At 45.7% G+C, this 57,671-nt stretch carries 53 protein-coding genes, 1 tRNA gene and 1 pseudogene; 16 read left to right on the top strand and 39 right to left on the bottom strand.

What is annotated here, in order from left to right; genetic code table 11:
• Positions 1 to 82: 82 nt before the first annotated feature.
• From QUB37_RS03170 to QUB37_RS03150, 5 genes are all read left to right on the top strand, one after another.
• Complete coding sequence (locus QUB37_RS03170; RefSeq protein WP_333159016.1) at positions 83 to 1,561, top strand: TldD/PmbA family protein; 1,479 nt, start codon at positions 83 to 85, stop codon at positions 1,559 to 1,561.
• 125 nt (positions 1,562 to 1,686) lie between these two features.
• Positions 1,687 to 1,974, top strand: coding sequence for a hypothetical protein (locus QUB37_RS03165; protein ID WP_333159015.1), 288 nt, complete (start codon positions 1,687 to 1,689; stop codon positions 1,972 to 1,974).
• 10 nt (positions 1,975 to 1,984) lie between these two features.
• Complete coding sequence (locus QUB37_RS03160; protein WP_333159011.1) at positions 1,985 to 2,896, top strand: beta-1,6-N-acetylglucosaminyltransferase; 912 nt, start codon at positions 1,985 to 1,987, stop codon at positions 2,894 to 2,896.
• Between the two features lie 271 nt (positions 2,897 to 3,167).
• The gene (locus tag QUB37_RS03155; RefSeq protein ID WP_333159009.1) at positions 3,168 to 4,514 is read left to right on the top strand and encodes a TldD/PmbA family protein; all 1,347 of its coding nucleotides are present in this window, start codon (positions 3,168 to 3,170) and stop codon (positions 4,512 to 4,514) included.
• Between the two features lie 303 nt (positions 4,515 to 4,817).
• On the top strand, positions 4,818 to 5,942 hold the full coding sequence (locus QUB37_RS03150; RefSeq protein WP_333159007.1) for a THUMP domain-containing protein: 1,125 nt from the start codon (positions 4,818 to 4,820) through the stop codon (positions 5,940 to 5,942).
• A 210-nt stretch (positions 5,943 to 6,152) separates the two neighbouring features.
• Here QUB37_RS03150 and hpxZ read toward each other — a convergent pair whose 3' ends face one another.
• From hpxZ to QUB37_RS03135, 3 genes are all read right to left on the bottom strand, one after another.
• The gene (hpxZ, locus tag QUB37_RS03145) at positions 6,153 to 6,545 is read right to left on the bottom strand and encodes an oxalurate catabolism protein HpxZ (protein ID WP_333159005.1); all 393 of its coding nucleotides are present in this window, start codon (positions 6,543 to 6,545) and stop codon (positions 6,153 to 6,155) included.
• A gap of 91 nt (positions 6,546 to 6,636) precedes the next feature.
• Entirely contained in the window at positions 6,637 to 7,056 is a 420-nt protein-coding gene (locus QUB37_RS03140) for a peptidylprolyl isomerase (RefSeq protein ID WP_332982885.1), read from the bottom strand.
• 236 nt (positions 7,057 to 7,292) lie between these two features.
• Positions 7,293 to 8,162: a prohibitin family protein gene (locus QUB37_RS03135; protein ID WP_333159003.1), complete on the bottom strand. Its 870-nt coding sequence runs from the start codon at positions 8,160 to 8,162 to the stop codon at positions 7,293 to 7,295.
• A 135-nt stretch (positions 8,163 to 8,297) separates the two neighbouring features.
• Here QUB37_RS03135 and QUB37_RS03130 point away from each other — a divergent pair, with 135 nt between their 5' ends.
• Positions 8,298 to 9,089 carry an RNA ligase family protein gene (locus tag QUB37_RS03130; RefSeq protein ID WP_333159001.1) on the top strand — a complete coding sequence of 264 codons (792 nt, stop codon included), beginning with the start codon at positions 8,298 to 8,300 and terminating at the stop codon, positions 9,087 to 9,089.
• 15 nt (positions 9,090 to 9,104) lie between these two features.
• Positions 9,105 to 10,259 carry an AAA family ATPase gene (locus QUB37_RS03125; RefSeq protein ID WP_333158999.1) on the top strand — a complete coding sequence of 385 codons (1,155 nt, stop codon included), beginning with the start codon at positions 9,105 to 9,107 and terminating at the stop codon, positions 10,257 to 10,259.
• 40 nt (positions 10,260 to 10,299) lie between these two features.
• Here QUB37_RS03125 and QUB37_RS03120 read toward each other — a convergent pair whose 3' ends face one another.
• From QUB37_RS03120 to QUB37_RS03105, 4 genes are all read right to left on the bottom strand, one after another.
• Complete coding sequence (locus tag QUB37_RS03120) at positions 10,300 to 10,980, bottom strand: HAD family hydrolase (RefSeq protein ID WP_333158997.1); 681 nt, start codon at positions 10,978 to 10,980, stop codon at positions 10,300 to 10,302.
• Between the two features lie 229 nt (positions 10,981 to 11,209).
• Positions 11,210 to 12,064, bottom strand: a complete 855-nt coding sequence (locus tag QUB37_RS03115) for a manganese catalase family protein (protein ID WP_333158995.1) — start codon at positions 12,062 to 12,064, stop codon at positions 11,210 to 11,212.
• A gap of 372 nt (positions 12,065 to 12,436) precedes the next feature.
• On the bottom strand, positions 12,437 to 12,646 hold the full coding sequence (locus tag QUB37_RS03110; RefSeq protein WP_333094800.1) for an acetyltransferase: 210 nt from the start codon (positions 12,644 to 12,646) through the stop codon (positions 12,437 to 12,439).
• A gap of 27 nt (positions 12,647 to 12,673) precedes the next feature.
• Positions 12,674 to 13,840: a zinc-dependent alcohol dehydrogenase gene (locus tag QUB37_RS03105; RefSeq protein ID WP_333158993.1), complete on the bottom strand. Its 1,167-nt coding sequence runs from the start codon at positions 13,838 to 13,840 to the stop codon at positions 12,674 to 12,676.
• Between the two features lie 662 nt (positions 13,841 to 14,502).
• On the opposite strand from QUB37_RS03105, the gene mutS reads away from it, so the two are divergent.
• A complete protein-coding gene (gene mutS / locus QUB37_RS03100; protein ID WP_333158991.1) occupies positions 14,503 to 17,130 on the top strand; it encodes a DNA mismatch repair protein MutS in 2,628 nt (875 codons plus the stop codon).
• Between the two features lie 200 nt (positions 17,131 to 17,330).
• Here the strand turns inward: mutS and QUB37_RS03095 are convergent, their stop codons facing one another.
• From QUB37_RS03095 to QUB37_RS03005, 19 genes are all read right to left on the bottom strand, one after another.
• Positions 17,331 to 18,041, bottom strand: a complete 711-nt coding sequence (locus QUB37_RS03095) for a hypothetical protein (protein ID WP_333158989.1) — start codon at positions 18,039 to 18,041, stop codon at positions 17,331 to 17,333.
• A 29-nt stretch (positions 18,042 to 18,070) separates the two neighbouring features.
• Positions 18,071 to 18,748 carry an actin-binding WH2 domain-containing protein gene (locus QUB37_RS03090; protein WP_333158987.1) on the bottom strand — a complete coding sequence of 226 codons (678 nt, stop codon included), beginning with the start codon at positions 18,746 to 18,748 and terminating at the stop codon, positions 18,071 to 18,073.
• A 415-nt stretch (positions 18,749 to 19,163) separates the two neighbouring features.
• Positions 19,164 to 19,234: transfer RNA gene (locus QUB37_RS03085), tRNA-Gly, on the bottom strand.
• Between the two features lie 143 nt (positions 19,235 to 19,377).
• Positions 19,378 to 21,432, bottom strand: a complete 2,055-nt coding sequence (gene uvrC / locus QUB37_RS03080) for an excinuclease ABC subunit UvrC (RefSeq protein WP_333158985.1) — start codon at positions 21,430 to 21,432, stop codon at positions 19,378 to 19,380.
• Between the two features lie 116 nt (positions 21,433 to 21,548).
• Positions 21,549 to 22,301 carry an amino acid ABC transporter ATP-binding protein gene (locus QUB37_RS03075; RefSeq protein ID WP_333158983.1) on the bottom strand — a complete coding sequence of 251 codons (753 nt, stop codon included), beginning with the start codon at positions 22,299 to 22,301 and terminating at the stop codon, positions 21,549 to 21,551.
• Positions 22,302 to 22,350: 49 nt separating this feature from the next.
• A complete protein-coding gene (locus tag QUB37_RS03070) occupies positions 22,351 to 23,550 on the bottom strand; it encodes an amino acid ABC transporter permease (RefSeq protein WP_333158981.1) in 1,200 nt (399 codons plus the stop codon).
• A gap of 22 nt (positions 23,551 to 23,572) precedes the next feature.
• Positions 23,573 to 24,172, bottom strand: coding sequence for a hypothetical protein (locus QUB37_RS03065; protein ID WP_333158979.1), 600 nt, complete (start codon positions 24,170 to 24,172; stop codon positions 23,573 to 23,575).
• Between the two features lie 48 nt (positions 24,173 to 24,220).
• On the bottom strand, positions 24,221 to 25,435 hold the full coding sequence (locus tag QUB37_RS03060; protein WP_333158976.1) for an ABC transporter permease subunit: 1,215 nt from the start codon (positions 25,433 to 25,435) through the stop codon (positions 24,221 to 24,223).
• A gap of 208 nt (positions 25,436 to 25,643) precedes the next feature.
• Positions 25,644 to 26,729, bottom strand: a complete 1,086-nt coding sequence (locus tag QUB37_RS03055) for an amino acid ABC transporter substrate-binding protein (RefSeq protein WP_333158975.1) — start codon at positions 26,727 to 26,729, stop codon at positions 25,644 to 25,646.
• A 326-nt stretch (positions 26,730 to 27,055) separates the two neighbouring features.
• The gene (locus QUB37_RS03050; protein WP_333158973.1) at positions 27,056 to 27,274 is read right to left on the bottom strand and encodes a hypothetical protein; all 219 of its coding nucleotides are present in this window, start codon (positions 27,272 to 27,274) and stop codon (positions 27,056 to 27,058) included.
• A 316-nt stretch (positions 27,275 to 27,590) separates the two neighbouring features.
• The gene (locus QUB37_RS03045; protein ID WP_333159315.1) at positions 27,591 to 32,699 is read right to left on the bottom strand and encodes a PAS domain S-box protein; all 5,109 of its coding nucleotides are present in this window, start codon (positions 32,697 to 32,699) and stop codon (positions 27,591 to 27,593) included.
• Between the two features lie 204 nt (positions 32,700 to 32,903).
• Positions 32,904 to 33,305: a fasciclin domain-containing protein gene (locus QUB37_RS03040; RefSeq protein WP_006634220.1), complete on the bottom strand. Its 402-nt coding sequence runs from the start codon at positions 33,303 to 33,305 to the stop codon at positions 32,904 to 32,906.
• A 347-nt stretch (positions 33,306 to 33,652) separates the two neighbouring features.
• Entirely contained in the window at positions 33,653 to 34,048 is a 396-nt protein-coding gene (locus tag QUB37_RS03035) for a hypothetical protein (RefSeq protein ID WP_333158971.1), read from the bottom strand.
• A complete protein-coding gene (locus QUB37_RS03030; protein WP_333158969.1) occupies positions 34,041 to 34,403 on the bottom strand; it encodes a hypothetical protein in 363 nt (120 codons plus the stop codon). The genes QUB37_RS03035 and QUB37_RS03030 overlap by 8 nt, the downstream gene beginning before the upstream one ends.
• A 129-nt stretch (positions 34,404 to 34,532) precedes the next feature.
• Positions 34,533 to 34,916, bottom strand: coding sequence for a hypothetical protein (locus QUB37_RS03025; protein ID WP_333158967.1), 384 nt, complete (start codon positions 34,914 to 34,916; stop codon positions 34,533 to 34,535).
• A 1-nt stretch (position 34,917) separates the two neighbouring features.
• Entirely contained in the window at positions 34,918 to 35,280 is a 363-nt protein-coding gene (locus tag QUB37_RS03020; protein ID WP_333158965.1) for a hypothetical protein, read from the bottom strand.
• Between the two features lie 126 nt (positions 35,281 to 35,406).
• Positions 35,407 to 35,853, bottom strand: a complete 447-nt coding sequence (locus QUB37_RS03015) for an Hsp20/alpha crystallin family protein (protein ID WP_333158962.1) — start codon at positions 35,851 to 35,853, stop codon at positions 35,407 to 35,409.
• Between the two features lie 27 nt (positions 35,854 to 35,880).
• Complete coding sequence (locus QUB37_RS03010) at positions 35,881 to 36,009, bottom strand: hypothetical protein (RefSeq protein WP_333158960.1); 129 nt, start codon at positions 36,007 to 36,009, stop codon at positions 35,881 to 35,883.
• A 97-nt stretch (positions 36,010 to 36,106) separates the two neighbouring features.
• Positions 36,107 to 36,394, bottom strand: coding sequence for a hypothetical protein (locus QUB37_RS03005; protein WP_333158958.1), 288 nt, complete (start codon positions 36,392 to 36,394; stop codon positions 36,107 to 36,109).
• Between the two features lie 186 nt (positions 36,395 to 36,580).
• Here QUB37_RS03005 and QUB37_RS03000 point away from each other — a divergent pair, with 186 nt between their 5' ends.
• The 4 genes from QUB37_RS03000 (at position 36,581) to plsY (ending at position 40,073) form a co-directional block, all read left to right on the top strand.
• Positions 36,581 to 37,375 (top strand): MlaE family lipid ABC transporter permease subunit, encoded by a 795-nt coding sequence (locus QUB37_RS03000; protein WP_333158956.1) that lies wholly within the window; start codon positions 36,581 to 36,583, stop codon positions 37,373 to 37,375.
• A 63-nt stretch (positions 37,376 to 37,438) separates the two neighbouring features.
• Entirely contained in the window at positions 37,439 to 37,831 is a 393-nt protein-coding gene (locus QUB37_RS02995) for a DUF3119 family protein (protein ID WP_333158955.1), read from the top strand.
• Between the two features lie 59 nt (positions 37,832 to 37,890).
• Positions 37,891 to 39,222 carry a DUF3086 domain-containing protein gene (locus tag QUB37_RS02990; protein ID WP_333158953.1) on the top strand — a complete coding sequence of 444 codons (1,332 nt, stop codon included), beginning with the start codon at positions 37,891 to 37,893 and terminating at the stop codon, positions 39,220 to 39,222.
• Between the two features lie 167 nt (positions 39,223 to 39,389).
• Positions 39,390 to 40,073, top strand: coding sequence for a glycerol-3-phosphate 1-O-acyltransferase PlsY (gene plsY / locus QUB37_RS02985; RefSeq protein ID WP_333158951.1), 684 nt, complete (start codon positions 39,390 to 39,392; stop codon positions 40,071 to 40,073).
• Positions 40,074 to 40,180: 107 nt separating this feature from the next.
• Here the strand turns inward: plsY and QUB37_RS02980 are convergent, their stop codons facing one another.
• Positions 40,181 to 40,969 carry a calcium-binding protein gene (locus QUB37_RS02980; protein ID WP_333158949.1) on the bottom strand — a complete coding sequence of 263 codons (789 nt, stop codon included), beginning with the start codon at positions 40,967 to 40,969 and terminating at the stop codon, positions 40,181 to 40,183.
• A 166-nt stretch (positions 40,970 to 41,135) separates the two neighbouring features.
• Here QUB37_RS02980 and QUB37_RS02975 point away from each other — a divergent pair, with 166 nt between their 5' ends.
• A complete protein-coding gene (locus QUB37_RS02975; RefSeq protein WP_333158947.1) occupies positions 41,136 to 43,583 on the top strand; it encodes a bifunctional serine/threonine-protein kinase/ABC transporter substrate-binding protein in 2,448 nt (815 codons plus the stop codon).
• Between the two features lie 36 nt (positions 43,584 to 43,619).
• On the opposite strand, the gene proC is transcribed toward QUB37_RS02975, so the two are convergent.
• From proC to der, 8 genes and pseudogenes are all read right to left on the bottom strand, one after another.
• Entirely contained in the window at positions 43,620 to 44,465 is an 846-nt protein-coding gene (gene proC, locus QUB37_RS02970; RefSeq protein ID WP_333158945.1) for a pyrroline-5-carboxylate reductase, read from the bottom strand.
• A 148-nt stretch (positions 44,466 to 44,613) separates the two neighbouring features.
• A complete protein-coding gene (locus tag QUB37_RS02965; protein WP_333158943.1) occupies positions 44,614 to 45,231 on the bottom strand; it encodes a cell division protein SepF in 618 nt (205 codons plus the stop codon).
• A gap of 117 nt (positions 45,232 to 45,348) precedes the next feature.
• A complete protein-coding gene (locus QUB37_RS02960; protein WP_333158941.1) occupies positions 45,349 to 46,014 on the bottom strand; it encodes a YggS family pyridoxal phosphate-dependent enzyme in 666 nt (221 codons plus the stop codon).
• 72 nt (positions 46,015 to 46,086) lie between these two features.
• Entirely contained in the window at positions 46,087 to 46,356 is a 270-nt protein-coding gene (pipX, locus tag QUB37_RS02955; protein ID WP_006634205.1) for a transcriptional coactivator PipX, read from the bottom strand.
• 42 nt (positions 46,357 to 46,398) lie between these two features.
• Complete coding sequence (gene acpS / locus QUB37_RS02950) at positions 46,399 to 46,857, bottom strand: holo-ACP synthase (protein WP_333158939.1); 459 nt, start codon at positions 46,855 to 46,857, stop codon at positions 46,399 to 46,401.
• 250 nt (positions 46,858 to 47,107) lie between these two features.
• A complete protein-coding gene (locus QUB37_RS02945) occupies positions 47,108 to 48,103 on the bottom strand; it encodes an energy-coupling factor transporter transmembrane protein EcfT (protein ID WP_333158937.1) in 996 nt (331 codons plus the stop codon).
• Between the two features lie 144 nt (positions 48,104 to 48,247).
• Positions 48,248 to 48,619: pseudogene (locus QUB37_RS02940) on the bottom strand (four helix bundle protein).
• A gap of 106 nt (positions 48,620 to 48,725) precedes the next feature.
• The gene (gene der, locus QUB37_RS02935; protein WP_333158936.1) at positions 48,726 to 50,087 is read right to left on the bottom strand and encodes a ribosome biogenesis GTPase Der; all 1,362 of its coding nucleotides are present in this window, start codon (positions 50,085 to 50,087) and stop codon (positions 48,726 to 48,728) included.
• 356 nt (positions 50,088 to 50,443) lie between these two features.
• Between der and QUB37_RS02930 the strand changes: the two genes are divergently transcribed.
• A complete protein-coding gene (locus QUB37_RS02930) occupies positions 50,444 to 51,031 on the top strand; it encodes an acireductone dioxygenase (RefSeq protein ID WP_333158934.1) in 588 nt (195 codons plus the stop codon).
• A gap of 92 nt (positions 51,032 to 51,123) precedes the next feature.
• Here the strand turns inward: QUB37_RS02930 and QUB37_RS02925 are convergent, their stop codons facing one another.
• From QUB37_RS02925 to QUB37_RS02910, 4 genes are all read right to left on the bottom strand, one after another.
• Entirely contained in the window at positions 51,124 to 52,074 is a 951-nt protein-coding gene (locus tag QUB37_RS02925; protein ID WP_333158932.1) for a hypothetical protein, read from the bottom strand.
• Between the two features lie 43 nt (positions 52,075 to 52,117).
• On the bottom strand, positions 52,118 to 52,591 hold the full coding sequence (locus tag QUB37_RS02920; protein WP_333158930.1) for a DUF732 domain-containing protein: 474 nt from the start codon (positions 52,589 to 52,591) through the stop codon (positions 52,118 to 52,120).
• Positions 52,592 to 52,781: 190 nt separating this feature from the next.
• Positions 52,782 to 53,396 carry a cupin domain-containing protein gene (locus QUB37_RS02915; RefSeq protein ID WP_333158928.1) on the bottom strand — a complete coding sequence of 205 codons (615 nt, stop codon included), beginning with the start codon at positions 53,394 to 53,396 and terminating at the stop codon, positions 52,782 to 52,784.
• Between the two features lie 150 nt (positions 53,397 to 53,546).
• The gene (locus QUB37_RS02910; protein ID WP_333158926.1) at positions 53,547 to 54,113 is read right to left on the bottom strand and encodes a sigma-70 family RNA polymerase sigma factor; all 567 of its coding nucleotides are present in this window, start codon (positions 54,111 to 54,113) and stop codon (positions 53,547 to 53,549) included.
• Between the two features lie 620 nt (positions 54,114 to 54,733).
• Between QUB37_RS02910 and QUB37_RS02905 the strand changes: the two genes are divergently transcribed.
• Positions 54,734 to 55,948: a DUF4331 domain-containing protein gene (locus tag QUB37_RS02905; RefSeq protein WP_333158923.1), complete on the top strand. Its 1,215-nt coding sequence runs from the start codon at positions 54,734 to 54,736 to the stop codon at positions 55,946 to 55,948.
• A gap of 102 nt (positions 55,949 to 56,050) precedes the next feature.
• Complete coding sequence (locus QUB37_RS02900) at positions 56,051 to 57,451, top strand: hypothetical protein (protein ID WP_333158921.1); 1,401 nt, start codon at positions 56,051 to 56,053, stop codon at positions 57,449 to 57,451.
• Positions 57,452 to 57,671 lie beyond the last annotated feature (220 nt).

Below are 57,671 nucleotides of genomic sequence, written 5' to 3'. Positions count from 1 at the left end.
CGCTCTTTGCGTCTTCGGGGTTCGTTCAAAAAATTAAAAAGCGCTATAATAATTGACAACTAACGACGAATGACGAATAACTATGGTGCAATTAACTGCAAAAATCTCTGCTAACGAGTTAGCAAATTTGGCTGTAGATTTGATTCGGGAAACAGGTTGCGAGTACGGTGATGTGCGTTTTTGCAGTTACCGAAGGCAGAATCTTTACGCGCGCGATCGATCTTTAAGTCAACTGTCAGATAATGTAAGTTCCGGTTTTGGCGTGCGAGTGCTTCTAGACGGTGCTTGGGGGTTTGCAGCCAGTCACAGCAAAACACCTGCAGAGGTTGCAAGAATAGTCGCTTTGGCTGTAGAAATCGCTAAAGGCAGCCGCTTAACTCAAAAGGAACCGGTGCGGTTGGTGCCTGTAGAAAAATATGTTGATACCTACATTACTCCCATCGCCATTGATCCTTTTTCTGTACCCGTTGCTGACAAAGCTGAACTACTGTTAAATATCAACGAGCGGCTGCTAGCACACGGCGCACAAGGCATCAAAAAAGCTTCTTCTTTTTTGCAGTTCAGCCGCGAAGACAAGGTTTTTGCTTCTACAGAAGGCTCGCTAATCGAACAAACAATCTACCGCAGCTATCCGGGTTTTGACTGTACGGCAATTGCGGGCGGCGATGCCCAAAGTCGCAGTTACGAACGCCCGCCGCTGAATATCGGTTACGAACATATTAATCCCGATGATTTGTTGAGTCAAGTCGAAAGAGTTGCGGCCGAAGCTATTGAGAAAGTCCACGCTCCTAAAATCCCTGCTGGTATTTGTAAATCCCTGATTCTTAAGCCGACAAATTTGTATCTGACAATCCACGAATCGGTAGGACATCCAACAGAATTAGACCGGGTTTACGGCTACGAATCTAACTTTGCTGGCACGAGCTTTGCTACTACTGATAAGTTAAATAAACTGCAATACGCTGCACCTTGGGTGAATTTTAAGTGTGATCGCACTCAACCGGGCGGCCGCGGTACAATGGGTTACGATGATGAGGGCGTAAAATCACAAGAGTGGTACGTTGTCAAGGATGGAATTTTAGTTGATTATCTCACTGACAGAGAGACGGCTTATCGCCTCGGACGCGGTAGCAGCAACGGTTCTGCTTACGCTGACAGTTGGTCGAGCGTGCCGATGGTGAGAATTCCCAATTTGGGATTGGAACCGGGCCCGGATGGCGGCAGCCATACTGCTACTTTGGCAGAGATGATTGCTGATACGGAAGACGGGATTTTAATCGACGGTATGGGTAGTTATTCGATCGACCAGCAGCGGCGCAATTTTCAATTCGGCGGCGATGCTTTTTGGAAAGTGGAAAAAGGTAAAGTTGTCGGTATGTTGAAGGATGTAACTTATCAGGCGATGACTACTGATTTCTGGAATCAAATAGATGCGATCGGGCCGGCTTCGGAGCTGGTTCAGTGCGGTACTCATATATGCGGAAAAGGCGAGCCGATGCAGGTTGCTCAGATGACTCACGCTTGTGTACCCGTGCGAGTGAGGGATATTCAAATTGGGTAATAGGGCATGGGGCAGGGGTCATCGGTTCTTAGTTATTAGTTAATTGCTAACAATGCCCAATTCCCAATGTCAAATTTGCAGTGCCCAATTCGCAATGCCCAATTCGCAATGCCTAATTACTAATCATGATTGTAACAACATCGCCCGCAAGTTTAAGTGAAGACCAAGCCTTATCTGTAGTAGAAAAAGCAGTCAAACTATCCAAAGCAGAGGAAGTATTTGTCAGTCTCTCTACAGGCGAGGAATCTCTTTCGAGATTCTCGGAAAATCAAATCAGCCAAAATATCAGCAAAACTGTATTTAACCTGAGCATTACTAGCTATTTTGGCAACAAAAGCGCCTCTGCGGCTGTTACAGAATTTGATGAAGATGCACCTTACAAAACAATAACTAAAAATTTACTTACCTCCTGAGGAGTTTTTTATGAAAATAGCCTATATAGTTTTGGCACATAAGTATCCAGAACAATTACTGCGTCTTATTTCTACGCTGAACACAGATGATGTTGCATTTTTTGTGCATATAGATAAAAAAGTAGATAATACAATTTATCATCAGATATATACTCTCCTAAAGGATTTTCCAAATGTCTCTTTTATAAAGAGATACAGATCAGCCTGGGCAAGCTTTGAACTTGTAAAAGCTACTCTTGAAGGGATTAAATCAATAGTCGAAACAGGTACCTACTTTGATTATGTTGTGAACTTATCGGGTCAAGACTATTTGATTAAATCAAATGAACAAACCGCGAAGTTTTTGCAAGAGAATAAAGGGAGAGAATTTCTCGAGTATGTTCCACTACCAGGTAGTAAATGGGGAGCTGCCGGCTTAAGAAGAGTAGAACATTGGCACATCCGTTGGAATGATATATATTTGTTTTGTATTCCTCCAGTAAAGCGCGAATTTAAATCTCCTATTGCATCTTTATTATATTCAATTTTGATGTGGCCTTTACCTAAAAAGCGGAAATTTTTTGAAAGCTTTCCTCTTTATGGAGGTTCTGCTCATTGGTGCTTAACAGGAGAATGTGTAAAATGGATCGATAATTTTGTCAAGCAAAACACCAACTTTGTTAATCGTTTTAATTACACTTCTTGTGCAGATGAAATATTTTACCAAACGCTGATTTTAAATTCACCTTTTAAGGAGAAAATAATTAACGATGACTTGAGATATATAGATTGGCCGTATGTTAACGCAATCCATCCGAGGAATTTAGAGAAAAAGGATTTTGAAAAGATTAGGGAATTCGACAAATTATTCGCCAGGAAGTTTGATCTGACTATAGACCCAGATATATTAGATATGATTGATGAAATGAACTTGAGCAAATAGGATTTTTCCACAAACAGATGACTAGGACCCCCAAGAGTCAGAAATCCTCTTCATCTGCTAACAAAGGTGTCCTATAACCTATAAATTTTGTGGGTTCAAGGCATTTACCTTAAGTTAGATAATTTTTTGTGAGACTTAGGATTAAAAGCAGTTACTATGGTGAGCAGTCTGTTTTCTGTTGTGAGTTGAAATAATGGCCAATTCCCAATTCCCTAGGCCCTAGGCCCAATTAGCAATTACAATTAGCAATTACCAATTAGCAATTACTATCATGACTTTAACAACATCGCCCGCACTTTTAAGTGAAGACCAAGCCTTGTCTTTACTAGAACAAGTAGTCAAACAATCGGAAGCGGAGGCAGTATTTGTCAGTCTCTCTACTGGCGAAGAATCTCTTTCGAGATTCTCGGAAAATCAAATCAGTCAAAATATCAGCAAAACTGTATTTAACCTGAGCATTACTAGCTATTTTGGCAACAAAAGCGCCTCTGCTGCTGTTACAGAATTTGATGAAGATGCGATCGCCTCTGCAGTCAAGCGATCGGAAGAATTGGCCCGAATTGCGCCGGCAGACCCCGAATGGATGCCGCTGCTGCCGCCTCAAACCTACGATTTGCGATCGCCCGCATTCGACGCAGCAACGGCAACTGTATCGCCTCTAGCGCGGGCAGAAATGGTGCAGCAAGCGTGCGCGAGATCCTCCCAGCGGGGCGCTCATGGTTCGGGCACTTTGAGCACTGAGGCGTCGCTGTACGCGATCGCCTCGTCAACCGGACTCCGCGCCTGCAACCAGTCTACAAAGGCGGATTTCAGCTTTACTGCTCGCGTTGAAGACGGTTCTAGTTGGGCTCAGAGCACTGCTTGGAGTATCAACGAATTGCCGATCGCCCAATTAGCAGAACAAGTGCTCGATCGGGCGATCGCATCCCGCAACCCGCGCCCCATCACTCCCGGCGTTTATCCGGTAATCCTAGACGGCGCTGCTTTTGCGGGCTTGCTACCGTGGGTGATTTGGGGGCTGGATGCGAGGGCGGCGGATGAGGGGCGATCGTTTATGTCGATCGCCGATGCAGAGGGAAAACCAGCGGGAAACCGCGCGGGGGAACAACTTTTCAGCCCGTTAGTGCAAGTGCAGCGCGATCCGGCTCATCCTTTGTTGCGATCGAATACTTTTTTCGGCGACGGATTGAGCAATAACTATTTGGAAATCATCAAAGATGGCGTCCCTCAAAGTTTATCTTATTCCCGCTACTGGGCCGCACAAAAAGGCAAAGAAGCAAAAGGTGCTTATTACCCGATCGTGATGACAGGTTCCGACCAAAGTTTAGCAGATTTAATTGCTCAAACCGAGCGAGGAATTTTCGTCAGTCGAGCTTGGTACGTGCGCTACGTTAATCCGAAAACCTTGGAAGTAACGGGAATGACTCGCGACGGTACTTTTTGGATTGAGGATGGCAAAATTGCTTACCCGATTAAAAACCTGCGTTTCAATCAAGTTTTACCTGATATGTTGCGCGATGTGGATGCAGTTAGTGCGGTGAAGCGTTACGGCGGTAGTGTCGTACCCGGAGTGCGCGTGAAAGCTTTTAATTTCACCAGTATTACTGACAGTTTGTGACTTGCAAGGGTGAGGTTCGCGGAAACCCACCCGGAGGAGTAAGAATTATTCATATCTCTCTTCTCTTCATCTGCGTTTATCCGCGTCCATCCATTGTCATCTGCGGTTCAGAAATTCTCTTCTTTTAACCGCAGATGAGGGCAGATAAACACAGATTAACGCAGATTAATTAGATCAATTCCGGTTGCAACGTCCGTGATTGTTGACTGTTGACTCGATTTTACAATTCCGATGGTACCGGATTTGATATAATTTAGGGCGATCGATAAAAACCAATTCCCAATTACCAATTACCAATTATCAATGAATCAATATTTTGCTACAGTTGCGCGCGGTTTAGAAACTATTGCCGCCCAAGAATTAGAACGTTTAGGGGCCCAGGATGTTAAGCCAGATTTTACAGGGGTTTACTTTGCGGGCGATCGGGCTTTATTATACCGCGTCAATCTTTGGTCGAGAACAATTTTTCGAGTGCTAATGCCGATCGCCGAATTCCGGTGTTACAACTCGGATATGCTCTACCGCGAAGTGCAAAAAATCCCTTGGGACGAATACTTATATCCCGACAATACTTTAGCAGTAAACTGCACCGGCGGCAACGAAAAGTTGAACCACACTCACTTTACAGCTTTGCAGGTCAAAAATGCGATCGCCGACCAACAGCGCCTTCAATTTAACAAGCGTTCTAATGTTGATGTAGAGCATCCCGATTTGCTCATTAACATTCACATTCATCAAGATAGAGCTATTTTAAGTTTAGACAGTTCTGGCGGCAGTTTGCACCGCCGGGGATATCGGCCGGCGATGGGGCTTGCTCCCCTCAAAGAAACCCTAGCTGCGGCTTTGTTAGAGATGGCAGAATGGACGCCAGATTTGCCGTTTTTAGACCCGATGTGCGGTTCTGGGACTTTGCCTTTGGAAGCGACGTTAAAGGGCTTGAATATTGCACCGGGATTGTTTCGAGAAAAGTTTGGATTTATGACTTGGCGGGATTTTGACGAACCTTTGTGGGATAAATTGTGGGCGGAAGCGGAAAATAGTGAGTTACCGGAACTTAAAGAGGTGATTGCAGGGTGCGATCGCGATTCCGATATGTTAACTCAAGCTCGCACGAACGCGCAGCAAGCGGGTATTTCGGGTAAAATTCAGTTTGCTCAAACCGAGTTATCCCAATTGGAAGCACCCGCAGACAGAGGCGTTCTGATTTGCAATCCTCCCTACGGAGAAAGGCTGGGAGATGCTAGCGAATTGGGAGATTTGTACAAGATGTTGGGCGATATTTTCAAGAATCGTTTTAAAGGTTGGAATGCGTTTATTTTGACTGGAAATAAGGAGTTGGGTAAAAAGGTGGGACTCAGGACATCGCGGCGAATTCCTGTTTTCAATGGCTCGATTCCGTGTACTTTGCTCAAATATGAACTGTATTAGGGAGGGGATCGGAGCAGGGAAAATAGCGGTAATGAGGAAGCTACTGCAAAAGTGTAGAACCAAGAAAGCAGAAGAGAGGTGACAACGCAGAGAGAAGCACTAATAGTAAAGGAAAAAAAGAATATCTGCCGAATTAAATGGCTCAACAATAATCAAATTCAAATACTGACTGGGGAAATTATTTCACATTGATCTGAGGTATGTCACCGCTCATCCCTCCATCGGCAAAAAAGAAACGTGAGCGGAAACAATCTTCCACCCTTCGGGAAACTTGCGCCACATCTGACTCTGCCGCCCCAGCCGCACCACTCCACCCATTACACGGCGAAATTCCAGCGTCACAGCCGCCGTGTCTGCATCGAAAGTCACAACTTTGAGGTTGAACATTTCTCGATCGACATTTACAGGCGATCGTCCTTTGCGAAAAGCCCTCACCTCATCGCTCCCGTACAGGTTCTCCGTTACCCCAAACCGCACGACTTCCGGCGCCTCCCAGAACAAATTATCGAGAGTTTCAATATCGTTCGTACAAAGAGCTTTTTCGTATTTTAAATATAGTTCAGTTAACTCAGGCACCACAGCAGAATCATTGATAACCGTCATAAATTTGAGATTTTAAAACTCTTAAATTTCACAGGTTTTATTTGCAATAAGGACTAAATTCCTTATTGCAAACGCAACTAATTAGAGAAAATTAATGCTCAATTTTGAGCGAAATAATCTTGTCACCTTGGCGGATAGCATTGACGACTGACATATCCTCAGTTTTGCCAAAAGTTGTGTGTACTCCATCTAAATGAGATTGGGGAGAATGGCAAATAAAGAATTGGCTACCACCCGTATCTTTACCTGCGTGAGCCATCGATAAAGTTCCTGCCAAATGTTTGTTCGAGTTGATTTCACACTTGATTTTGTAGCCGGGGCCGCCCGTTCCATTGCCTTTTGGACAGCCACCTTGAATCATAAAGTTAGGAATGACTCGGTGAAAAGCCAATCCATCGTAAAAACCTTTTTCCGCCAAGTCAACAAAATTCTTCACTGTGTTAGGCGCATCCGCATCGAACAATTCCAAATTGATTGTGCCTTTGTCGGTTTCCATTATAGCGCGGGTCATGATTTTTCCTTGCTTCCTAAAATGAGTGTGTTGCCTGCGTGTTAATTGCGGACTTCGCTTTTATAGCGACAGGTTTCAAACTGTCGTTATATTGTGGCTTTCAGAAGTGTAGCATATTCCCGCAACTCTCATAGGACTTATGTGCGCTTTCGGAGGAAACCCGGTTTATTGCGAGATTTCTGGTTAGCAAAGCCAATATTTTCCCAGATACCGAGTTTGTTACCCTCCGTCATATTTTAATCGTTGGTCACTTGCGGGCGAGCGGGTTCTTCCTGAATATCGCTCATATTAAAAATGAAAGGAACCCGACTCGAACCTGCGCCCATCACTAGCACTTTTGGCATCTGAGCGCCGCCGCTTCTCCAAGCTTCGATCGCCTCTTTTTGCAGAACTAAATCGCCACCTTGAGCCTTCAAAGTTTCCGCCAAAAGTCTTTGAGCTTCAGCCCTACCTTGAGCGCGGTTAATGTCAGCTTGAGCTTGTTGTTCTGCTTCCTGAGCCACATAAACAGCCCTTTGCGCCCGCTGTTCAGCGACCTGTTTCTCCTCAACCGCTTTCGCAAAATCTGTCGAGAATCGAATGTTAACAACGCTCGTATCGAGCACGATTACATCATACTTTGATAGCCTTTCCTTCAGCGCAGTATCAAAGTCTCGCTTCAGTTCACTTCTTTGAGTAATAGATTGTTCGGCAGTTCTCAGTGCAGCGGCTGTTTTAAATGCTTCTTGCGTCTGAGGAGCAATAATTTTTGAAACTATATTCTCCAATGTTCCTTGAGTCCTTCGGACATCAACTATTCTCGCAGGATCGAGGCGAAAGTTGATCGCAAAACTGGCATTTAAATCCTGAAGGTCTTTAGTAGCACTCTGGGCGGGAACTTCAAATTTTTGCACTGTTACATCGTACACATCTACCTTGGAGATAAGCGGGGGTCTGAGGTGAAATCCCTCTAACAATGCTCCATCTCTGGCTTTTCCTAAAACGCTGACCACCCCTGCTTGACCTGGATTGATCACGACAAAAGAGTTTAAGCCGAGGAGTAGCGCGCCTACTAATATAATCCCAGCGATTGCTGATGATATGCTCTGGAAACTTTGACTTTTCAACTTACACGCTCCTTTGTGATGATTCCATTATAATGGTTAAATGGATTGGGCAGTCTCTAAAGTCTAAAATCTAAAATTAAAAGCTAAAATGGATGGGGTCGCCTCTCAAATCAAAAATCTAAAATGGATGGGCTGATGCTCAAAATTGTTAAATATCCTAGAACTTATCACATCGAGGGTTCGCGTTTCCAACCAGGTGATGAAGACCTCGACAGCGTGCCATTTAGCGCCCTGATCGATCGCCCGACAGTGATTGAAGAAAAGGTAGACGGCGCTAATACAGGCATCAGCTTCGCACCAGATGGACAAATGCTGCTGCAAAGTCGCGGCCACTATCTCACCGGCGGGCCGAGGGAAAAACATTTTAACTTATTCAAACAGTGGGCTTTCAGTCTCAGCGGAGTCCTGGCAGAAGTGCTGGGAAATCGCTACATTCTTTACGGCGAATGGCTTTATGCGAAACACACTGTCTTTTATGATTTTTTGCCGCACTATTTTATGGAATACGATGTGCTCGACTTAGAAACCAGTCAATTTTTGAGTACAGAATCCCGCCGCAATTTGTTAAGCGGACTGCCGTTAGTGTCCGTTCCCGTGCTGTTTTCTGGAGTGCTGAAATCGCCCAAGCAAATGATGCACTTTATGGAAAAATCTAATTTTATTCAACCGGGACATTTGGATCGGTTGCGTTTGTACTGCGGGGAATTGGGATTAGATGAAGAACGGTGTTTGAAAGAGACTGACAAGAGCGATCGCATGGAGGGGCTGTACCTTAAAGTCGAAGAAGATGGCATAGTAAAGGCGCGTTACAAATACGTGCGTGCCAGCTTTTTGACGGCTATTAAGAATGCCGAAGGACATTGGCTAAATCGCCCCATTATACCCAATATTCTGCGTCCCGATGTAAATTTATTTAATTTTAGTTAACCAGCAGGTGAATTTATGAATGCACTGTTATCGCCCTCGCCGCCTTGGACTTTTCCCTTTTGTCCCGAACCGCCCAATTGGTTCCTGGATTGGGAAGATATTCAAACGCATTTCGACTGGATTGACAGCCTCAAAGGATGTCAGCAAGACCCGATTTACCACGCCGAAGGAGATGTTTTTATTCACACCAAAATGGTCTGCGAAGCATTAATATCTTCTCCAAATTGGCGGCAGCTTCCCACAAAAGAGCGATCGATACTTTTTGCCGCCGCTTTGCTGCACGATGTCGCCAAACCAATCTTTACAAAAATAGAAGCCGACGGCAGAATTAGTTCAAAAGGTCACGCCCGCCAAGGTGCGAGAATGGTCAGACAAATTTTATCCCAATTCGATCCGCCTGTGCAGTTTGACATTCGCGAAACAGTTGTGGCGATCGTCCAATTCGGCAGTTTACCCATCTGGCTGATCGACAAACCCAAGCCGCAGCAGTCTGTAATTAAAGTCAGTCAAGTTGTCCGCTGCGATTTCCTCGCACTTTTAGCCGAAGCAGACGTGCGCGGCCGACTGTGTAGCGACAGACAAGAATTGCTCGATAAAATAGAACTATTTCGGGAGTTTTGTCAAGAAAATAATTGTTTGGATTCTCCCCGACAATTCCCATCACCACACAGCCGATTTATCTACTTCCGCAAAGAGAATGGAAACCCGGACTACGAAGCATTTGACGACACTAAATGCGAAGTAATTTTGATGTCTGGCTTGCCAGGAAGCGGTAAAGATTATTGGCTTCGGAAAAATCTCCCAGATTTGCCAGTAATCTCGCTGGATGCACTGCGAAAAGAGATGAATGTCCCTCCCGACGAAACACCTGGAAATGTAGTGACAGCCGCCAAACAAAGAGCGCGCGAATACATAAATGAGGGGCGTTCTTTTGTGTGGAACGCCACGAATACCACTAAACAAATGCGGCAGCAATTAATTAATTTTTTTGCTGCTTACCAAGCGCGCATTCGCATTGTTTATCTAGAAGTACCTCTAGAAGACATATTGCAGCGGAATCGATCGCGCACAGCAACAGTACCGGAAGCAGTCATTCGCAAATTAGCTGCGCGGCTGGATATTCCAGACATCACAGAAGCGCATCAGGTAGAGTGGATTCTGAGCGATTAGGCTATTTTAGGGGCGATTCCCCGCAGTTAGCAATCTTACTTCAACGCGCTACCAATTCCTTTTTCCCTAAAATAGAATCGTTATAATGCGCCAACAAATCAGCAGGGTGATCGTAAATTTCCGCAGCATTTGCCAGCGAAGCATCATCGAAACCTCCGCACCGAAAAGCAATTACAGGCACCCCGCACTTGCCCGCAGCTTCGATATCGTAAGGAGTATCAGCTAACATCACAGTCTGACTCGCTTCCATCTGCAATTTGCTCAAAGCAGCTTCCACAATATCCGGTTCCGGTTTAGAAGCTTCCGCATCGCTAGATGTCGTGGCTTGATCCAATAAATCGTCAACTTGTGCAGCTTTCAGCAAACCGGAAAGTTCTTCGGTGGTAGATGAAGTAGCAATAATTAGCCGCAATCCTTCTTGCTGCATTTTTAACAGCAAATCCCGCGAACCGGGGGTTGGAGAAAGATCGGGAGAAAAGCGGTTAATAATCAGTTCTTTGCGCCGCTGTGCAATCTTTTTCCCGTCGCCTGCTTCGTCGGAAAGTCCTGATACCATTTTGGGTATAACTTTGTCGCCTCCCATGCCAATTAGCGGGCGAACTTTCTCGAACGGCACCTCGTAGCCGTAAGCCGCAAATGACTCTACCCAAGCTTGAGCGTGGGCGTCATTGCTGAGCGTCAGAGTACCGTCAATATCGAGAATTACTGCTTGCAATTGCATAACTTATTTGCTCTTACTTATTAGACTTTTTGCCACAACCTGATTTGTACTAAGGACTTCAGTTGTTAACTAATTAATTAGCCAATCAGCGAGTAAAGTTCTTACTACGCACCTGTGGTTAGTAGTAAGAACTTTAGTTTTTTCTGAGGTTAGTAGTAAGCACTTTAGTCCTTAATTACTTAATTAGTCAATCGGGGACTGCCAACCTTACTATTAACTTTTTGAGTGGCTATTTCATGCCGGTGCCGTGCAATTTTGGTTCGGGCGGTGGCGGTACTGGTTCTGGCCCTAACGGTTGGGGGTTGGCTACATATTCAAACTCGCCTTTGCCGTCCATTGATTTGCCTTTGGCCCAGCGTCCCTCGCTACTTTCGGAACCTTCAGAATGATTCCAAAACTGATAAGCAAATTCTGATTTTTCCAACTCCTGCGGGAAGGAACTCGGAACTGGCGTTGTTTCTATTCCCGAACTTTCTAAATCTTCGATCGCCGCCAGCCACAAGTTTTGGTGCATCGTGTCGCGGGCGATCATAAAACTCAGGGTGTCTTTCACGCCCGGATCGTCTGACATTTCATACATCCGCACAGCCTGCAATCTTCCTTGCGATTCGGCGTGCAAATTCGAGCGAAAATCTGCTAAAAGATTGCCGCTAGCAACGATATAACGACCGTTCCAGGGATACCCTACGCTGTCGCTAGGAAGTGCGCCCAAACCCGATACAATTGCGTGCTGCGGATTCATGCTGCTGGCGATCGCATCTCGCGGGCTGTTTCCACCCATCACAGCACCCACCACAGCATCCTTGAAACCGTCTTCTTGCACAGATACAGGAGCTTTATCTAACAAGTGAGCAATCATAGTTGCTAGCATCTCGATATGCCCGATTTCTTCTGTACCGACATCAAGCAACATATCGCGATATTTCGCTGGGCCTCGGCAGTTCCAACCTTGAAATAGGTACTGCATCATCACGGTCATTTCGCCAAATGTACCGCCAATTAGTTCTTGTATTTTCTTGGCGTAAACGGCATCTGGCTTTTCTGGTCTTTTGTAATACTGTAGTGGCTTCTTATGGTAAAACATGGGGAATTCCTCCCAGGGAGTTTTGAGCAAGTTTCATTATTTGTAACGCTGCCCACGATCGAGGGGAATCAGCTTTTAGTCATAAAGAAATTCAATCAAACCAGGTTATCTTTATCACTTTAGTTTAATGCGGTTTCTCGCGCCCGCGAACTAAAGACTATATTAAATTTGGTCGATCGTACATTCTATTTAAACAAACACAGCGCTGTGTCCTCCGGGTGTCAAAAAATACGTCAAAACCGCCCTGCTGCTGGGGTTTTTACCCCTATTGGAGAGCGGTTTTTCTGGTTTAGTGGACACTTATGTGCTGTGTTCATCCCCCTCGATTCGAGTCCCCCCACTTGTTAAGCAGGATTGGAAGAAGCAGTTGAATCAATGAGTTTGATAATTTTCCTCAGTCCAGCAGCGCGGCAGAGCTTCACCGGAAGGAAAGACTAAATTACTTTTTGGAAAAGTTGCTTTCTCTTGCTCTTCCTGACCAGCTTGATTTTTTCCCGGAACTTCTTGTTTTGTAGGGCTGATTAAAGCATCTACATCGAGGATTTCAATCAAGTCGCCTGATTCTTTTTCTTGTAAAAGCATAGTTTTTCCGTGAAGGGTAAATGCGAGTTAGGGTTTGAGGACAACTTTGATGCAGTTGTCTTTTTTGTTTTTGAAAATGTCGTAGGCGTGGGGCGCTTCATCCAATTTCATTCGGTGCGTAATTACGAATGACGGGTCAATTTCGCCTTTTTGAACGCGATCGAGCAAAGGCCGCAAATAGCGGTGAACGTGCGTCTGTCCCATTTTCAGGGTCAAGCCTTTGTTGAAAGCTGCACCTAATGGCACTTTGTCAACGAAGCCGCCGTAAACGCCCGGAATTGACACTGTGCCACCCTTGCGACACGCGACGATTACTTGTCGCAGGGCCGTAGGTCGATCGCTCTCCAACCGCACGGCTTGCTTGGCTTTGTCGTACAAAGCGTCGAGACCGGTGCCGTGGGCTTCCATTCCCACCGCGTCGATGCAAGAGTCGGGCCCGCGTCCCCCCGTCATTTCGGTGACGGCTTCCCCGGCGTCCATTTCTTCGTAATTGATGATTTCAGCTTTCGCCGCGGCCGCCATTTGCAAGCGTTCCGGTATGCGGTCGATCGCAATTACTCGATCGGCCCCCAGCATAAACGCGCTTCTGATCGCAAATTGTCCGACCGGCCCGCATCCCCAAACTGCTACAGTATCCCCCGGCTGAATGTCGCAGTTTTCGGCCGCCATGTAACCGGTAGGAAAGATATCGGTGAGGAACAATACTTGTTCGTCAGAAAGTCCGTCGGGAATTTTTAAAGGGCCGACATCTGCAAACGGAACCCGCGCGTATTCTGCTTGTCCGCCTGCATAGCCGCCCGTTAAATGCGAGTAGCCAAACAGTCCCGCTGGGGAATGACCGAACATTTTTTCAGCCAGCCCAGCATTGGGGTTGGAGTTGTCGCACAGCGACCACAAATCGCGGTTGCAAAAGAAGCAACTGCCGCAAGAAATAGTAAAAGGAATGACGACGCGATCGCCCTTTTTTAAGTTCTTGACTTGGCTGCCGAGTTCGACTACTTCCCCCATGAATTCATGCCCCATGATGTCGCCCGATTGCATTGTCGGGATGAAGCCATCGTAGAGGTGTAAATCTGAGCCGCAGATTGCTGTAGACGTGATTTTAACTATTGCATCGCGCGGATTGATAATTGTTGGGTCTGGTACATTATCAACGCGCACATCATTTGCTCCGTGCCAGCAAAGAGCTTTCATTATTTTTTTCCTCTAGTTAACTACTAGCTAGCAAATTTTTGATTCTAAATCTTACCTTTACTAAGCTGATAAATTACTCGCTTGGATGTTTTTAATTTTAAGTATATAAAATATTTAGTTTCTCTATCCGAGGTATAATTTATAAATCTATCTTCCGGCTGTTTTCAATACCAAAAATGTAAAGTTTATGCCCCTCAAGTGCGGGAAATTTTACATTTTTCTGTTAACCGCCAACAGTTATAGCAACCACGCCCGACGGTTAGGACGTTCTTAATTGCTAAAATCCTTGCGGAAGATTGCAACTTCGGTCTTCGTTCAACATCTGCTAGAACAGCTAATAACGAGATGGATGAGGTTGTTTTTATCGATCGGCGATCGCTTTCATCTCACAAAAAATAGTTTCTCCTCACTTGATCTCACTAAAACCGCTATCGTGGCTCACTTTAGATAAAAAGCGACCGAAAACTTTTCAACTAAAAGCGGGTTGATCGATTATCAAATAGGGTGCATGACTTTTGTATCGCTCCACACTCCATCTGAATCTGGAGAATAACGCACCGTGCTTAAGGATGATTTATAGTCAAATATTGTATCATTAGTTATAACTAAAAGCCGAGCTTGCGGTAAAGTTGTTAAAGATTAAAATTTATCGATCGCCTTTTATGCCTTACACTGCATCTACCCCAACAGACCCCACTCAACCCAACATCCGCAATGCCGACCACCGCCTACTAGAATTCACCAAGCTAACGCCGATGATGCAGCGGTATGTGGAAGTGAAAGAACAGTATCCCCACGCACTTTTGTTATTTCGAGTGGGAGATTTTTTTGAGTGTTTTTTCCAAGATGCAGTTACGATTTCTAGGGAATTAGAACTTGTTTGTACTAGCAAAGAAAGCGGCAAAGAAATCGGTCGAGTGCCGATGACAGGAGTGCCGCACCACGCCCTCGACCGCTACACATCAATGTTAGTAGAAAAAGGCTATGCTGTGGTAGTTTGCGACCAAGTTGAAGATGCCTCAATTGCTGCTAAAGAAGGCCGCCAAGTCAAGCGAGAAATTACCCGCATTCTCACTCCCGGAACTTTGACTGATGACGGAATGCTCAAACCCAGACAAAATAATTTTTTAGCAGCAGTCGTCATCGCTGGGGAACATTGGGGATTGGCTTATACAGATATTTCTACGGGAGAATTTGTCACTACCCAAGCAGACAGTTTAGAACAATTAACCCTAGAATTGCTGCGCTTGCAGCCTTCGGAGGTCTTGGTACCGACTAATGCGCCGGATTTGGTGACTATGTTGAGGCCCGGAGAGAAATCCGAGCATTTGCCCGATTGTTTGCCGAATTCATTCTGCTATTCTTTGCGATCGCAAGTTCCGTTTACTTTGTCCGAAGCAAAACAGAGAATCCTGCAAAAGTTCAAAGTGCGATCGCTCGAAGGTATGGGATGCGGTCATTTGCCCCTCGCAGTCCGAGCCGCCGGCGGTTTGCTGCAATATATCGAAGAAACTCAAAAGGAAAAAGCAGTTTCTTTGCAAAGATTGCACACTTACACTCTCACCGATTTTCTCGTACTCGACTACCAAACCCGCCGCAATCTCGAAATTACTCAAACAGTCAGAGATGGGGTTTTTCACGGTTCGCTGCTGTGGGCGATAGACAAAACCAGCACCGCAATGGGAGGCCGCGCTTTGCGTCGCTGGGTGCTGCAACCTTTGCTCAACATTAAAGGCATTGGCGCCCGACATGACACGATTCAAGAATTAGTAGAAAATAACGGTCTGCGCCAAGATTTTCAGCAGTTGCTGCGCCAAATTTACGACATCGAAAGACTGACAGGCCGCGCGGGTTCTGGAACAGCTAGCGCCCGGGATTTGGTCGCTTTAGCTGATTCTCTGGGAAAACTGCCGGAATTAGCCTCGATCGCAGCCCAAGGGATCTCGCCCTATTTGAAAGCGCTGCAAAATGTACCCCCAATTTTAGAAGAATTAGCAAGTAAAATTCACGCCCATTTAGTTGACGAACCGCCGATTCATTTAAAAGAAGGAGGTTTGATTCGAGCGGGAATTAATCCCATGCTAGATGAAATGCGCCAAACTGCATCAGCAGACATAGCATGGGCGAATAATTTAGAGCCAAATGAACGAAAACGCACCGGAATTGCTAATTTAAAAGTAGGCTACAATAAAGCTTTCGGCTATTACATCAGCATTCCAAAATCGAAAGTAGACCAAGTGCCGAAGGACTACACCCGCAAGCAAACTCTCACCAATGAAGAACGCTACAGCACTGAAGAATTAAAAGAAAGGGAAGTGCGAATTCTGACGGCGCGGGACGATTTAAATCAATTGGAATACGATATTTTTGCTCAAGTGCGATCGGAGGTAGGAGAACACGCCGAAATTATTCGCAACGTTTCCCGCGCCGTGGCGGCGGTAGATGTGTTGTGCGGTTTGGCAGAAGTAGCAGTTTACCAGAATTACTGCCGCCCGACTATGACAGAAAGTCGGGAAATTAAAATTATTGAAGGTTGTCATCCTGTGGTGGAAAAGTCTTTGCCACCGGGGTTTTTTGTACCTAATTCTGCTTTTTTGGGTCGGGAAGAATCGCTAAACCGCCCAGATTTAATTATTTTAACCGGCCCGAATGCTAGCGGGAAAAGCTGCTACTTGCGGCAGGTGGGTTTGATCCAGTTAATGGCGCAGATGGGCAGTTATGTGCCGGCGAAAGCGGCGAGTTTGGGAATTTGCGATCGCATTTTTACCCGTGTCGGCGCAGTAGATGATTTGGCAACCGGTCAGTCTACGTTTATGGTGGAAATGAACGAAACTGCAAATATTCTCAATCACGCGACGCCGCAATCATTGGTTTTGCTAGATGAAATTGGTAGGGGAACGGCTACCTTTGACGGACTTTCGATTGCTTGGTCTGTGGCAGAATATTTAGCAACTGAGATTCGGGCGCGGACAATTTTTGCGACTCACTATCACGAGTTAAATGAGTTAGCTTCTATTTTAGATAATGTCGCAAATTATCAGGTGACAGTGAAAGAGTTGCCGGATCAAATCGTATTTTTGCACCAAGTTCAGCCGGGAGGTGCTGACAAATCTTACGGAATTGAAGCGGGCAGATTAGCTGGTTTACCGCCGTCGGTGATTGACAGGGCGAGACAGGTGATGAAGCAGATTGAGAAACATAGCAAAATTGCGATCGGGCTGCGGAAAGGTGTTAAAAAAAATGGTAGAAAAGAGTCGGAGGGCGAACAGTTGGATATTTTTGAGGATTAAATTTACGGTGGGAAAAAAATTTGTATTAACTTCTATATTGCACCATTTTCAATAAGCCTTTCAGAGGCGGGCAGGATGCCCAACCCCTACTCCCCACAAGAAAATTAAATTTTTGTGGAACAGGCATCCTGCCCGTTCTTGAGCATGGTGCAATATCTCAGTTACTACTTTTACTACAAACCAGGAAATCTCCAGCAACTCTAACGCCCATTTTGCAACTTTCTTACCTCTTTGTGCACGCTCATTCCAATTTCCAAAGCCTCATTTAGCAATCGCCCGTATTCAGTCGCCCGATCGCTCACATCCACCGCCATCAAAGCAGCCAAATTACTTTCAATATTAGCAAATAGCTCGTAACGGCGACCGATAAATTGCTGATTTTCCCTGAGAATTCTCTCTGTTTTCAAAGCACATACTAAACTTTCTCTAGTAATTGTTAATGCTTCAATTGCATCTCCTCGGTTAATTAAATTGGCTTGTAAATTGCCAGCATCCGTTAGGCGATCGATAATATCTAAAGCCTGAATCACCTCATGATACTTCTCAACTTCATCCAGCAGACCCGCTAGCGTTGCCAGAGGTTTTGCCTTAACCCATTTATAGACATTCCAAGCAACAGTAATCGCCAGCGACCAACCCAAAGTTAGTTGTAAAACACGGACAAATATGTCTGAATCGCTAAATAAACCAACATTATGTTTATTAGCCAGTAAAGCAACAGGCAGCGAAACAACTAATGTCACGCAAAATATCAGCAACTCATTCACCAAAAGAGAAAACAGCTTTTTGCCCTCCCGGAGTGCAGCAGGTCGGTAAAAATCCGCTGCAAAACCGTCGCTCAAAGCTATTCCGCTCAAATCCTCCAACTCCTTCTCAGGAATTTTTAACTGTTCCAAATCCGCTTGTATCACTCTTTAAAAGCTCCTTAAATAGGGATTAATTACGATCCTCCCAGAGACATAATTGATTGCCACAGACTCATATAAAAATTGCTTTCTCGGTCTCGGAACAGTTGAAAAGCCATTCCCGGCGACCCAAAAAACGGTCTCAGCGTCCATCCCAACTGAGTACCAACAAACGCATAGAGTCCCAACCAAAAGCGCAAAATATTTAGTCTGATATCTTTGCCTTCGGCATCTTGTTCGGACAGAAAGTGCATTCCTTGATAAATGAAACTTACTCCCAAAAATCCTGTAATTGCCATTATAGCAACATTCAGCAACAGATAAAAATTGTAATTGGTACTGCTTATGAGGAAAAACAAACTAACAGGTGCAAATCCAAACAGCAAAACGCTAATCATCGCCATCGCTGTCATCAACAATGTCAAATACTGCTCAAAAGTTCGTTTTGAACCAAACATGACATTAAAAAAGTACAGTGTGGGAAAGCAGATAATCAGCGTCAGCAAGTAAAGTGCTGGCAACTTAATTGCTGAAACCAGACATTGCATCCACGTACTAGAGGCACCTAATATTGCTCCGTAAATGCCAAAAAATACGGTACTAGAAATCAACAAACCGAAAATTTTAGATTTGAGCTTGACACCTTGGCGAATTTCTTCGAGAAACTGTTGCCGTTCCCGTAGCAAATACATTACTACTGAAAAATATTTCACGGGTTCTCCTTGTGACTGATGCGACTCCGAATCAGTCATAACTCAAGCTGAGTGCGCTCGGCAAGCTTGTCAAATTAGGGCACTCTATGTTAACCCATTATTCTTGTACCCAGCTCACCACAAGGTGAGAGGTGGAGGCGTTTTGAGAGATACTTGCAAAGCTAAACGGCTCAAACTGAATACAGTTATGCTTTGTATTCAATTTGTATTCATTCGTCTCCAAATTGTCTCCACAAAGGGCGATGGGGTAGTCATTTGATACTCAGTTTGGTCGTTCCGTAGTCAAATCGTAGTCATTTTGTATCCAATTTCTAGTCAATTTCTAGTCAACTTGAGTTGTCACAAAGCGCAAAAAGCAGCAATAAAAAACCTCAAACCGTTGATTTCTAGTTGGTTTGAGGTTTTTGTAGGCGTAAGCGGGCAGCGGGAATCGAACCCGCATAGTTAGCTTGGAAGGCTAAAGTTTTACCACTAAACTATGCCCGCGCACAGAAACTAAACATACCACACGTCTCTGGGAATTGCAATAGGCCTGTGCAAAATTTTTGAATACCTCCCTCCCGCTGGCTGAATCGGGACTTGCGACCCGATCGCGCCTACAATCCCCGTCTCCGATGCTGGGTAAGGCTTTACGGATGGAAATAATCGTAAATTTGCTGCGCCAGACGCGGGCCAATCCCAGAAACTTCTGCCAACTGTTCGGGAGTCGCTAAACGGAGGTAGTCGATCGACCGAAAATGTGCTAACAATTGTTTTTGTCGGTGGTGTCCCAATCCGGGAATTTCATCAAGGCGCGATCGCTTCATTCTCTCGCTTCTTCGATCGCGGTGAAAACTCACAGCAAACCTGTGCGCCTCATCCCGCACCCGGCGCAATAATTGTACTCCAGGCTGCTCAGAATTAGTTGACAGTGGCAAAGATTCCCCCGGCAAAAATATCTCCTCTCGCTGCTTTGCCAAACTGACAACGCGCAACTCTTCTAGCAAATTCATCTCCCGCAAAACAGCCACAACTGCTGACAGTTGACCTTTGCCGCCATCTATCATAATTAAGTCGGGTTTGTCGGAGATAGTACGAGAAACTGAGGATAAATTGCTGATTTTTTCCGAATTTCCTAAATCGCTAAATTCTTCTTCCTTATTCGTTCTATCCGTTAAATCCGTTATAAAATCCGTTGCCGAACTTGCTTCTTCCTTCAATCCTCGGAATCGGCGACCGATAACTTCTGCTAAACTAGCAAAATCATCAGAATGACCCGATTTAATTTCAGGATTTTTAATTTTGTAATGGCGGTAGTGTTGATTAGCGGGCAAACCGTCAATAAATACGACGCGGGAAGCTACGGCGTCAGAACCTTGAATGTGAGAAATATCGTAACCTTCAATGCGGCGAGGAACTTCAGGCAAATCGAGGATTTCTGCTAAATCTTCCATTGCTTGAGAATTGCGATCGCTCAATCTTTGCATTCTCGCCAATTCATACTCAGCATTGCGTTCCACCATCTCAATCAACTCAGCCTTAGTTTGCCGCTGCGGCGTCAAAATCGTAACTTTTCGCCCCTTACGGTTGCTTAACCAATCTGCTAATATTTCCGCTTCTGGCAATTCGTACTGCACAGAAATTTCGCTGGGAATTTCTACGGATTCGACATTTTGATAGTGTTCTTCCAACACCCGCTGCAAAATCGCTCCGGCCTCTACCCCCCCTCGTTCTCCCCCAAGGCTTGGGGGGGAGGAAATAGAAAGTTGAGATAACTCTTGCCCCTCCTTGGCAACGGGGGGTTGGGGGGGTATTTCCGCCATAAATCCCAATCTTCCGACCAATTGACCGGCGCGAATTTGGAACAATTGAACGCAAGCGTGCTGACTATCTGCCGCAAGTGCGATCGCATCTCTGGAAACCGTATCGTCGGGCAAAGACACTTTTTGACCCGCACTCAAAGACTCCAAACCCTTAATTTGATCGCGAAGGCGCGCCGCAGTTTCAAAGTTTAAATCTTCGGCAGCTTGTTGCATTTGCGGCTCCAGGATATCGAGCAATTCCTGAGTCCTTCCCTGGAAAATCATCGCTACTTTTTGGATGATTTTTCGATATTCTTCAGGCGAAGTTAAACCTTGACAAACGCCAACGCAGCGCCCGATGTCGTAGTTCAAACAGGGACGGTCTTTAAACAGCGGTTGAGGGCGCTGCCGCAGGGGGAAAATTCGCTTAATTAAATGCAGCGTACTCCTCAGCGCCCCTGTATCGACGTAAGGGCCGTAATAGCGGTCTTTTGCACTTCCTGCGCGGCGTTTGCGGGTGATAAAAATGCGGGGGTATTCTTCCGACCAAGTTATGCACAAATAAGGATATTTCTTATCATCTTTGAGGAGGACATTAAAGTAAGGTTGGTGCTGTTTTACCAGATTTGCTTCTAAGGCCAAAGCTTCCGCTTCTGTGTCGGTGGCGATGAATTCAATTTCGCGCACTTGCTGTACCATCATCGCGATGCGGGGACTGAGATTTTGGCTTTCGCGGAAGTAGGAACGGACGCGGTTTCGGAGTTTTTTGGATTTGCCGATGTAAAGGATGCGATCGCTCTCGTCTCGCATTAAATATACACCAGGAACCGCCGGAATTTCTTTGAGGCGACTTTCTAGGCGTTCCGAGTCTTTAACTAACGGCAGAGTTTTTGTGGATGGCATTGCAAGCTATCTCAGCAAAATAGAGACTGATTGTACACTCTTTTATTTTACCTTAATTGTGCCGATTTGGACTGCTGCTACCGTCGCCAAACCCACCTATTAAACTGGAAAATCAGTTACAATATCTGAGATAAAAACTTGCGGGTGCGTTCTTCCTTCGGGTTCTGAAAAAACTCTTCTGGTTGGGCTTCTTCCACTAAAACGCCACTATCCATCAATACAATGCGATCGGCAACTTCGCGCGCAAACCCGACTTCGTGAGTCACCACTACCATTGTAATTCCCGTTTGAGCCAAATTTCGCATTACATCTAAAACTTCCCGCACCATCTCCGGGTCTAATGCTGATGTCGGTTCATCAAACAGCATAATTTTAGGCTGCATGGCCAGAGAACGTGCAATAGCGACCCGCTGCTGCTGCCCCCCTGACAACTGTCCGGGATATTTTTTTGCTTGTTCCAATATTCCCACTCTTTCTAACAGTTGCATCGCCACTTCTTCAGCTTTTTTCTTGGACCAGCGACGCACCCACACCGGCGCTAGCATGACGTTTTGCAAAACTGATAAGTGAGGAAACAGGTTGAATTGCTGAAACACCATTCCTACTTCGCGACGAATTGTCTCGATATTGCGTAAGTCATGGGAAAGTTCGATTCCGTCGATCGTAATTTTACCTTGTTGGTATTCTTCTAATGCGTTGAATGTGCGAATAAACGTCGATTTTCCCGAACCCGATGGCCCCATCACGACAACTACTTCGCCCCGGTTTACGGTCATGCTGACACCTCGCAGTACGTGAAATTGTCCGTACCATTTGTGGACGTTTTCTGCTATGATTACTTGTTCTGGGATTGTGGGTTTAGTTTCCATATTTTTTGTTTTTAAACCGCTGATGAACGCAGATGAACGCAGATTTTTTTTACCTTTGACCTACGCCTAAAGTTCGCTCTATTTTGCGGCTGGCTAGGGACATTGAGTAGCAAAATATCCAATAAATGATGCCGACGAATATGTAAACTTCGGCGTATCTGCCGATATAAGATGGATTAGCTAAAACTGCACGGGATATTCCGATTAATTCTAACATTCCGAATAGAGATAGCAGGGATGTATCCATAAATAATCCGATGAATTGACCGCCGATCGCAGGAATGACTATTCGCAATGCTTGAGGCAGTACAATGAGAATTGTGAGTAGGGGTGTATTTAGCCCGATCGACCTAGCTGCTTCTATTTGTCCCCTGGGCACGGCCTGCAAGCCACCGCGCACGTTTTCTGCCAAGTATGCTGCACTAAATAAGGTTAATCCAGCAATGGCTCTAATCACTCTATCCAATTTCGGATATTCGGGCGGCAAGAAGAGTTGCAGCATCACTTGACCTAAAAACAAAATGCCAATTAAGGGTAAACCGCGAATAATTTCAATGTATAATGTTGATAATAATTTCACAACTGGCAAAGAACTTTGTCTGCCGAGTGCTAGCAATACTCCCAAAGGAAAGGAAAGCACAATACTAATAACTGCTAAAAACAGCGTCAGCACTAAACCGCCCCAATCATTTGTTGACACTTCGGTCAAACCTAACCCGCCTTTAATTAGCCACAAAACTATTGGGAAGGAAAGAACCCAAATTGCAGGCATCCAGCCCATGATTTTTGGGTTAATTTGCCTTCCGATGACATAGCTGGCGGCGGCTGCGATAATAATTCCTAAGAGGTAGAGGCGAGAGGTTAGGTCGATCGGCGAAATGACCGCACCCACAACCGCAGCACCGAGTATAATTAGTAAAGGCGGATTCCAAAGACGTTCTTGCCGCTGAATGTTTCCCCAAGTTAATCCTCCCAACAAGGCAATTATCGCCGTTACTATCCACAGCCGCCAGTAGGATTCGCTGGGAAATCTGCCGACGAAAAATAGCGGCAAGTTGGCTTCTAATACGCGCCATTGAGCTTTTGTTGTTGCCCAAACGAGAATTCCTTTAATAGTTTGGAAGGCGATAATTAGGCAAACTAATGTCAGAATGCTGTTGTACCAGGTACTAAATAAATTTTTACGCGCCCAATTCCAAGGGGTAGGCGATTCGGTGGCTGGGGGCGGTAATACAGGTATTGTTTCCATTTTATTTGTTGGTTATTAATTATTAATTATTAATTGCACTGGCTAAAATACCTAAAATTTTATTAACCTCGGTGAGGTAATACTCGGTCAAATCTATTTCAATTACTTGATTTTTTAATCGGAGAAAATTCCAGATAGTTCCGCTAGTGACAGCGCCATAAATTGGCGGGATTTCGTTTCCTTGGCGCTCATTAAATATCCTGGCTGCCAACATTTCTGCGACGCACTGTCCCAATTCACTATTGAGATTTTCCGGTTTTGCTTCTACAATTATAATGACTGGTGCAACAACTAACAAAAGTCCTGATGAATTGCCAATTAGAAAATCGCAACTACCGTCTAAGCCTCTTTCGGAGTCAACATTAAAGTCAATACCGGAAAATAAGCTAATTCGATTTTGTAATTGTTCTCTAAGTTCAATTAAAATTGGTGCTGTAATCATTTCAGCGCGGGATTTCTGGGTGTTACTTGCCAGACCTAACGGTACACTGCGCTTGAGAGTTTCGGCTAGTAGTTGGCTGCATTCTAAGTTTGGTTCTTTGCCAAACAAATCGGCGACTTCCGAATACTTTAATTCAAATGTTTTGACTGCGCCCTCTAAACTAAAATCACTGTACGCCATTTTTCTATTTCCTTTGACCGCCGTTGTAAAATTTCCAACATTAACTCTTTACCTTTCCTTGATTTGTACAGTTTTATTGTACCAATTCATGAACAGAGAAACTATCAAACTAATTGTTAGATATGTTACCATGATAATTAACATTGCTTCGATCGCCCTTCCGGTCTGATTTAACGTCGGAGAGCCCACCACAAAGTAAACGTCGGGATAAGCAACCGCAACCGCTAAACTCGAATTCTTAGCTAAATTCAGATACTGACTGGTTAAAGGCGGCACAATCACCCGCAAAGCTTGCGGCAAAATTACCATCCGCATCATTGTTCCCGACTTCAGCCCCAAAGACTTTCCCGCTTCCCACTGACCTTTCGATACTGACTGAATTCCGGCCCGGACAATTTCTGCAATGTAACTGCCAGTATACAAGCTGAGTCCTGTCACCAGGGCTGCAAATTCTGGAGTTAATTTTAATCCTCCTTCGAGTTGCAATGCTGGTGTCAGGCGGGGAACATCTAGACGAAAAGGCAGATTTTTGGTAATAATCAAAGCTAAGATTGCACTCAGCCCGATCGCACCTAGAGCCCAAAACAACTGTCTTCCCGGCTTAGCTTCTTCCAACATCACCCGCGCCCGCCACATCCACAGCCCCGCCGCCGCCAAAACTCCGACAGTTAGCAAAATCACCCAAATCTCAAAACCCGGCAAAGCCACAGGCCAAGGTACAGCAATGCCGCGATTTGTCAAGTAAATCGGCCCCCTCATCTGCTGATTGTCTTCGAGTTTTGGCAGGGAAATGAAAACTGCAAAATACCAGAAAAATAATTGCAGCAATAACGGCGTATTTCGCAAAATTTCTACGTACAAACCAGCCAAACTTCGCAGCAGCCAATTGTCGGAAAGGCGCGCAATTCCTACCGTCAAACCCGCAACTGTTGCGAAAATAATGCCGAGACCCATCACCCGCAGCGAGTTGATTAAACCGACAAAATAAGCTTGCCTGTAACTGTTTTCGGGACTGTAGGGAATCACGCTTTCGCCGATGTCAAAGGATGCTTGGGAATTGAGAAAATCAAATCCAAATGCAATCCCCAGTTGCGAGTAATTGGCGCCCAGATTGTCCCCGAGAATAGCGATAACAACTATTACTAAAATTAGGGCGCTCGCCTGTCCGGCTATTTTCCAGAAGCGATCGTCCCGCAGGAGTTTTGATAGATCTTTAGATTTGGGCAATTTCTGTGATTTGCCCGGTTGAGGTTCTGGGTTCATAACTGTTTAATGTAGAGCACACTATACCTAACTTTAGCCTGCCTAAAATATCTTGTAGGGTGCGCCTAACAAGCACCTTAAAAGTCGGCTAAGCGCGGAGTACCTTGCTCTCTAAAGTATCTTGTTGGTTAACTGTTAACAGTCAACGGTCAACTGTCAACAGTTAACAGTCAACAGTCAACTGTTAACAGTCAACTGTTAACTAAAATTAACGGAACGGCGGCGAGTAAAGCAAACCGCCATCTTTCCAGAGTCTGTTTTGGCCCCGTTCTAACTTAAGTGTACTTTTGGGGCCGAGGTTGCGATCGTACATTTCCCCATAATTTCCGACTTTCTTCACAACGCGGACGGCGTAGTCGTTCGGGAGTCCCAAACCTTTACCTAAATCTCCTTCTGTTCCTAGCAAACGTTTGACGTTCGGGTCAGTAGTGCTTGCCACAATTTTGTCTACATTTCCTGAATTAATTCCCAAATCTTCAGCTTCAATCGTCGCAAAAATAATCCATTTCACCGCGTCCGACCATTTAGGATCGCCGCTTTTTACTGCTGGGGCTAACGGTTCTTTTGACATCACGATCGGCAAAACAACATTATTCTCCGAATTCGGCAGAGTTGTGCGCTTAGAAACAAGTTGCGATCGATCGGCAGTAACACCTTGACAGCGACCTTCTTGATAGGTAGCAAAGGTAGAATTCACATCTTCAAACACGACAGGAGTGTATTTAACTCCTATTTTTCGCATTTGGTCGGACAAATTTTGTTCGGTACTCGTACCCGTCTGCACGCATATAGATTTGCCCGCAAAATCTTTTAAACTTTTGATGCCGCTGTCTTTTTTGACCATGATGCTTTGAGAATCATAAAAGATCACCGGGGCAAATTCCAGTCCGGTAGTGCTGTCGCGACTCGCGGTGTAGGTAGTATTTCGGCTGAGAATGTCGATTTCTCCCGCCTGCAAAACTGTAAATCTATCTTTAGCGTTGAGTTTTCGGTACTCGACTTTTTCGGGATCGTCAAATATTGCCGCCGCGACAGCCCTGCACACATCCACATCCAGTCCCGAATATTTGCCTGTTTCGTCTACAAAGCTAAAACCCGGCAGTTCGCCGCTGATGCCACAAATCAGTTTGCCGCGGCTGACAATTGTATCTATCCGGCTGGAACCTTGTTGCGAGTTGCCGCCTGCTGCATTTGTTGCTGTTGTTTGTCCGGTTTGTGCCGATCGATCCCTACAAGATGCCAACGGTGCCACAAATAACACACTTGCTAGCAGCAGAAATCCCCATTTACGCATAGATTTTAATAGAACGCTTTCCTGACAATCCTACCTTGTAGCTGTCAGAACTGTGGCGATCGGCGATCTACACAGCCTCCGGTTTCAAATTAGCCGTTCTGCATCCGGTGCTGCACTGCGGCAAGTGCACCGACTACCCGCCTGTTTTTTTTGAGCAAGCTGGGAGTCCAAAGTTAGAAACCCGGTTTCTGGCTGGAGGGCTGGTCGTCAAACCTAAAATTTATCCCTGAAACCCGGTTTCTTTTCTGCTATTTCTGCCCAGCGCGAGCGATCATCGCCGTTCCCTGGAATATTTATCCGATTTTGATTGAATCCACTCACAATAGCTATGGTGCGAGCCGCTGCTCAGCTAAATCGCGGATTAGGCACAGCCGAGACTGGATGTATTCGTCCAACAAATCTGCTTCTTTGCCATTGAGCGCAGAGTTGCTCTTTAACTGCTTCAGCAGCCACTGTACCAGTGTGGCATCGTCTAAATTGACTAGCAGAGTAGCTTGGGTGGTCTCAATTAATGACCAGAGTTGGCGTAACATGACTGGAGTCATAAAACCTCGTTGAGCGTAAATACGCACTTAATGGGCGGGCATAGCGAAAAGGTGGTCTTGGTGTTTCAAGCCGATAGACGAAAAGCACCCTCATAACCATCGGCTTAATGATTATTTTATATTTGACCACAATAACTTAATACAGTAGTGTCACAAGTTACAACACACAAGATGTTATAAGAGTTGCCAATTCCTTCACATTGGGATAAATATCTTGATAAAAGATTAACAATCTTTACACGCGATCGCTTGCGGGGGCTGCCAAGAGCCGTGCGCGCTCGGGCCCGATAGCCCGGTTCAAAAGAAAATTGATTGACTACTCAGTAGCCACAAACTTTTGAACCCCCGCCAGAATTATTTCTAATTCAGCGATGATTTTTGTAGCCCCCTCCAAATCCTTAGATTCGGCCAGACTTTGAAGCTGATCTGCCATATCGGGCATTAACCGCACCGCCGCCGTAGCACTGACACCTTTAATTTGATGAGCGTGACGCGCCAGTGCCTCCATATCTCCCGAGGCGATCGCCTCCTTAGCAGCTTCTAAATAACTACCAGTATCCACCACAAAAGCTTGCAGTATTTCCCGCTCAAACTCTAAATCAGCGCCCGAAATTTCGTGCAAACGTGCCATATCGACTACCGATTCGATATCTGGCTCAGAATTTTGAAGTTCCTCCCCATTAAACTTGGGAGTTTCAATTTTTAGCTTGGCCGACCAATTTGCTAGTACCGATTTTAACTTTTCGATCGCAATAGGTTTGCTAATATAATCATCCATGCCCGCCGCCAAACACTTTTCCCGATCGCCCTTCAAAGCATTCGCCGTCATCGCAATCACCACCGTCTTTTGATGCGGCTCCATCGAACCAGCCGCAGCATTTGTCGCTTCCCGGCGACGCAATTCCCGCGTTGCTTCGTAACCGTCCAAAACCGGCATCTGACAGTCCATCAACACAATGTCATACTTTTTCAGAGCAACCATAGATAGCGCCTCTGCGCCGTTATTCGCGACATCCGCAGTGCATCCCAAAACTCTGAGTTGATTGAGACCAACTTTTTGATTTATTGGAGTATCTTCAACTAACAAAATCTTTAAACTTCCTAACTCCCGGTTTTCAATAGCTGAGGCTCGATTGGACGTTGGATTTGCCTGCGACTCATCAATCAGCGTCATTGGGGCGATCGCATTTGCCAAGCAATCAAATAGTCGGTGAGCTTTCACAGGTTTAGTTAAATACCCGCTAAAACCGCTATCTACCAAGCGTTTCGCCTCTGCAAGCTGAGTCATTGAAGTCAGCACCACCCACTTTGTCTGCTGCATTGCCGGCTCAGAAATCCTCAAGCGTTCGAGACTTCCCGCCACCATTTCCGGCAACTGAATATCAACCAAAACGATATCGTAAGGGGAATTAAGGCTGACAGCTTTGTACAGAGATGCGATCGTCATCCAACCGTTTTCCACCTCCTCAACTTCCATTCCCCACAAAACAGCCATTCTCACTAGCACTTTTCGCACTGTCGGCTTGTCGCTAGCAACTAACATTTTTCGCCCCGCCAGCACCGTTTCAAAATTAACTTCGCACGCTGTGCCGACAGCAGTTAAATTATCCGTAACTGTCGGCACAGTAAACCAAAAAGTCGAGCCTTGGCCAGGGGTACTTTCCACACCGATTTGGCCACCCATTAACTCCACCAACTCCTTAGAAATAGCCAGCCCCAAACCTGTGCCACCGTATTTTCGTGTCGTAGAGGCATCAACTTGAGTAAAAGATTGAAACAGCTTTTTTTTGTCTTCGGAAGCAATCCCAATTCCTGTATCTGTCACTTTAAACAGCAGGAGCATCGAGTCATTGTTTTCTACTGTTTTTAACGGTTCGATATTCTCTAAAATTTTCTGATTCTCGCTAGCTGCCAACACCCCAGGATTACTAGCATTAGCAACCTCAATTACCACTTCTCCTGCTTCTGTAAACTTAATAGCATTGTTGATCAAATTAGTGAGTATTTGCCGCAACCGCGCTGCATCACCTTTAATTTGCAGCGGCACGTCGCTGTCAATCAGTGCCACCACTTCTATACCTTTTTCTTGCGCGGGAGTTGCCAACAAATCCAGCACTTCATTCACACAGATGCTGAGGTTAAATTCGATTGTTTCTAACCGCATTTCTCCTGCTTCCAGTTTGGAGAGATCCAGAATATCGTTAATAATGGAGAGTAAATTTTGGCCGCTGAGTTTCAGCGTCTGCACAAAGTCAATCTGTTCGGGAGTAAGATTCGTTTTCAGCAGCAAATCAGTCATCCCCATCACTCCATTCATCGGAGTACGGATTTCGTGACTCATATTTGCTAAAAATAGCGACTTCATTCGAGACGCTTCTAGGGCTGCTTCTCGGGCCTGCTGCGCTTGTTCAAAAAGAGTAGATTGCTGAATGGCGATCGCCAACTGCACGCTCAACCTTCCCAGCAAATCCATCTCAGAATCAGTCCAAACACGCGGAGCGCTGCACTGATGGGCAATCAGCAATCCCCACAACCGATTTTGGCTCGTTTCCAAACTTCTTCCCGGCAGTTCACTTCGAGTTTCCGGCGAATATTCGGCTGCCAAACCCTGACTTTCATCGCCTATAAAAATTGGTACAACTACATTAGCCCTTACCTGCAAACTAGCAAGTAAATCTCGGTGTTCCTCGCTCAAATTGGCAGTATAAATATCTGCCATTGCTTGAATTGTTTCTGCACTGTACAGCCATACATAACTTTCCCCAAAGGAGGTTCTTTGAACTTTTCTTCCCAGCAGGGGCATCCAATCATCCCCTACAGATTCCACAACCACAATCGCTGTTTCCTCGGAATCAAAACGATAAATTACCGTGCGGTCAGTTGCCAGCAACTGCCGCACTTCTTGTACAGCAGTGCTCAGAGTTTGAGTGAGGTTGAGAGACTGCCGGACTCGCTGGGCGATCGCCGAAACTAGCCGTTCTTGTTCTGCTTGTTCCTGCAGCATTCTCTCAGCTTGCTTGCGTTCGGTGACATCGCGAATTACCGCAGCAAAGCACAGCGGTTCGGTGGTTTGAGGGTGCTTGACCAGAAAAGCATTCATCGCAACATCAATGGGTTGTCCGGTGGCCAGGTGCTGCATTTGACCTTCTCCTTGCCACTGGCCATGACTGATAATTGTTGGTAAAATCTCTTGACTGAATTTCTCTTGAAAATAGGGCCCAATATAATCCCAGATCTCCGTATAAAGCACTGCCGAAAGATTCTCTACACCCACCAGTTTTCGTCCGGCTTCGTTGACAAACAGCGTTTGGCCTTTTAGAGTAGCCATACCGATAAAATCGCTGCTGTTTTCAATCAGCGACACAAATTTTTGCCGTTCTTCTTCTCCTTTTTTCCGTTCGGTAATGTCGCGCTTGACGCAGACGTGACAAATTACATCATTGGCGTTGTTAATCACAGAGTATGCCGCAACGTCGATCGCCAGCGTCTGGCCTTTTTTAGTGCAGTTAGTAATTTCGCCCCGAAAACTTCCAGTTTTCGCTAAACTTTGAGCAATTGCCGAAAAGCGCTCCCCCGCAACCAGCGGCGAAGCTTCTGCATCTAATTCCGCGTCTGTGTATCCTAGAAGCGTTTGGTGAGCAAGATTTTGTTCGAGGAAAAACCCGTCAGCATCAATAATGACGATCGCATCGTTGGAATTTAAAAATATTTCTCGGTAAAGTTTTAATTTTTCCTCAGCTCGCTTACGTTCGCTGATGTCCCTTTTGACATTTACGTAGCAAACTACATCCCCAGCATCATTTAAAACCGCAAAAGCCGAAACCTCCACCTCAACTGTTCCTTCTTCCACAGCCTTAATACAGGTCATTTCGCCTCGATAACTCCCTGTTTCTGCCAAGCTTTGCATTACCGAGGCAAATACCTGTTCTCCCATGTGATTTGCCGGGGTTTTCCCCCACAATTTCGATGTACTGTAACCCAGCAAAGCCGTGTGAGCTTGATTTGTTTCTAAGTAATAGCCTTGGGCGTCTAAGATCGCGATCGCATCGTTGGATTTCAAAAAGATTTGTTGATAAAGTTGCAGCTTCAGTTCAGCTTGTTTCCGGGCGCTAATATCCGTGAACAAGCCGTAGTAAACTATCTCTCCCGATGGTTGGAATTCTGGCTGGGAAGCTCCTTGCACCCATTTAAGTTTTCCCGACGGAGTGACAATTCTTCCTTCCCACCGCCAAGGCTGCAAATTTTCAGCAGAAAGCGTCACCGAGTTGAGAAAATCATCTCGATCTTCGGAATGAATCATGTCAACAATTACATTAAAATTCTGCTGAGCAGCCTCTGGTTCTATTTCATACAATTCTCGGCAGCCCGCGCTCACAAACGAGAAGGCCATCGAGCCGTCTGGATTCAAATCAATTTGATATACCGTACCGGGTACGCTAGCAGTAATTTTTTGCAGTTTGGCTTGGCTTTGATTCCTGGCTTCATCTGTGGCCTGCAATTGACCAATCTCTCTAGAAAAACCTAAAACCCCAAATATATTACCCTCTGCATCGCACAGTGGCACTTTTTGCGTGTCAAAGATGTGCTGTTTGCCACCTTCAAAGACGATCGCCTGGTAGGGATTGCGAACCTTCTCCCCCGCCAGCACAGCTCGATCTTCCTCGCGGATGCCCCTAATTTGGCCGTTGCGATCGCCAAATACTAATTCGGCTGAAAACCCTAATTCAATATCATCTTTGCCGATAATTTCCTCAACATTTTCCCCCAAATATTCAGCAAAACTTTGATTGACAAAAATGTATCTAAAATTTCTATCTTTCGCAAAAACTCTGTCCGGGGCCTCGTCGATTACAGCCCGCAACAATAGTTCTTGACTTTCCGAATCCAGAGCAAAATTATTTTGAAGTTTATCCTTGACCCGGCTCGTTTTAACTGCTAAAATATTTAACTGTTTGGCACAAATTTGAGCGACTGTGTGGAGCAAACAAAGGTGTTCCAAATTAAAAGCAGTTGCCTGCTCTGCACCAATGAAAAATACTCCCAACAATTCTTCACTTTCATCCGGGTTGGCTGGTGCCATCAAGACCGACTGAAACTCAGCAATTGGTGGCGGAGCGATGTTGTGCGCCCAGTCCCGATTGCCAGCGAGCCATTCAGCGCGAGCTGCCTGCAAGCGCCCTTCAATTTCTGCTTTGGCGCTAGCAGTTAAGGGCTGTAAGTGTTGCAGGTATAGTCGATCGTCCGGTGGCGTCAAAATTGCGATCGCCGCGCCAGCAATCAGGCGATCGAGATATGCCAGACACGCAGACCAAATTTCATCAGCACTGAGAGCGGCTTGAACTTTTGCAGTAAGTTCATTGAGAACTTGCAGTTCCAAGGTACGCTGGCGGACTTTTGCTTTGAGGCTGGCGGCTAGGATTTGCATAGTGCTCACCACACTGGTTTGCTTATATTATAATAATTATTGATTTTCAAATTTTTGTAAACAATCATTTTAAAATATATCCGACGAAAAGACAACGGTTTTATATTGAAATTACCTTCAACCGATAAAAAAAGCGTGCGATCGGGAGCAAAGCGGCACCGCAAAGGATCTGCTTGGCTCCCGCAGCGAGATTAGACGGCGAAATTATCCCATTAAAATCACATTATCGATGACGTGGATGACGCCATTGTCTGCTTCGATATCCGCAGCGACAACTGTAGCATTTTTCACCTCAAAGCCGTCAGAACAATCAATTTTAATCGGCGAACCTTCCAAGGAAGTAACAAAACCGAGTTTTGCCAAATCAGCTTTCATAAACTTCCCCGATACGACGTGAAACATCAAAATCCTCGTCAGTTGGGGAACGTTCTGCACTAGGGTTGTGATAGTTCCCGGCGGCAATTTCGCAAAAGCATCGTCAGTGGGTGCAAAGACAGTAAAAGGGCCCGGACTTTTGAGCGCGTCTACTAAATTAGCTACTTGCACGGCTGTTACGAGGGTTTGGAACGAACCCGCACCTACGGCAATATCAACAATATCAGGCATTTTGTTTTACCTCATCTGGGAAAAAAGTTCTATTAAGTATCGTAAACTGATGCGGGCAACAATACCTACTGTCTTTTTTGAAAAATTGGTAATTCTTTTGTAGTGAGGACTTCAATCCTCAGATTTTTGATTAGGACTTCACTCCTCACTACAAACCTAATAATATAGGACTTACATATGGGGGTTCCGAAACCTGGTTTTTTACGAAAATACTTTCTTAAAACCCGCAGATTAGGTCAAAAGCCCAGTTTCGAGGATTCGGAGTGCGTAAGTCCTGTAATAGTTATTTTACCCGATATAATATTACTAACGCCTTGGCAATTTAACGGCGCGGTGCTTTTAAATTGCTACATGACTGCTGGCGCTTGTGATACCAAAACCTCTGTTTCTAAATCTGCTACTTCAGCATTGAGGTTTTCTCCCTTGTGAATGCTAAAACTGCCGTACAAAATTGAAATTTCAAAAATGTCTGTAGTAATCACCGCCGGCTTGCGGTGTTCCGGCTCCCCCAAAGAAATTCCGAAGACTTCAGCTTCCAGTTCGCCAACTGCCTCTTCATCGTGTACAGTCCAACTGATATCGCGACAGTCTTTGAATACCAGCATATAAGGCAATCTTTCTTCTGGATTGTAGACGCATTCAATTAATACTTCGTTTCCCCATAAAGATAGGTTGATTTTTGTGATTAAAGATGTAAAACCACCCAATCCCAGCAAGTTATAGTCATCCTTCCAATCACTCATTTAATTTTTCTCCCGTATTGTGAGTACCTGGAATTAAATTACCAAATTCGTCTCTCGTCCGCAATAAATTACCATCTCTATCGAGACGGAAACCTTTGTTGATATTTCTTCCATCTGAGCCATATTTGGGTGCAGGCGTTCTAATCACTTCACCGTTAGGACGGAGCATTACTGTTGACTTATCAAAAAATTTATATCCAACATAACCATCTCTAGTAGTTCTGATTTCTGCACCCAATCCGCGCAAAAACTCATTAACTTCTTGACGAGTCATCCCGGTTAAGTCTCCAAATTCCGATGCAATTCCATTTCCTCCAACTCCCTGACCCGGCACACAAGTCTCCTCACCAACCATTGCCTTTCCTAGTTTAGCACATTACCTTTTGCAAGGTAGCTACGCAATACACTTGTGATACCAAAACCTCTGTTTATCAACTCATTCCCAATTCTTTTATCTAAAATCTCACAGCTCAAATCGAAATTACTAAACGACTGCTTGCGCTTGTGATACCAAAACCTCTGTTTCTAAATCTTCAGAATTTAATTTTTCTCCCTTGTGAATGCTAAAACTGCCGTACAAAATTGAAATTTCAAAAATGTCAGTATGAATTAAAGCTGCTTTCCGGTGCGCGTCTTCACCCAAATGAAAACCAATCAAATCAGCTTCAGGATCTTTGACATCTTCAGGATGGAACACCTCCCAACTGATGTCTCGGCAGTCATGAAATACTATGTTATAAGGCAATCGATCGCCTGTAGGATCGTAAATACATTCAAATAAGATTTCATTCCCCCACAAAGACACATTGACATTTGTGATGAGGGATGTAAGTCCACCTAAATTAAGCAAGTTGTAGTCATCGGGCATATTAATTACTCACTTTTTCTCCTGTATTATGCGTCCCAGGAATCTTATTGCCAAATTCATCGCGTGTTTTGACCAAGCTGCCATCTTTGTCAAGACGCAAACCTTTGTTTATTTTTCTGCCATCTGAACCGTATGTGGGAGCTGGGGTGCGTACAACTTCACCATCAGGACGGATATTGACTCGCGAACGATCGGCAAATTCGTATTCAAGATAACCCCCTCCAGTAGTTCTGATTTCTGCACCCAGCCCGCGCAAAAAGTCATCGACTTCTTGACGAGTCATTCCGGTTAAGTCTCCAAATTCCGATGCAATTCCATTGCCTCCAACTCCCTGACTCGGCACGCGAGTATCCTCACAAACCATTGCCTTTTCTAGTTTAGCACAGTTGGAGAAGGGGAGGAAGCAGAAATTCCCAATGACCAATAATCAATAAAAAAAATAGGGGCGCAGTGTGACCCCTATTAATCAACTAACTAAACTGGCAAACAATTATTGACCACCGATTTGCACTTTCACCACGCGGTTCTTTTCTGCTTCCGCTTTGGGCAAATTCAGGTGCAAAACTCCATTTTTGTACTCAGCTTCTACGCTGTCATTTTGAACCCGTGCGGGTAGGGGAATCACCCGGCGGAACGAACCGTAGCGGAACTCAGAGCGAGTCATGCCTTTATCTTCACTCTTAGTTTCCAGACGGCGTTCGCCACTAATAGCAACAGCTTCTGCGGTTACTTGTACGTCCAAATCCTTAGCTTCCATGCCCGGAATTTCTAACTTAAGGTGGATCGCTTCGGGAGTTTCATCGAGTTCGGCGGGGGGTACAAAAGCAACACCGTTAGATGCGCGATCGGTTGCCGGTGTCAAGCTATCAAACAACCGATTCATTTCTCGCTGCAAGGAGTCCATTTCCCGCAAAGGTTCCCAACGAATAAGTGCCATAACTAATACCTCGACTATCTGAAGTTTTTAGGGGTTGAGAAACACTTGACTCAACTTGTATTTAATATATTCCAGCGCCCGAAACTGGGGGAGTCGGTTTTCCGCAAAAAGAGCGATCGCATTTCCGAACATTCGCGATCGGTATTGTAAAATCATCCCAGGTACGGGTATCCGATCCAACCCGAACCCAGCAATTTTAGATTTTAGATTCGATCGAGGAATTCCCATCTAAAATCTAAAATCGAAGCTTCGATTAACTCCACCGCGAATGCTGATAAGAAGCGTAGGTATCAAACAAAGCACCCACCAAACTAAAAGTTAGGCCGATCACGAAAAAACCCTGGAGGGGACAGCCACTGCCGAAAGTAGCTAAGAACTGCAAAATCAGGTCTTCTCCAGAACGACCAACTCCTTGGAGAGCAGGCACGAAGCCAATCAGCGAAAAGCTAGTCAATCCCCCGCCGATTAACAATAAGGGGGCGACAAAGCTCAACAGGCTGGTCAGCAGTACAGAGCGAAGAAAATTGGGAAAAATGCTCATAAGAGTCAGTAAATTCAGCTAAACTGCCGAAAGGTACAAGCAAACAAAACTTGTCCTTTTCTACGATAGGCAGCGATCGCCCTCAGTGGCCAGTTCTGTCAGAAATCTTAAATGTTATAGAAAAAACTTGTTTAAGATTTGTAGATAAATTTCATTTTTGGCAGTTGTTCTATACTCGAAACCCCCTTGAGCACCACTACATCTTCCAGCCTCAGTTTGTGGAGTCAGCGGTTGCTGGCAGCAGCTTTATTGGGCGGCCAAGTCATGCTGCACTTGCTGAAGGGCAAAATTCACCGCCGCAACACCATCGACCAAATGGCAGCAGTCGGCCCGGAATCTCTGCTGATTGCTTTGCTGACTGCGGGTTTTGTCGGCATGGTATTTACTATTCAGGTAGCGAGGGAGTTTATTAACCTCGGTGCCGGCAATGTCGTCGGCGGCGTTTTGGCTTTGTCTTTGACTCGCGAACTCGGCCCCGTCTTAACAGCCGTAATCGTGACGGGACGGGTAGGTTCGGCTTTTGCAGCGGAAATCGGCACAATGCAGGTAACAGAGCAGATAGATGCCCTGCTGATGCTCAGAACAGACCCGATCGACTATTTGGTAATTCCCCGCGTCCTGGCTTGCTGCTTGATGCTGCCAATTTTAACCATCATGTGTCTCGTCACGGGCATCCTCGGCGGATTGCTGATTGCTACGACGATGTACGGCATCTCTCAAAGCGTGTTTTTAGAATCAGTCCGCAATTTCCTGAGTCTGTGGGATATTTGCAGCGCGGCAATTAAGGCTGTTGTGTTCGGTGGTTTGATTGCTGTAATCGGCACTAGCTGGGGTTTGACAACCACCGGCGGGGCAAAAGGCGTCGGTCAATCGACTACTACGGCGGTGGTGACGGCTTTACTGGCTATTTTTATTTTTAACTTTTTGATGACATGGCTGATGTTTCAGGGGACGGGCTCTAGCGTACTCAAAGGCTTGTAAGCTAGGAAACGGATAAAATATGAATAATTGGCAACATTAGTTTACTACCCTTGATTTAAACCCGTGACTACAACAGCCTCTTCGACTGCGCCCACAAATACGATCGAACTCGCCCCGAGTTATGCGATTCCCCTAGTCCTGGTACTGGCGGGCCTACCCCTGCTGTTCGTGCAGAAGTGGGCCTGTTTGCCACTTTCGCTGTTCGGCTTGTTTCTGATGTACCAAGCCGCCACCATCCGGCTACAATTTACCCCAACAGATTTGGACATTTATCGATCGTCCAACTTAATCCGCCGCTTTCCTTACCGAGAATGGCAAAATTGGCGGATATTTTGGCCCGCTGTGCCGATTTTGTTCTATTTCAAAGAAATTAACAGCATTCACTTTCTGCCGGTTCTGTTCGATCGTAAAATGCTACAGACCTGCTTAGAACAGCGCTGTCCCCGTCAAGACTAAAAAAGTTGTTAATTTTTAATTTTTAACTTTTCTGTGCCCCACGCCGAACAAAATTTCCCATGAATTCAGACGAATCTCCAACCCAAGAACCGCAACCACAACCAGCCGCCCCAAGCGGTGACGGCGAAGTCGATTTACCCGTGAATGAGACGGAGTACGAAGTTCTATCTCAAACACGAGATTTGTGGATCGACGAAAATGAGCTGCCCGCCCAACTCCCGGCAGAAACAGACCCGCCGCTGGACGAGGAAGATGCCGAAATCGCCCAATTCGTGGACGAAGCAGGCGCACTCGCCCAAATTGGACCCAACACCGACGAGGCCGAATCACAAAGTCCGATCGCTCAAATCGAGCCTCCAAGAGACTCCCAGCCAACAGCAAGCGAAGAAACGGTAACGCACATCCCAGAAAATGTTACCGAACAGTTGGCCCTGAGAGTCAAAGAATTGCAGCAGCAAGAACAAGCTTTGACTGAAAAAATTGCCGCCTTGGAAGCCGACAAAGCCAATGCTATAGAAGCGTTGGGCCAGGCTCAAGCCTCGATCGGGCGTTTGGTACAAGACGGCTTGATTCAACTAGATCAGCGCAAACAAGCGCTACAAATCGAAGTAGAAAAACTAGAACGCCGGCGCGATCGAATTCAGAAGGAAATGCGAACCACTTTTGCCGGCGTTTCCCAAGATTTAGCAATTCGAGTCCAGGGTTTCAAAGACTATCTAGTAGGCAGTTTGCAGGATTTGGCCGCCACCGCCGAACTCTTAGATTTGACGCCACCGGCGCAAGAGACACCACAGCGAACTGCTGCTGAAGAGTCTCAATCCTCAGCACCGGTAAATCCCAAATTTGCCGAACAGGGATTTCAAGAACAAGCCAAACAAATTCGCCGCACCCTCGACCAATATCGAACTCTCCCCGACTACTACGGCCCGCCTTGGCAACTCCGCCGCACTTTTGAACCCATCCACGCGGAACGAGTTTCTAACTGGTTTTTCACTCAAGGAGGAAGGGGTGCTTTGCGGACTATGGGTTCGCGCTTGCAAAATATCTTGATTACTTCGACAATTATTTCTGTACTCAGAAGCGTCTACGGTGGACGGGTGCGGACTTTGGTGCTCGCGAATAGTCCCGAACGTTTGGGAGAGTGGCGCCGGGGTTTGCAGGACTGTTTGGGCATTACTCGCAGCGATTTTGGCCCGGAAAGGGGAATTATTATGTTTGAGTCTGCGGAGGCTTTGGCTCAAAAAGCCGATCGACTGGTTAAAGATGGCAAATTGCCACTAATTGTCATTGATGAAACTGAGGATTTAATTAGTTTGTCAATCCTGCAATTTCCGCTATGGTTAGCCTTTGCTGCCGATCCGCAAACTTTGACGACTGCTAAGGATTTTTGAGCAAGTCCGGGCGAATATAATTCGCTGCTATACAAACTTTCGTCCGCCTGCGTGGACTGAAGAAACTCAGAGGGAAATTGACCGGAATTGGTTGTTCCTTCTTCTTCCTTCTTCCTTCTTCCTTCTTCCTTCTTCCTTCTGCTGTACACGAAATCTCAAATTAAAAAATGGCTAGCTGGATAATTTTAAATGGCACATTGCTAATAGCAGCTTATCTGCTGGGATCGATTCCTACTGGGTACGCCTTGGGGAAATGGATGCTAGGAATTGATATTCGAGAGGTTGGTTCGGGTTCGACGGGTGCGACTAACGTACTGAGGACTTTGGGCAAAGGGCCGGGGTTGGGGGTGTTGCTGGTTGATGTGTTGAAGGGGGTAAGTGCGATCGTCCTAATTCGCTACATTTACTCTCTCACTTTTACCAGCCAGCTAGCAACCGCAGCAGGTTTAGAAAATACTGCAACTGTCATCCCTTGGATGGCAACTTGGGCGGGTTTCTCTGCTGTTTTGGGGCACAGCAAATCAATCTGGCTGGGGTTTACCGGCGGTAAATCTGTGGCTACGAGTTTGGGAGTTTTGCTGGGTTTGTACTGGCCTGTTGGTTTGGGAACTTTCGGAATTTTCGGGATAGTATTTGCGGTATCGCGAATTGTCTCTTTAAGTTCGATTATCGGGGCAATTAGCGTTGCTGGATTGATGTTTGTTTTAAATCAGCCGCTGGCTTATGTATTGTTTGGAATTGCTGGTGGCGTATTTGTAATTGTGCGGCATCGGAGTAACATTCAGCGTATTCTGAATGGTACTGAACCGAGGATTGGAGAGAAATTGGAAACAGCAGCTAGCGATCGATAATTAGTCCCATTTTATCCCCAATCTTCGATAAATAAACCCACAATTTCCTGTAACTTAGCTCGGTCAAATTCGGCTTTTGTAGGATGTGTTGCAACGCATCCTCAAGCTCAGAATCCCTGAACTGAGATAATGCTGTTTTGGAGTTCACTAGGCGTTACACTATCAACAAAACCTATTAAATCTCCTGAATTCCTGACTCTGATGAGCGTCCCTGAAGTCTCAACAGTTACAGGAATTAAGTAATCTTCTGAGACAGTGAGTTTCGCAGCTTCTGAAAAATCAAAATCTTCTAACAGCAACACATCTGTCAAGTTCTCCAAAACTACATCGTTAACAGTCAAACCGTCTGTTAATCCAATCCGATCTAAACCGACTCGGAAATCTCTAAAGTAATCGGCATTTTTGATATCAGTAACTCCTGACTCTAGTTGCAGGACGTATAAATTACTTCCACTGGTTTTAGGCGAATAACCACCATCTTTCACATTTGAAAAATAGTCTCGACCCAAGCCTCCAATCAGAGTGTCATTCCCGTTACCGCTGTATAAAATATCATTTCCTCTACCTCCCCATAAAATATCATCTCCTGCGTTAGCGAGAATCCAATCTGCATCTTGACCACCGATCAAACTGTCATTTCCCTCGCCTCCCCATAGGTCATCTTTCCCTCTTCCCCCAAATAAAGAATCGTTGCCAGGATCTCCTATTAGCGAATCTTCTCCGTCATTGCCAAATATTAAATCATTAGTTATCCCGCCGTATACTGTATCCTCACCTCCCAACATCCAAACTCCCGAAGGGAAATCAGCCGTATCTTGGAACAGTAAATCAGCGTATTCGGATGTATTGTCACCAATTAATCGAGGCACTCCTGATGGATCTGTTTGTAAAGCCATAAAATATTTGGTTCCTAATATCTCAGATGCCAAGATTATAAAATAAGCCACTCTCAAAGTCAATTCATATATTCATAACTTTGAGTTCATAAAAGTCATAACTTTGAGTTCATAAAAGTCATATTTGTGGTACGCTCGACACCAACGAGTGCAGCGAGTTAAGGGCATGGAACAGTTTAGGTGTCTGAATCCAGGGGATATTCTGCGCGATCGCTACCGAATTATCGCTCAATTAGGTGAGGGAGGGTTTGCTAAAACCTATACGGCTAACGACGCTTTGGGCAGCCCCGAAAATCCCTTGTGCGTCGTCAAGGAAATTCCGCCTCCTGAATCTAACGATCCGCGACTGTTGGAGGAAGCACAGCACCAATTTGAAAAAGAAGCTAAAACCCTGAAGTATCTCGATAAGTGTCCGCAGATTCCCAAGTTAATCGATCGCTTTCAAGAACAGGGAAAATTTTACTTAATTCAAGAATACATCGAAGGAAATCCGCTCAACAAAGAACTCGCATCTCTCAGGCAGTTTCAGGAGTCAGAAGTTATTGACTTATTGCAAGATATTTTGTCAGTTTTAGCTTTCGTCCACGATCGAGGTATTATTCACCGCGATCTGAAACCGTCAAACTTAATCCGGCGCCAACTTGACGGCAAAATTGTTTTAATTGATTTTGGGGCGGTAAAAGCGATCGGCACTTTGGCGATCGAGAACGGTCAAATAACTCAAACTCGCGCGGTTGGTACAGACGGTTATATGCCAGCCGAACAGTGGAAAAATCAACCAAGATTTAACAGCGATATCTATGCTGCAGGAATCATCGGCATTCAAGCGATCGCAGGTTTAGATATTCAAGACTTTTTTAATGATAAAAAAACTGGGGAACTCGTCTGGCACTACTCAACTGACGATCGCCCGATGGTACAAATTAGCGACAAGCTGAAAAAAGTTTTAAATAAGATGGTGCGCTACCACTTTAACGATCGCTATCAATCCGCTGCTGAAGTGTTGCAGGATTTGCGTGAAGCGAAGCTATCCCGTAGGGAATCCCTAACAGCGTTGCACTCACCTGCGCCCGCTTCAAAACAACCTCTGCTGCCGAAGCCTCCACCCCAATGGCAAGATACATTGAGAGTCTGCTTGCCGATCGCGATCGCAGGATTCCTGGGGCTAGCAGCATTTTTAATACACAAAATTTTCACACCTCAAACTTGTCCTTTAATCCAGGGAGATGCTGTGAGTTGCGGCGAGGAAATCCTCATCAAAACATCTGCTTCTCGATTCAAACAAAGGGGGGTAAAGGATTTTTTTAAGGGAAATCATCAATCAGCTTTTAAGTTCTTAAAACACTCGTGGAACGAAGAAGAACGCAAAGATCCAGAAACTTTAATTTACATGAATAATGCCCTTTTGAAGGCCCAAAAAGCTGATTACTACACCCTGGCAGTTGCCGTTCCTATCAGCAACACCGAAGGAGGTACTGTCAATTCTGATTTGGCTAGAGAAATGTTGCGCGGCATTGCCCAGGCCCAAACAGAAGTCAACCTAGGACTGTTTAATTCCGATCGCAATAACGACTTTCCCGGTCAAGGTTTTTTAGCAGGGAAAGCCCTTAATGGCAAGGGTATTAGAGTCATTATCGCTGACGATGCCAACCTCAAAACAGAGGCACAAGCTAGGGCTTCTTCACTCGTCAAGCAAACCGAGATTTTGGGGGTGGTCGGTCACTATACGAGCGAGATGACTGTGTATGCAGTCGATATTTATGACAAAAATCACTTAGTCTTAATTTCGCCTGGGACTACAACGGAACAATTAACAGAACAACGTCGGAAGTTTTTCTTTCGCACTGTCCCTACACATCAAATTACTTCTGAAAACTTCAAGAACTATCTGATTGAAAACGCAGGTTCCAAAAAAGCGGCGGGTTTCTACTGTCCTGAGATTCAAGCTACTTCTTCATTGTGGGAAGAATTCAGAAAACAGTTTAGACAAGCAGGAGGAACTATTTTAAGCATCACTGAATACGATGTGTGTAAGAAAAATTTCAACGTTGAACTAGCATTACAAGAAGTCGAACGAAGCGAGAAAACAGCGATGGTTTTAAGTACGAGTCATGTCCCGGATGCAATCAAAAATGCTATGGCACTTATTAAAGCCAATGGCGATCGCAATTGGGTAGTGGGAACCGGGGGAATTTACAGCCAGAAAACCTTAGAAACTGCCTCCCAGTTACAGTCTTTTGAGAAACTGGTGACATCATCCTCTTGGCATCCCTTAGCTGCTCCCAACCCCACATTTGCCGAAAATGCTCGAAAGCTTTGGGGAGGAAACGTCAACCACCGTACAGCTTTAACCTACGATGCAACTCGGACGCTAATTACAGCAATAGAAAGCCAACCGCAACCCAGCCGCGAAGGGATGCAGAAAACTATTGCGAGTCCGAATTTTAGCGCCAAAGGAGCAACCGGAACTATTGAGTTTGATGCGAAGGGCGATCGCCAAAATTTTCAACCGGATTTAGTGCATATTGTCAAGTGTCGAAAAGAACAGTTCGGTGTAGCTTTTGTTCCCGTCAAATATCGGACGGCAAAAGCGGCAGGTTTAAAGTGCGATTGAACTCATTTGTGATAGTTTCTGTGCGTTATTCCTGACTTATTTACCTAATTCTTGAGAACGCAAACAAGCTGCTTTCACGGCTTCGATTAGCGCAGAACGGAAGCCGCTACTCTCTAATTTAGCAATTCCCGCAATAGTTGTACCGCCGGGACTCGTAACTTGATCTTTCAATTGTGCCGGGTGCATTCCCGTTTCTTGCATTAGCTTCGCTGTACCGAATACTGTTTGTAAAGCTAATTGAGAGGCGATCGCCCGTGGCAAACCTGCACAAACTCCGCCATCTGTCAAGGCCTCAATCAAAATTGCTACATAACCAGGCCCGGAACCCGAAAGCCCAGTCACCGCATCCAGCATACTCTCAGGTACTTCTACCACTTCTCCCACGGCCTGAAAGATGCGCTTTACTAATTCTAAATCAGCCGGTTGAACAAGTTTTCCCGGAGCGATCGCGCTCATTCCCGCCCCTACCGTTGCCGGAGTATTCGGCATCACCCGCAGCACTCCCCGCCCCGGAAAAGCTGGTTCGAGCTTGCTCAGTGGCACTCCTGCCAAAATCGACACTACCAGCGCTTGTGGCTGGGAATTAGCCGTTTCTCCATTATTTCCCTGTTTGCGATCGGCCGCCACCGCCAACTCCAAAGCTACCGTATCAAAAACTTGGGGTTTAATTGCCAAAAACAGCACTTCCGTAGCGGCAGCAACTTCTAGATTGCTGGCTGTTGTTCCAATCCCGTATTTCTCAGTCAAAAAATCGCGGCGCTTTACCCCAGGCTCGCTCACCAATATTTCTGAAGGCAAATAAACTTTTTCTGCTATTAAGCGGGATAAGAGAGCTTCTCCCATTACCCCGCCGCCGATCGTACCAAATTTTATGTTTGTCATTAGTCAGTTATTAGTTAGTTGTTATTAGTTAGTTATTATTAGTTATTTGTTATTAGTTATTTTTCAATAGCCAACTGCCAACTGCCAACTGCCAACCGTCAACTGCCAACAGTCAACAGTCAACAGTCAACAGTCAACACTCAACAGACTACTGAGCGACTGGAGCTTGTTCTGCCGGCCACACTGTTGGTGCAGGAGCCGCAGGACGAGGGCGTCCTTGAGCAGGAGGCACTTCGTGAACCACGCCAGACTGAGTTCTCACCTGCACGCAGCTAGGCGTAAACAAGAAAATACTTTCGCCAATTCGCTCTTGATGACCGTCAAGGGCATAAGTACCGCCCGCCACAAAGTCCACGGCTCTTTGCGCTTGGTCTGGGTCCATCACCGTCAGGTTCAAAACCACAGACTTGCGTTCCTTAAGGGCTCGAATTGCTGCCGGCATCTCTTCAAAAGTGCGCGGCTCCATTACTACTACTTCCGAAATCCCGTTCATAGCTCCAGGCATTCCAATCACGTTATTCATTACTGACCCTACTCCGCCGGTTGGTGCAACGACATCCATACCTGTCGATCCTACTACTGACCGCTCTCGCATTCTACGATTTTGACGACGTTCTTCCTCTGCTGCTGCGACGGCAGCGGGGTTCGGTTCAGGCGCTTGGTAGAAGTTCTGATAGCGCTCCCCTTCCGTTTCGTCGTAAACGTCATCGTACTCAGGCTCATTGTTGATGCCTACAAAATCTCGCAGTTTAGAAAAAATATTCATGATTCACGCTCCTTCACGACTTGGCTGCCCCGACTATACTCGCGTTGCGCGTTAGTCGCGGGTAGCTGACTATTCTATATTTAACCCAAATTGTCTTTATCAGAAGATTTCAATTATTTATCCCCTCCTAGAGCCAAATAAGGTTTGTCCTAGCCGTACCATAGTAGCACCTGCTTGAATTGCCAAATGATAATCTCCCGACATCCCCATCGAGAGCTGCTGCATTTGAATGCAGGGCAAATTTTGGTGCTGGATTTTCTGTGCTAGTTCGCGAGTGCTGTTAAATAATTCGAGGATTTGCGAGTCATCTAATCCCAGCGGAGGAATTGTCATCAAACCTTGAATTTTGATATGCTGACATTTGTTGAGTTCTGGAAGGTCGGCCAGCAGTTCTGGAACGCTCCAGCCGTATTTGTCCGGGTCGGGCAACATTTTGACTTGCAGGCACACTTGGGGAGAGCATGACATTTCCCCTGCCAAGCGCGAAAGTCGCTGAGCGAGTTTGAAATTGTCGAGAGAGTGAATCCACTGGAAATGCTCTAGGGCCTTGGCGGCTTTGTTGGCTTGCAAGTGGCCGATCAAGTGCCAGTTGATATCCGGTAAATCTTGCAGTTGGCTTTGTTTTTCGGCAGCCTCTTGAACCTTACTCTCACCAAAATCCCGGATACCGGCATCGTATGCTTCGCGGATAGCATCAGTCGGTACCTGTTTGGTAACGGCAATTAACCGCACTGATTCGGGCAAGTGTTGGCGAATGCTGTGAATTCGAGAGGCAATGGTCATGGTTGCTCAACGCTCTTGACTGGAGGGAAGGAAAATTAATACTGTTACCAGTTACCAAATTACTGATTTTCGTTATTGAAATGTGCGCTGGTGAATGGTCTGCAATTGGTCGTACTCCTGATATTGACCGCTGCGACGCAGGGTTCGCAGGCGAATTTCGACCATGAGGCGAGCGTCGGAGCGGCTGATTGGTTCAAATCTCAGCCCGCCAGGGCCGTTTGTCACCAAAAAAAACAGGCGTTGGGCGTATAGGGTGGTAAATAATTCTTGGCTGTCTTCAACCTGGGATACCCTGAAGAGGAGGCCAAAGTTTGGATGATTCAGGTAAGTTTCGGTAGTCATTCACACTCACAATCTATCAATTTTAGATTAAAGATTTCGATTTTAGATTTTAGTTTCGTTCGATCGCCCGACGGCGTTGTTTGACGGCGGGCTACAAAGGGCGATGGCCGTAGCCGTGCAATAGTCTCCGTCGTGGCTGAGGCTCAATTGCCACTGGCAACTTCCCCAAACAGAGGCTTTTGCTGCTGCGGTTCCGTGCAGTTGCACATTGGGAGCACCGTTTTCAGAGCGCCGAATTTCCACATCTGCATACCGTATTCCCCGCCATCCCGTGCCTAGAGCTTTGACAACGGCTTCTTTTGCTGCCCAACGCCCCGCTAGCTGGTTGCAGGAAACTCGATTCATTTTACCTTTAATGCTGCTGTGTTGAGAATTTAGTTGCCCGCAATCCCTTTGTTCGGCGGGCGTGTAAACTTTTTCGAGGAAGCGATCGCCAAAACGGTCTAATGTGGCTTGAATGCGCGGAACATATACGATATCTGTCCCAAGATAGATGTTCAAGGTCTTGGTTCTCTAAATATTTATCTCCATTACTTTAGCAGGACTGTCGCGCACCAGACAAAACTTACTCAAATGTCGGCCCGTCCTCCCAACCCCGCTTGAATCCAAGGCTGTTTCATTCTCTTGTAGGGTCAATCCCTCGTGAAGAACCCCGATATCTGAAACTAGAATCAGTTCTTCCCCATTCTTCAATCTCAAATCTAATCAATCAATCAATGAATCTAAAATCTAAAATCTAAAATCTAAAATCTCAACTGTCCCAACCCCAAACGAAGCGGGCGCTCCACAGGACTATCAAGCAGCCGAGGGCGATCCAGTCTCGGATTTTCAATTGCAACTGGTGCCATTCTACACGGTGTCGATCGGGACTGGTGAAGCCACGAACTTTCATGGCGCTCGCTATTTGTTCAGCTCGCAGGAGCAAGTTTTCTAACAGCCGCTCAGCTATCATCAACCACACTTGAGCAGCGCTGCGAAATCCGAGTTTTTTCCAGTTTATCGCTCTGGTTCTGACCGATCGCACTAAATTTTGTATTTCTTCCAATACTAGGGGAATGAATCGCAAAGATAAAGTTAATGTTAAGGCTATTTCGGTGATAGGCCAGTTCAAGCGGCGCAGAGGCTGCATTAAGTTTTCAAGGGCGGCGGTGATTTCTTCGCTGGCTGTGGTGAGGAGGTAGAGGTTGGTGCTGTAAATTACTGTGAAAAATAGGGTGCTGACGTTGATAGCTAAATCTAGGGATTTGCGGGTGATTTTAATCGGGCCTTGTTTGAATACAACGTAACGGTAGTTTGTGGGTTGGGGGAGTTGATTTGGGCTTTGGGCTTTGGGATTGGGGATTGGGGAGTTTGAGCCTAAGTTAAAAGGTTTGTACCAGGGTTTTGGTTGGGGCGGGGGTGGAAGGGTTGCGGGCTGTTGGGAAAAGGTTAATTCGTCGGCGGGGATGCGGGGCTGGTGTTCTGCGGGGAGTCCGTCGGGGGCGATCGCGCTGAGGCAAAATACGAATAGACAGAATAGCAGCAGCAGTCCCATTTGCTGTTTCCACACGCGCAAGGGAATTGCTGCTGTTAGTGTCAGTACGATTAACATTCCTACTAGCATCAACCGCCAGATAGGATTGGCGAGTATTGGTGCAATCAGAAATGTCATCAACCAGGCTAGTTTAACGCGGGAGTCTAGCCTGTGCAGCCAGGTTACGGGTTGTTCTAGGTATAGTCCTATGGGGAGCGATCGAAGTAAGTCCATCTTGCGATTTTAGATTTTAGATTTTAGATTTTAGATTTTTTGATTAATTGATTGATTGGGGATTTTTTGATTGATTGAGATTTTTTTGATTGATTGGGGATTTATTGATTGATTGGGGATTTTGGTGGGATTTGAGATTTTTTTTTATTTACGATTTGCTGTTGGGTTTTTAGCAACTAAAGTTTTGATGGAGGCCACTGTCATCGCTAAAATTTCATTCGTTCCTGACATGATACTCCTCAAATTAGTGACCTCTAATAATTTAGCTTCAACTATCAGCTCCATCCAGTAAAGACATTCATCTGCTTCTTCTTCCACGATTCTGAGTTGGGCAATTAAGTCTGCTGTTTATCTAGCGCGACAAGCTGCCCGATAGTTAGCCCCTACAGCAGTTCCTGAACGAATTAACTGCTTGTCAATTACCTCATAAACGGTATTTTTTGGGAGTGAACTTACTAGCTTAATAACTCTTAATGCTAGAGCCTTCGTTCTTTGTTTAAACTCTTGTTCGTTCATCCGATATTTAGATTTTAGATTAAAAATTTGGCTGTTATTGGCAATCAATTATATCATCTAACAGCATCTTCTCTTCAATCTAAAATCCAAAATCTAAAATCTAAAATTACTTGACCCGCAGTGCTCTGTTGGTTGTGCTCATTTCGGTGGCACGAACTTTTTTGCCTCTCCACAGTAGCCGCATTGGTGTACCAGTAAAGCCTAGATGTTTGCGGAATTGGCTTTCCATGTAGCGGCGGTAATTTTCGGTAAAGCGTTTGGGATCGTTGACAAATAGGGCGATTGTCGGTGGCTGCGATCGCACTTGAGTACCGTAATAGATTTTGCCTTGTTTTCCTTGGCGGGTAACTGGGGCTGAGTGCCAGGTTGTGGCTTCTTCTATGACTTCGTTAATGACGGCGGTAGGGACGCGACGTTTGTGTTCGTCGGAGGCTTTGTCTACTAATTCAATGATTTTTTCAACTCGCTGTCCACTCATGGCGCTAACAAAAATCATTTCTGCCCAGTCGAGGAAATAAAGTCGGGTTCTTACTTCTCTTTCGTACTCGTATATGGTGTCGGACTCTTTTTCTACGGCATCCCATTTGTTGACGACTATGATGCAGGCTCGACCTTCTTGGCTGATGCGATCGGCTAATTTTTGGTCTTGATCTGTAACACCGTCTATTGCGTCAATTACTAACAGTATGACGTTGGCGCGGCGGATGGCTTTGAAAGCGCGGTTGATGCCGAAAAATTCTGCGCCGTATTCGACGTTTTTCTTTTTGCGGATTCCGGCTGTGTCGATCAGGCGGTAGGTTTTACCGTTCCGTTCTACTAAGGTGTCGATCGCGTCGCGGGTTGTGCCGGAAATCGGGCTGACTATGGCGCGGTTTTCTCCGAGAAATGCGTTTAACAAACTCGATTTACCGACGTTGGGACGACCGATAATTGCTACTTTAATTTCCTCAACTTCTGGTAATACTTCCGTGGGAAGGTAAGTTATTAATTTGTCTAGCAATTCGCCGGTGCCGTTGCCATGAATGCCGGAAACTGGGAAAGGTTCTCCGAGTCCCAATTGCCAAAAGTCGGCTGCTTGGGTGAGTCCTGTATTTTCCGATTCGCATTTGTTGACGGCGAGAATAACCGGAACTTTTTGCAGTCTCAGCCAAGATGCGATCGATTCGTCGCCGCCGGTGAGCCCGGTTTTTCCGTCAACTACGAAAATGGCTGCGCTGGCTTCTGCGAGGGCCGCCATTGCTTGTTCGCGAATTAAAGGCAAAAATTCTGTTTCGTCGTCGAATACTAGCCCGCCGGTGTCTACGACTTGATATTCCCGATCGCCCCAGTATGCTGGTCTGTAAGTGCGATCGCGGGTGATTCCTGGTTCGTCGTGGACGATCGCGTCTTGGGTGTTGGCTAAACGGTTGACGAGCGTCGATTTGCCTACATTGGGGCGTCCAATAATAGCAACTATAGGTAGAGACATAAAAGTAGCAGCAATGAGGCTGCGCCGTAATTTTGAGCTTTAGTCTTGTATTGTAAGCTAATCTGACGAGATTTTTATAGATTGAGGCTGTGTTTCTGTCTTTTCATGCTGTAGGCGGTGTTTTACCGATCGCCCGTTTAAACATCGAACCCTAAAAAATAGCCACAGCCTATGGATCTGCATTCCCAGCCCCACTCTGAGAATTAGAAATAAAACTTAAATAACTCAACAAATCATCTCATCTGTGGTAATTCTTTGATGATTATGAAGGTAGATATAGGATTTTAGCGATCGGCTATTATTGAAAATAAGCAGAAATTTAGTTTTTGACCAAAGCTTAAAACAGCAGCTTAAAAATGGAAACTAAATTTCCCTCAAAGCTCAAAACATTAGGTGGTAATATGGCTGTTCTGCAACTAGAAGACGGTAGAACATATACGGACATCCGGGCGATCGCCAGTCAACTGGCAGTTTTAAATATTGAGATCGATTCCCTGCCCCCAAACGAAAATCCGGCGTTTCAAGAACTGCTCGTTCAAGACATTCTCAATGTTACAGAAAAACAGCAGATTCTCGCAGCATATAATAGCGAGTTTGAACAGTTTAAGCGCGCCAGCGGATATCGGTGGTGCGACTTAAAAGTGCTGCATCCAGGTTCGCAGCAGATTTACGCGCTGATGACTCAAAGCCATCGCACTCATACCCACACAGATGCAGAAGTTCTTCACATTTTAGCTGGGGAATGCGTTTTTGGGTTTGTGTATTCTAACGGCTCTCAGGTACAATTAATGCTGCAAGCTGAAGAATACATTAAAGTGCCTGCCAATACCGAACATTGGTTTTATCTCACTCCGTCGCTGTACTTGAAAGCCTTGCAGTATTACACCACTGCTCAAGGCTGGGTACCTCAGTATACTAACAGGAAACTAAAAATTAAAAACTAAATGTAGGGTGCGCTTCAGCGCACCTTCCTCTATCAAAATAGCCGAGTGAAAGGGCGACTCTAGAAACAAAGTCTCTCTCTAAAATACGAGGATTAAATATTCTCTACTTCATTAGGTGCGGCCATTTCAATTTCTTCGCAACGCTGCAAAAGCGCTTCTATTTCCTGAGCTAAAAAAATTACTTCTGGCCACGAAGAACCGTTGATTAAATCTTGAGCGTGAGCTAATTTGTTTCTCAATGCTTCTGCTGACTTTAAAAAACGCTCCCCGTAGCGTTTGGATTTGAGCCCCAGCCGCTCGACTATTTCAGCAGAAGTCAGGATTAAATCTCGCTTGTCGCAGAATTGCAGGTAATCGATTAAGTCAATTGCTTCATTTCTGGATCGCCCCAATTCCCAAAGGTGTTTTGCGGCTAAAATGCGATCGCCCTTAAGCAATTTTTGCCAAGAATCTTGGGGAAAGTAAATCCGCACAATCCGCAATAAATTCATTTCCAGAAGCGTCACCAATCCAAACAGCAGCATCCGCACTGGTGCTTTTTGCAAATCGCCGCAGGTAACGATCCCGTTGATCCTGTTGCTTTCTAATACAAATAACCTCGGTTTTTCTCGCAGCAGTGGCAGCAATTCCATCAAAGGAGTCGAAGCGGCAATTAATTGTGAAGGGTGAAAAATTTGCTGGTAGTCACTGCACTTACCTGTCATTAAGTGCGATCGTTCTACATAGCCGCAAACCGTGCCATTTTCTTCAATACCGAGCACGTCAAAATCGCGGGTCTCCATCCACGATCGCAATTTGGCTGCGTCTTCGCAAGCGGGGACAGCTTTCAGCGGTTCCGCGAGGTATTTAACTGTAATGCTGTCTTTGAATAAATCCCGCAAGTCGGCGGAACTAGACTTTAAATGTTTCATCTCATGTCCGGTAATTTCATGGATCGTTGCTGCAAGTAGAGACGCGGCATTACCGTGGGGAGCATCTCGGTTTTGTAAAAAGCATTTTTTAGGAGTGCGAGCGGCACGATCGCACACCGACAGTAAAAGCAAAACTGAGATGCTCCCTTACCGTGTCCCTACAGATTTCATGATATTACTTACTGGCTAATTCCGGGCAATAATGGTTGGCGGCAAGGGTGGTAATAATATCGGCATCGGCGAGAAAACTTTCTTTGGCAGTTGGATTTTCGATACTGACAGCTTGCCCGATCGCCCTTAATTTAAACTCCGGCAGAGAAACTCCCGATTTTGCTTCCGCACACATTCTTTTAGCTGTGGCAATTTTTTGACCGGGGGCCCTTCGGATTGCTTGCAGTAAATTATCCGTTGCTTCGGGAGAGTAGCTTTTTGCTAAGCGTTTGTAGTCTTCGAGAAATTTTCCATCGTTTCCTGTCAGCTTAATGTCGGATTCTTGGGGCGAACACAACAAATTTAAGTTAATTACTTCTCCTACTGAATTGACAAGAAAACATCCTTCGCGTTCTTGGGCGATCGCGCTTTGGTTGCTGGGTACAAATTGTATAATAACGGCAGAAATAACAGCAGTTAAACGCGAGTAATTTAGCATGGTAATTATGTAATATATTGGGATTTTTTAACCGCCGAATGCGGAGCAATATGGGGTTCTTGAGTTAGAGCGTCTCCGGTAAATTAACCGAAATAATTGTAGGGACGGGTTTCACCAACAATCTATACTTATAACTAAAAATATACATAAACCCGCCCTCCAAGCTGTCGGCAATTCAACAAAAATAATATCAGACGAACATTTCGTTGTCTAGGGAAGTTTTCATTAACAGCAAACATCCCCCTTGTGTGAGGGGCGAATGTCTGGAACCGGGAACCGATCGAATGTAGTCGCCTTGATGGCAAACTTCCCCTTCTACAATTAAGTCTCCTTCTAATACAAGCACTTCCTCCGAGGCAGCGTGTCGGTGCATGGGAAATGTTACTCCAGGTTCTAGTCGCATCAAGCAGGTAATTTCGCGCTTTTTTTTGTCAATGTAAAGCTTGCCGAACGAAACTCCCGGAACTCCATAAGATTTCCATTTGACATCGTGCGATCGCACTATTAAAGATGGAGCATTGTTCTCCGTTGGGGAGGTAACAATGGGCTTTAAATTGACTGATTTTGCTGGGGTTGGCGGCAGTTCGGCTATGCGCTGTAACAGGCGGTTTTTGAGGTCGGGTGCGACGGGAACTGGGGGGGCTGTGTAGGCGATCGCGGCAATTGTTGATTCCAAAGCAGCTAATTCACTTGTAAGTTCTGCGGACTCTTTCAATTTCTCTGCAAATGCGCCGCGTTCTGACTCGTCGAGGGTATCGAGAGCTTGAAGGGCTGCAAGGATTTTATATTCCTCGTCTGGCATCATTTCCATCTGTTTTCCGCCATTGATTGTAATTCAGCCTAGGTTGATTTTAAACTTGAAATTGGTCTGCTACCCTCGCACTCAAGATGGATGATTCGAGATGCCATAATTTTAGATTGATGTTAAACAACTTAAATTGGGTTTTTTGACAATCTAAAATTCTTCGCTCAAAGCTTGACGCAATTTAGAAATACCCAATCGAATTCTGGTTTTGATTGTACCTGTCGGGATACCAGTTTTAGCCGCGATCGCCGCGCAAGTCAATCCTTGGTAGTAAGCGAGTTCGATCGCCTGTTGCTGTTCCTTTGGCAGTTTTTCTAAGGCCGCTTTGACTTGTTCGCGGCGTTCTTTAAACATGGCATCTTCCATCGGTTCTGCAACGCTAGAGATGGGTACTTTAGCCTCTTCCAGACAAGCTTCAGCAGCCCGGACTGTTCGCTGCACAGCTCGGAGCCGATCGAGAGAACGACTGCGGGTAAGCATGAACAACCAGGTATCTGCTCGACTGCGAGAAGGATCGTAAGTTGCTGCTTTTTGCCAAATTTGGGAAAAAACATCGAGTACCACTTCTTCAGCTTCTTCTACCGAACCCAGGATTTTGTAAGCGAGAGCGTAGCTTGGGCGACCGTAGCGATCGTAAAGTTTAGCTAATGCCGTTTGGTCTTTCCGGGCAATCTGCACTAAAAGCAGCGATTCATCGCCTGACTTCTGGCCTGTCATCTCAGTGTACCGAAAATTTTTGTTTTGACTGCACAGATCCAAAATTAAAAATTCGGCGTATATCCCTACAGAACATAATTGTAAGTTTGAAGTTGGGGTACAAACTGGAGTATGCCTTTTTAGGCTAATTTTGTCGTGCTTTGAATTGTAAAAATCCCAAGTCATCTGGAATTTTACCACCTAATTAGTGATTTTTTTGAGACTTAGCAATCCGCTTTATGCAGAACGAAAAAATCCCTGAGCGTGAAGAGTCAAAACCGCGCCCTTCACTCGTTCCCAATCTCTGTCTGCTCGATCCCAATAAGAGCCTGGGAACCCCTATAAGCGAGGCTCTGGCTCCACTCGATCGAGGGAAGCCGTGTCTCCAAGCAGGTATTCCCAAGAATAGTCCGGGAACGAGTAAATCCTTAATTACCCACTTTTTTACATAAATTTGTCGGGCAGCACAGATCCAAAATTGCCAAACCTTCGTATACCACCAATAGGAGAAGGCTCAGCAATAGCGCAAAAGCCCGACAGGTTGACAGATTGCAACCTGTTGCTACAAAAGTAAAACCCGCGAATGCGGGTTATTTACCATTGATTTGTGCAAAAATTTCATTGAAATAAAGGTGCTAACTGTGAAGCTCACAAAAAAAATTCGCCGAACCATACTAGCTATTGAAGTAGCTCTAATTGCTCTATTAACTCCAGGGATAATTGTCGCTTCTGACCACGACGACGGCGAAGTAGATATCAAAGGTCGCGCGGTCAATTTAACTGACCTGTATGTATATCGCGAAAAAGACCAAAACTCCGGGGCAGCAGACGGGGATTTAGTATTTACCATGAATTCTAATCCCAGGTCTGTAGCTCGCTATCAATATTATTTCAGCACTACAGCCCTCTACCAATTTCACATCACACAAGTAGGTGACGTGAATTCTACACCTACTGGACGCTCTGATATTATCTTGCGGTTTGCCTTCAGTCCGCCTAACAATCAAGGTATGCAAGCGGTAGCTGTAACTGTTGTTCGCGGCGGCTCGGAGACTGTTGCTAAGACTACAGTTAACGGCGGGCTAATTGCCACAACTCCGCTGAATTCTAATGCTGTTTTGAATACAGTACCTGTGGGCGGTTCTAACTTGACTGTATTTGCGGGTTTACGCGAAGACCCGTTTTTCTTTGATGTGGAACAATTTTTCCGAGTTCGCGCCGCAGCTTTGGGAACAGGGCCGCGCACTGCTTTTAAAGAACCGAATCAAGCGATTGACTTTACTAAAGGTTACAACGTCAATACAATTGCTGTCCGCATTCCGAAAGCATTTTTGCAAGCAGGAAGTGGGGCGAATACTTTTGATGTTTGGTCAACTGTTTCTATCAGAGACGGAGCTGGCGGTTTTAAACAATTCGAGCGTTTGGCAAGACCTGCAATTAATGAGGGTTTGATAGTTACTCCCGCTTATCTGGAAGCATTCAATAATATTCCTCCGAGATCGGATTTGAGCGCTGCTGCTGCTCCGGTGCGGCAGGAAGCTGTTGCTACTCTGAATGCTGTGGATCTTTTGGACGGTCGGGATAATGTCGATCCAAATGCGATCGCCGGAGCTTTCTTACCCGATGTCATGCGGATCGATACCACAAAAACCAGCGGCTACGCTAGCGCTACAAATGCTCAAGGAAGCTTGATCGGAGGTCGTATGCTGATGGACGACGTTATTGATATCACTCTGGGAGCTTTGGTGGGTTCTCCGGTTGGCGATAACGTTTCTTATAACGGAACTCCGGGAAATCCGGCTCAGGGACACAAACCTTTAGAACCGACTTTTCCTTATTTGGCTTTGCCTAATTAGTTATTAGTCATTAGTCATCTGTCATTAGTCAGGGTTTACTGACTAATGACAGATGTAAAATCCTTTTTTTAACCGCAGATGGACGCTGATTAACGCGGATGTATGAAAACTAAAAGTAAACTGGAAATAAAATCGGATATTTTATCGTGGTGGCTACTGATAGTAGTTCCTTTAGTTGGGATGGTAGTAGTGAATTTACCGCCTAATGTGCGTTTTATTTTAGATGATTTTTCTAACCAAGGTTCGGCAAATCTCGATGCTAATTACCGCTATCATTTCTCGGAAAGTTTGAGAAATAATCCCAATCAAAAGGAAGCTATTCAGCAAGAGATTGCTTTTTATCAGCAGCGGTTGGCTGTTGATTCCCGCAGCGGTTTGAACCGGGCGGCGCTGGCGGGATCTTATTTAAAAATGGCTCGCGCAACAGGGGAGGGAGGTTGGTTTTTATTGGCGGAACAGGCTGCTCAAAGGTCGATCGCCGATTTGCCTTTTGACAACCAAGGTGCGCTGTTAGTTTTAGCTCGAATTGCTGAGGCGAGACACGATTTTGCTACTGCTTTGCGATTGGCTAAACAGGTGGGTTCTGACAATGAAGATGCGATCGCCCTTTCAGTTACATCTCACTTAGCGATGGGAAAAGTGAGCGAGGCAAATGCAGCCGCAGAAGCCTTAGTTAACCGGATTCCTAACTTGGGTTCTCTCACTTTGAGAGCTTTAGTGAGAGAGTCTCAGGGCCGAGATGCTGAGGTTTTGCAGGATTACCGGCAAGCAATGGCGGCGGAGGAACCGGGAGAGGTTGCTGGTTCGGCGCGGGCCCGATCGCTCTTGGGTCGATTTTACGCGCGTCGCGGGCAGTTTGTGCAGGCGAAAGCGCTGTTTTTGGAGGCGCTGCGGTTGGTGCCGCGATACCCGCTGGCGCTGATTTATTTGGCGGATTTGGAGACGCGGCAGGGCAATTATCGGGAGGCGGAAGGCTATTACAGCAAGGTTTCTGCGTATTCTGGCCCGGTTGAGACTGTGTTCGATCGCATTGTCGATCGCGGTATGGCGAGAGTTAAAGAGTTCGAGGGAGATGCGATCGAATCCCGGCGACTTCGCGACAAAGCAGAAGCTGGGCTGCGACAGGAACAGGCTTCTGGGGGTTTTGGCCACCGCAGGGATTTGGCAAGTTTGCTGCTGGAAAAAGGTCGATCGCAGGATGTGACGGAAGCGCTGGCGTTAATGCAGGAGGAGGTGAAAATTCGGCGGGATGCTGTCACGCTGGATACTTTAGCCTGGGCGTTTTCGAGTGCTGGGGAATGGCAAAAGGCCGATCGAGTGATGGCCGAAATAATGCGATCGGGGATTCGGGATGCGGGGATGTTTTACCGGGCTGGTGCGATCGCCCGGACTTTAGGTAAGGATGCTGAATCTCGCGCTTATTTTCAAAAGTCCAAGGAAATTGACCCGAGTTTTGACGATCGATCTCGCCAAGCATTGGGTTTGGGAAGTTATGAATTTTGAGATTAGCTAATAGCAGTCATTCGGCCAAGTTCGCCATTTCGTCAATCCGCCAGAGGTTGAAACCCCTAGCTAAAAGCTTAAGTCCTCTTGCATAGGACTGAAATGCACAATTGTTAAATTTGATTAGCTATTCAGTCGGTTTTAACTGAGATCTTGCACCATTCTCAATAAGCCCTTGCATTCTGTACCAAAATGTGAAATAAAGGGCGTATAAACAATC

Source organism: Microcoleus sp. AT3-A2, assembly GCF_036705685.1.
Lineage (GTDB): Bacteria > Cyanobacteriota > Cyanobacteriia > Cyanobacteriales > Microcoleaceae > Microcoleus.
This window is presented reverse-complemented; position numbering and strand designations above follow the sequence as displayed.

Bases quoted from the DNA above. Each gene is read 5' to 3' on its own strand.
- QUB37_RS03170 (WP_333159016.1), top strand. From the start codon at position 83: ATGGTGCAATTAACTGCAAAAATCTCTGCTAACGAGTTAGCAAATTTG.
- QUB37_RS03165 (WP_333159015.1), top strand. From the start codon at position 1,687: ATGATTGTAACAACATCGCCCGCAAGTTTAAGTGAAGACCAAGCCTTA.
- QUB37_RS03160 (WP_333159011.1), top strand. From the start codon at position 1,985: ATGAAAATAGCCTATATAGTTTTGGCACATAAGTATCCAGAACAATTA.
- QUB37_RS03155 (WP_333159009.1), top strand. From the start codon at position 3,168: ATGACTTTAACAACATCGCCCGCACTTTTAAGTGAAGACCAAGCCTTG.
- QUB37_RS03150 (WP_333159007.1), top strand. From the start codon at position 4,818: ATGAATCAATATTTTGCTACAGTTGCGCGCGGTTTAGAAACTATTGCC.
- hpxZ (WP_333159005.1), bottom strand. From the start codon at position 6,545: ATGACGGTTATCAATGATTCTGCTGTGGTGCCTGAGTTAACTGAACTA.
- QUB37_RS03140 (WP_332982885.1), bottom strand. From the start codon at position 7,056: ATGACCCGCGCTATAATGGAAACCGACAAAGGCACAATCAATTTGGAA.
- QUB37_RS03130 (WP_333159001.1), top strand. From the start codon at position 8,298: ATGCTCAAAATTGTTAAATATCCTAGAACTTATCACATCGAGGGTTCG.
- QUB37_RS03125 (WP_333158999.1), top strand. From the start codon at position 9,105: ATGAATGCACTGTTATCGCCCTCGCCGCCTTGGACTTTTCCCTTTTGT.
- QUB37_RS03120 (WP_333158997.1), bottom strand. From the start codon at position 10,980: ATGCAATTGCAAGCAGTAATTCTCGATATTGACGGTACTCTGACGCTC.
- QUB37_RS03115 (WP_333158995.1), bottom strand. From the start codon at position 12,064: ATGTTTTACCATAAGAAGCCACTACAGTATTACAAAAGACCAGAAAAG.
- QUB37_RS03110 (WP_333094800.1), bottom strand. From the start codon at position 12,646: ATGCTTTTACAAGAAAAAGAATCAGGCGACTTGATTGAAATCCTCGAT.
- QUB37_RS03105 (WP_333158993.1), bottom strand. From the start codon at position 13,840: ATGAAAGCTCTTTGCTGGCACGGAGCAAATGATGTGCGCGTTGATAAT.
- mutS (WP_333158991.1), top strand. From the start codon at position 14,503: ATGCCTTACACTGCATCTACCCCAACAGACCCCACTCAACCCAACATC.
- uvrC (WP_333158985.1), bottom strand. From the start codon at position 21,432: ATGCCATCCACAAAAACTCTGCCGTTAGTTAAAGACTCGGAACGCCTA.
- QUB37_RS03075 (WP_333158983.1), bottom strand. From the start codon at position 22,301: ATGGAAACTAAACCCACAATCCCAGAACAAGTAATCATAGCAGAAAAC.
- QUB37_RS03070 (WP_333158981.1), bottom strand. From the start codon at position 23,550: ATGGAAACAATACCTGTATTACCGCCCCCAGCCACCGAATCGCCTACC.
- QUB37_RS03065 (WP_333158979.1), bottom strand. From the start codon at position 24,172: ATGGCGTACAGTGATTTTAGTTTAGAGGGCGCAGTCAAAACATTTGAA.
- QUB37_RS03060 (WP_333158976.1), bottom strand. From the start codon at position 25,435: ATGAACCCAGAACCTCAACCGGGCAAATCACAGAAATTGCCCAAATCT.
- QUB37_RS03055 (WP_333158975.1), bottom strand. From the start codon at position 26,729: ATGCGTAAATGGGGATTTCTGCTGCTAGCAAGTGTGTTATTTGTGGCA.
- QUB37_RS03050 (WP_333158973.1), bottom strand. From the start codon at position 27,274: ATGACTCCAGTCATGTTACGCCAACTCTGGTCATTAATTGAGACCACC.
- QUB37_RS03045 (WP_333159315.1), bottom strand. From the start codon at position 32,699: ATGCAAATCCTAGCCGCCAGCCTCAAAGCAAAAGTCCGCCAGCGTACC.
- QUB37_RS03040 (WP_006634220.1), bottom strand. From the start codon at position 33,305: ATGCCTGATATTGTTGATATTGCCGTAGGTGCGGGTTCGTTCCAAACC.
- QUB37_RS03035 (WP_333158971.1), bottom strand. From the start codon at position 34,048: ATGAGTGATTGGAAGGATGACTATAACTTGCTGGGATTGGGTGGTTTT.
- QUB37_RS03030 (WP_333158969.1), bottom strand. From the start codon at position 34,403: ATGGTTGGTGAGGAGACTTGTGTGCCGGGTCAGGGAGTTGGAGGAAAT.
- QUB37_RS03025 (WP_333158967.1), bottom strand. From the start codon at position 34,916: ATGCCCGATGACTACAACTTGCTTAATTTAGGTGGACTTACATCCCTC.
- QUB37_RS03020 (WP_333158965.1), bottom strand. From the start codon at position 35,280: ATGGTTTGTGAGGATACTCGCGTGCCGAGTCAGGGAGTTGGAGGCAAT.
- QUB37_RS03015 (WP_333158962.1), bottom strand. From the start codon at position 35,853: ATGGCACTTATTCGTTGGGAACCTTTGCGGGAAATGGACTCCTTGCAG.
- QUB37_RS03010 (WP_333158960.1), bottom strand. From the start codon at position 36,009: ATGATTTTACAATACCGATCGCGAATGTTCGGAAATGCGATCGCTCTT.
- QUB37_RS03005 (WP_333158958.1), bottom strand. From the start codon at position 36,394: ATGAGCATTTTTCCCAATTTTCTTCGCTCTGTACTGCTGACCAGCCTG.
- QUB37_RS02990 (WP_333158953.1), top strand. From the start codon at position 37,891: ATGAATTCAGACGAATCTCCAACCCAAGAACCGCAACCACAACCAGCC.
- plsY (WP_333158951.1), top strand. From the start codon at position 39,390: ATGGCTAGCTGGATAATTTTAAATGGCACATTGCTAATAGCAGCTTAT.
- QUB37_RS02980 (WP_333158949.1), bottom strand. From the start codon at position 40,969: ATGGCTTTACAAACAGATCCATCAGGAGTGCCTCGATTAATTGGTGAC.
- QUB37_RS02975 (WP_333158947.1), top strand. From the start codon at position 41,136: ATGGAACAGTTTAGGTGTCTGAATCCAGGGGATATTCTGCGCGATCGC.
- proC (WP_333158945.1), bottom strand. From the start codon at position 44,465: ATGACAAACATAAAATTTGGTACGATCGGCGGCGGGGTAATGGGAGAA.
- QUB37_RS02965 (WP_333158943.1), bottom strand. From the start codon at position 45,231: ATGAATATTTTTTCTAAACTGCGAGATTTTGTAGGCATCAACAATGAG.
- QUB37_RS02960 (WP_333158941.1), bottom strand. From the start codon at position 46,014: ATGACCATTGCCTCTCGAATTCACAGCATTCGCCAACACTTGCCCGAA.
- pipX (WP_006634205.1), bottom strand. From the start codon at position 46,356: ATGACTACCGAAACTTACCTGAATCATCCAAACTTTGGCCTCCTCTTC.
- QUB37_RS02945 (WP_333158937.1), bottom strand. From the start codon at position 48,103: ATGGACTTACTTCGATCGCTCCCCATAGGACTATACCTAGAACAACCC.
- der (WP_333158936.1), bottom strand. From the start codon at position 50,087: ATGTCTCTACCTATAGTTGCTATTATTGGACGCCCCAATGTAGGCAAA.
- QUB37_RS02930 (WP_333158934.1), top strand. From the start codon at position 50,444: ATGGAAACTAAATTTCCCTCAAAGCTCAAAACATTAGGTGGTAATATG.
- QUB37_RS02920 (WP_333158930.1), bottom strand. From the start codon at position 52,591: ATGCTAAATTACTCGCGTTTAACTGCTGTTATTTCTGCCGTTATTATA.
- QUB37_RS02915 (WP_333158928.1), bottom strand. From the start codon at position 53,396: ATGATGCCAGACGAGGAATATAAAATCCTTGCAGCCCTTCAAGCTCTC.
- QUB37_RS02910 (WP_333158926.1), bottom strand. From the start codon at position 54,113: ATGACAGGCCAGAAGTCAGGCGATGAATCGCTGCTTTTAGTGCAGATT.
- QUB37_RS02900 (WP_333158921.1), top strand. From the start codon at position 56,051: ATGAAAACTAAAAGTAAACTGGAAATAAAATCGGATATTTTATCGTGG.